Annotated in this window: 47 protein-coding genes and 1 pseudogene (2 of these 48 running past the window's edge); 13 read left to right on the forward strand and 35 right to left on the reverse strand. The window is 57.4% G+C overall.

Going from position 1 to position 57671, the window contains the following annotated elements:
* The 6 genes from bufB to hflK (BFL40_RS18375) all read right to left on the reverse strand — a co-directional run.
* On the reverse strand, nucleotides 1–638 hold the 5' portion of the coding sequence (gene bufB, locus BFL40_RS18350; RefSeq protein WP_071485300.1) for an MNIO family bufferin maturase. It extends 208 nt beyond the left edge of the window; 638 of the gene's 846 nt are visible here — the first part of the coding sequence; it begins with the start codon at nucleotides 636–638; its stop codon lies beyond the left edge, outside the window.
* Nucleotides 639–704: 66 nt separating this feature from the next.
* Nucleotides 705–959: a BufA2 family periplasmic bufferin-type metallophore gene (gene bufA2, locus BFL40_RS18355; protein ID WP_071485301.1), complete on the reverse strand. Its 255-nt coding sequence runs from the start codon at nucleotides 957–959 to the stop codon at nucleotides 705–707.
* A 116-nt stretch (nucleotides 960–1075) separates the two neighbouring features.
* Nucleotides 1076–2962: a cation-translocating P-type ATPase gene (locus BFL40_RS18360; RefSeq protein ID WP_071485302.1), complete on the reverse strand. Its 1887-nt coding sequence runs from the start codon at nucleotides 2960–2962 to the stop codon at nucleotides 1076–1078.
* Entirely contained in the window at nucleotides 2959–3993 is a 1035-nt protein-coding gene (hflK, locus tag BFL40_RS18365) for a protease modulator HflK (RefSeq protein ID WP_071485303.1), read from the reverse strand. Before hflK (BFL40_RS18365) ends, BFL40_RS18360 begins: the two co-directional genes overlap by 4 nt.
* On the reverse strand, nucleotides 3990–4976 hold the full coding sequence (gene hflC, locus BFL40_RS18370) for a protease modulator HflC (protein WP_162493889.1): 987 nt from the start codon (nucleotides 4974–4976) through the stop codon (nucleotides 3990–3992). The genes hflK (BFL40_RS18365) and hflC overlap by 4 nt, the downstream gene beginning before the upstream one ends.
* 9 nt (nucleotides 4977–4985) lie before the next feature.
* Complete coding sequence (gene hflK / locus BFL40_RS18375) at nucleotides 4986–6911, reverse strand: protease modulator HflK (RefSeq protein WP_071485305.1); 1926 nt, start codon at nucleotides 6909–6911, stop codon at nucleotides 4986–4988.
* 187 nt (nucleotides 6912–7098) lie between these two features.
* Here hflK (BFL40_RS18375) and BFL40_RS18380 point away from each other — a divergent pair, with 187 nt between their 5' ends.
* The 7 genes from BFL40_RS18380 to BFL40_RS18410 all read left to right on the forward strand — a co-directional run bounded on the left by BFL40_RS18380 (nucleotide 7099) and on the right by BFL40_RS18410 (nucleotide 13550).
* Nucleotides 7099–7722 (forward strand): CDP-alcohol phosphatidyltransferase family protein, encoded by a 624-nt coding sequence (locus BFL40_RS18380; RefSeq protein ID WP_071485306.1) that lies wholly within the window; start codon nucleotides 7099–7101, stop codon nucleotides 7720–7722.
* A gap of 11 nt (nucleotides 7723–7733) precedes the next feature.
* Nucleotides 7734–9488 carry a bifunctional alpha/beta hydrolase/class I SAM-dependent methyltransferase gene (locus BFL40_RS18385; protein WP_071485307.1) on the forward strand — a complete coding sequence of 585 codons (1755 nt, stop codon included), beginning with the start codon at nucleotides 7734–7736 and terminating at the stop codon, nucleotides 9486–9488.
* Between the two features lie 2 nt (nucleotides 9489–9490).
* On the forward strand, nucleotides 9491–10789 hold the full coding sequence (locus BFL40_RS18390) for a phosphatase PAP2/dual specificity phosphatase family protein (RefSeq protein WP_071485308.1): 1299 nt from the start codon (nucleotides 9491–9493) through the stop codon (nucleotides 10787–10789).
* Complete coding sequence (locus BFL40_RS18395; RefSeq protein ID WP_071485309.1) at nucleotides 10779–11222, forward strand: hypothetical protein; 444 nt, start codon at nucleotides 10779–10781, stop codon at nucleotides 11220–11222. Before BFL40_RS18390 ends, BFL40_RS18395 begins: the two co-directional genes overlap by 11 nt.
* Before the next feature lie 9 nt (nucleotides 11223–11231).
* A complete protein-coding gene (locus BFL40_RS18400) occupies nucleotides 11232–11852 on the forward strand; it encodes a lysophospholipid acyltransferase family protein (protein WP_071485310.1) in 621 nt (206 codons plus the stop codon).
* 1 nt (nucleotide 11853) lies between these two features.
* Nucleotides 11854–12786, forward strand: a complete 933-nt coding sequence (locus BFL40_RS18405; RefSeq protein ID WP_071485311.1) for a phosphatidate cytidylyltransferase — start codon at nucleotides 11854–11856, stop codon at nucleotides 12784–12786.
* Nucleotides 12787–13349: 563 nt separating this feature from the next.
* Complete coding sequence (locus BFL40_RS18410) at nucleotides 13350–13550, forward strand: DUF3077 domain-containing protein (protein WP_071485312.1); 201 nt, start codon at nucleotides 13350–13352, stop codon at nucleotides 13548–13550.
* Nucleotides 13551–13793: 243 nt separating this feature from the next.
* Here BFL40_RS18410 and BFL40_RS18415 read toward each other — a convergent pair whose 3' ends face one another.
* On the reverse strand, nucleotides 13794–14267 hold the full coding sequence (locus tag BFL40_RS18415; RefSeq protein ID WP_071485357.1) for an Lrp/AsnC family transcriptional regulator: 474 nt from the start codon (nucleotides 14265–14267) through the stop codon (nucleotides 13794–13796).
* 135 nt (nucleotides 14268–14402) lie between these two features.
* On the opposite strand from BFL40_RS18415, the gene BFL40_RS18420 reads away from it, so the two are divergent.
* The 3 genes from BFL40_RS18420 to pbpC all read left to right on the forward strand — a co-directional run bounded on the left by BFL40_RS18420 (nucleotide 14403) and on the right by pbpC (nucleotide 23211).
* Entirely contained in the window at nucleotides 14403–15032 is a 630-nt protein-coding gene (locus BFL40_RS18420; RefSeq protein WP_071485313.1) for a LysE family translocator, read from the forward strand.
* Nucleotides 15033–15110: 78 nt separating this feature from the next.
* Nucleotides 15111–20921, forward strand: a complete 5811-nt coding sequence (locus tag BFL40_RS18425) for an alpha-2-macroglobulin (RefSeq protein WP_071485314.1) — start codon at nucleotides 15111–15113, stop codon at nucleotides 20919–20921.
* On the forward strand, nucleotides 20902–23211 hold the full coding sequence (pbpC, locus tag BFL40_RS18430) for a penicillin-binding protein 1C (RefSeq protein WP_071485315.1): 2310 nt from the start codon (nucleotides 20902–20904) through the stop codon (nucleotides 23209–23211). Before BFL40_RS18425 ends, pbpC begins: the two co-directional genes overlap by 20 nt.
* Here pbpC and BFL40_RS18435 read toward each other — a convergent pair whose 3' ends face one another.
* The 5 genes from BFL40_RS18435 to BFL40_RS18450 form a co-directional block, all read right to left on the reverse strand.
* Nucleotides 23212–24378 carry a hypothetical protein gene (locus BFL40_RS18435; protein WP_071485316.1) on the reverse strand — a complete coding sequence of 389 codons (1167 nt, stop codon included), beginning with the start codon at nucleotides 24376–24378 and terminating at the stop codon, nucleotides 23212–23214.
* Nucleotides 24375–24956 carry a LemA family protein gene (locus BFL40_RS18440; protein ID WP_071485317.1) on the reverse strand — a complete coding sequence of 194 codons (582 nt, stop codon included), beginning with the start codon at nucleotides 24954–24956 and terminating at the stop codon, nucleotides 24375–24377. Before BFL40_RS18440 ends, BFL40_RS18435 begins: the two co-directional genes overlap by 4 nt.
* Nucleotides 24957–25080: 124 nt before the next feature.
* Nucleotides 25081–25446, reverse strand: coding sequence for an avidin-fold protein (locus tag BFL40_RS18445; protein ID WP_071485318.1), 366 nt, complete (start codon nucleotides 25444–25446; stop codon nucleotides 25081–25083).
* A gap of 287 nt (nucleotides 25447–25733) precedes the next feature.
* Nucleotides 25734–25874, reverse strand: a complete 141-nt coding sequence (locus BFL40_RS34460) for a 4-fold beta flower protein (protein WP_369679256.1) — start codon at nucleotides 25872–25874, stop codon at nucleotides 25734–25736.
* 49 nt (nucleotides 25875–25923) lie between these two features.
* Nucleotides 25924–26331 carry a hypothetical protein gene (locus BFL40_RS18450; protein ID WP_071485319.1) on the reverse strand — a complete coding sequence of 136 codons (408 nt, stop codon included), beginning with the start codon at nucleotides 26329–26331 and terminating at the stop codon, nucleotides 25924–25926.
* 356 nt (nucleotides 26332–26687) lie between these two features.
* Here BFL40_RS18450 and BFL40_RS18455 point away from each other — a divergent pair, with 356 nt between their 5' ends.
* From BFL40_RS18455 to BFL40_RS18465, 3 genes are all read left to right on the forward strand, one after another.
* Complete coding sequence (locus BFL40_RS18455) at nucleotides 26688–27314, forward strand: response regulator (protein WP_071485320.1); 627 nt, start codon at nucleotides 26688–26690, stop codon at nucleotides 27312–27314.
* A gap of 10 nt (nucleotides 27315–27324) precedes the next feature.
* Nucleotides 27325–30534, forward strand: coding sequence for an ATP-binding protein (locus BFL40_RS18460; protein WP_235864702.1), 3210 nt, complete (start codon nucleotides 27325–27327; stop codon nucleotides 30532–30534).
* Nucleotides 30535–30666: 132 nt separating this feature from the next.
* Complete coding sequence (locus BFL40_RS18465; protein ID WP_071485321.1) at nucleotides 30667–31563, forward strand: EAL domain-containing protein; 897 nt, start codon at nucleotides 30667–30669, stop codon at nucleotides 31561–31563.
* A 52-nt stretch (nucleotides 31564–31615) separates the two neighbouring features.
* Here the strand turns inward: BFL40_RS18465 and BFL40_RS18470 are convergent, their stop codons facing one another.
* From BFL40_RS18470 to BFL40_RS18575, 23 genes and pseudogenes are all read right to left on the reverse strand, one after another.
* On the reverse strand, nucleotides 31616–32578 hold the full coding sequence (locus BFL40_RS18470) for a fimbrial protein (protein ID WP_071485322.1): 963 nt from the start codon (nucleotides 32576–32578) through the stop codon (nucleotides 31616–31618).
* Nucleotides 32579–32582: 4 nt separating this feature from the next.
* Nucleotides 32583–35018 (reverse strand): fimbria/pilus outer membrane usher protein, encoded by a 2436-nt coding sequence (locus BFL40_RS18475; protein ID WP_139213511.1) that lies wholly within the window; start codon nucleotides 35016–35018, stop codon nucleotides 32583–32585.
* Nucleotides 35019–35176: 158 nt separating this feature from the next.
* Complete coding sequence (locus tag BFL40_RS18480) at nucleotides 35177–35896, reverse strand: fimbrial biogenesis chaperone (RefSeq protein WP_071485323.1); 720 nt, start codon at nucleotides 35894–35896, stop codon at nucleotides 35177–35179.
* Nucleotides 35897–35941: 45 nt separating this feature from the next.
* Nucleotides 35942–36532, reverse strand: coding sequence for a fimbrial protein (locus tag BFL40_RS18485; RefSeq protein ID WP_071485324.1), 591 nt, complete (start codon nucleotides 36530–36532; stop codon nucleotides 35942–35944).
* Between the two features lie 1075 nt (nucleotides 36533–37607).
* Nucleotides 37608–39278 (reverse strand): TnsD family Tn7-like transposition protein, encoded by a 1671-nt coding sequence (locus BFL40_RS33140; RefSeq protein WP_074851649.1) that lies wholly within the window; start codon nucleotides 39276–39278, stop codon nucleotides 37608–37610.
* Between the two features lie 218 nt (nucleotides 39279–39496).
* Entirely contained in the window at nucleotides 39497–40168 is a 672-nt protein-coding gene (locus tag BFL40_RS34355) for a TnsD family Tn7-like transposition protein (RefSeq protein WP_235864703.1), read from the reverse strand.
* 87 nt (nucleotides 40169–40255) lie between these two features.
* Nucleotides 40256–41200 (reverse strand): annotated as a pseudogene (locus BFL40_RS34465) (TniQ family protein); the annotation flags it as partial.
* Between the two features lie 14 nt (nucleotides 41201–41214).
* Nucleotides 41215–42681 carry an ATP-binding protein gene (locus BFL40_RS18500; RefSeq protein WP_071485326.1) on the reverse strand — a complete coding sequence of 489 codons (1467 nt, stop codon included), beginning with the start codon at nucleotides 42679–42681 and terminating at the stop codon, nucleotides 41215–41217.
* Entirely contained in the window at nucleotides 42678–44867 is a 2190-nt protein-coding gene (locus BFL40_RS18505) for a TnsB C-terminal domain-containing protein (RefSeq protein ID WP_083374575.1), read from the reverse strand. Before BFL40_RS18505 ends, BFL40_RS18500 begins: the two co-directional genes overlap by 4 nt.
* A gap of 1 nt (nucleotide 44868) precedes the next feature.
* Complete coding sequence (locus BFL40_RS18510) at nucleotides 44869–45726, reverse strand: TnsA endonuclease N-terminal domain-containing protein (protein WP_071485361.1); 858 nt, start codon at nucleotides 45724–45726, stop codon at nucleotides 44869–44871.
* A 291-nt stretch (nucleotides 45727–46017) separates the two neighbouring features.
* Complete coding sequence (glmS, locus tag BFL40_RS18515; RefSeq protein ID WP_071485327.1) at nucleotides 46018–47850, reverse strand: glutamine--fructose-6-phosphate transaminase (isomerizing); 1833 nt, start codon at nucleotides 47848–47850, stop codon at nucleotides 46018–46020.
* A 10-nt stretch (nucleotides 47851–47860) separates the two neighbouring features.
* Nucleotides 47861–48631 carry a DeoR/GlpR family DNA-binding transcription regulator gene (locus BFL40_RS18520; RefSeq protein ID WP_174555603.1) on the reverse strand — a complete coding sequence of 257 codons (771 nt, stop codon included), beginning with the start codon at nucleotides 48629–48631 and terminating at the stop codon, nucleotides 47861–47863.
* Between the two features lie 159 nt (nucleotides 48632–48790).
* A complete protein-coding gene (gene glmU, locus BFL40_RS18525) occupies nucleotides 48791–50158 on the reverse strand; it encodes a bifunctional UDP-N-acetylglucosamine diphosphorylase/glucosamine-1-phosphate N-acetyltransferase GlmU (RefSeq protein WP_071485329.1) in 1368 nt (455 codons plus the stop codon).
* A gap of 123 nt (nucleotides 50159–50281) precedes the next feature.
* Complete coding sequence (locus tag BFL40_RS18530; protein WP_071485330.1) at nucleotides 50282–50698, reverse strand: F0F1 ATP synthase subunit epsilon; 417 nt, start codon at nucleotides 50696–50698, stop codon at nucleotides 50282–50284.
* Nucleotides 50699–50742: 44 nt separating this feature from the next.
* On the reverse strand, nucleotides 50743–52119 hold the full coding sequence (gene atpD, locus BFL40_RS18535; RefSeq protein WP_003177062.1) for a F0F1 ATP synthase subunit beta: 1377 nt from the start codon (nucleotides 52117–52119) through the stop codon (nucleotides 50743–50745).
* Between the two features lie 27 nt (nucleotides 52120–52146).
* On the reverse strand, nucleotides 52147–53007 hold the full coding sequence (gene atpG / locus BFL40_RS18540; protein WP_071485331.1) for a F0F1 ATP synthase subunit gamma: 861 nt from the start codon (nucleotides 53005–53007) through the stop codon (nucleotides 52147–52149).
* A 50-nt stretch (nucleotides 53008–53057) separates the two neighbouring features.
* Entirely contained in the window at nucleotides 53058–54602 is a 1545-nt protein-coding gene (atpA, locus tag BFL40_RS18545) for a F0F1 ATP synthase subunit alpha (RefSeq protein ID WP_071485332.1), read from the reverse strand.
* A 21-nt stretch (nucleotides 54603–54623) separates the two neighbouring features.
* A complete protein-coding gene (locus BFL40_RS18550; RefSeq protein ID WP_071485333.1) occupies nucleotides 54624–55160 on the reverse strand; it encodes a F0F1 ATP synthase subunit delta in 537 nt (178 codons plus the stop codon).
* A 12-nt stretch (nucleotides 55161–55172) separates the two neighbouring features.
* Nucleotides 55173–55643 (reverse strand): F0F1 ATP synthase subunit B, encoded by a 471-nt coding sequence (locus tag BFL40_RS18555; protein ID WP_016970692.1) that lies wholly within the window; start codon nucleotides 55641–55643, stop codon nucleotides 55173–55175.
* A 58-nt stretch (nucleotides 55644–55701) separates the two neighbouring features.
* Nucleotides 55702–55959 (reverse strand): F0F1 ATP synthase subunit C, encoded by a 258-nt coding sequence (gene atpE / locus BFL40_RS18560; protein WP_002555987.1) that lies wholly within the window; start codon nucleotides 55957–55959, stop codon nucleotides 55702–55704.
* Nucleotides 55960–56093: 134 nt separating this feature from the next.
* Nucleotides 56094–56963 carry a F0F1 ATP synthase subunit A gene (atpB, locus tag BFL40_RS18565; RefSeq protein WP_071485334.1) on the reverse strand — a complete coding sequence of 290 codons (870 nt, stop codon included), beginning with the start codon at nucleotides 56961–56963 and terminating at the stop codon, nucleotides 56094–56096.
* A 16-nt stretch (nucleotides 56964–56979) separates the two neighbouring features.
* Entirely contained in the window at nucleotides 56980–57387 is a 408-nt protein-coding gene (locus BFL40_RS18570) for a F0F1 ATP synthase subunit I (protein ID WP_071485335.1), read from the reverse strand.
* Nucleotides 57388–57535: 148 nt separating this feature from the next.
* Nucleotides 57536–57671, reverse strand: partial view of a ParB/RepB/Spo0J family partition protein gene (locus tag BFL40_RS18575; RefSeq protein ID WP_071485336.1) — the end only. The gene runs 737 nt beyond the window's last position; 136 of the gene's 873 nt are visible here — the last part of the coding sequence; its start codon lies off the right edge, out of view — the gene reads right to left on this strand; its stop codon occupies nucleotides 57536–57538.

Here is a 57671-nt window from a genome sequence, read left to right on the forward strand (position 1 = left end):
TAGTCCATATGCCCCGCCAGATGCAGTTGGCGAATGCTTTGCGGCGGCAGGTTGCGGATAAACGTCCAGGCGTCGAACCCATGGTTGCGGGAGCTGACATACACATTGTTAACGTCCAGCAGCAGTTGGCACCCCGTGAGGTGGGCCAGGGCATTGAGGAATTCCCACTCGGTGAATTCATCCGCCTTGGAACGCACATAGCTGGAGACATTTTCCAGTACCAGCGGGCGCTGCAACACGTCCTGCACTTGGCGAACGCGGCCAGCCACGTGGTAGAGGCTTTCTTCGGTGTAAGGCAGGGGCAGCAGGTCATGCAACTGGTGGGCGTTGCCGCGGCTCCAGCACAGATGATCAGAGATCCACGCGGGCTGAATACGCTCAGCGAGCTGTTTGATGTTTTTCAGGTAATCAGTATCGAGGGCATGGGGCCCACCGATGGACAGGGACACACCGTGCATCACCAGGGGATAGCGCTCGGCTATCGCGTCCAGGTAGTACAAGGCTTTACCGCCCTGCACCAGATAATTCTCGGAGATCACTTCGAACCAATCCACAGCTGGGGATTGTTCAAGGATCTGCTGGTAGTACTCACTGCGTAAACCCAGGCCGTAACCCAGACTTGGAAGGGAAGCGGACATCAGACACTCCAGGGCAAAGTGTCCGCAGCGGTGGGGGCAACCGCTGCGGGTGCACTCGGTTGCCGGTTACTCGCCGACTTTGCCGCCAGCCTTGGTGCAAGCATCAGCACTGGCCTGGACTTTGAAGCCTTGGCCTTTGCAAGAACCCTGACCTTTGCAGGCGTGGTCTTTGGTTTTGCAATCGTTCTGGCCTTTGCAGGCGTTGATGCCGTAGCAGTGCACAGCGGTGTCAGCGGCTTGAGCCTGAGTGACTACACCAGCAAACATGGTAGCGGCGGCCATTGCGAGGGCGGCACCAGCAGCAGCGGATTTGAAGTTCATTTTTTGTATCCTCATGATCGGTTGTGGAGTCGGTCCAAACGGATTGTTCAGTCTCGACATACCACTAGAGTGAGGCCCCTCATCGGCGTTACAGCCGTGTGCAAATATTTCTGAAATTATTCTTCAAGCTTCAAAAGCGGCTCCTGGAAGCGTAGCAAACGCCCGGCGTTACCCAGTACCAGCAAGGTGCTGAGGTTATGCAGTACCGCCGCAATCATTGCGCCTGCCGCGCCCAACCAGCCAAAAGCGGCGAACACGACGATGGCCAACGTCCAGCCCAAGCCGATGATCACGTTGACCTGTAGCGTGTGGCGGCACTGACGGCTCAAGCGCACACACGTACCCAGGCGCCGCAAATCACTGCCAATCAACACCACATCCGCCGACGCCAGAGCGATATCCGCCCCGCCCGCGCCCATCGCCACGCCGACCACACCGGCTTTTAGCGCCAGGGAGTCGTTAATGCCGTCGCCCACCACCATTGGCCTAAAGCCGCTGCCAATTTCCCCCAGCACACGGTTGAGCTTGTCTTCCGGCAGTGCCTGCGCTTCGACATCGCTGATGCCCACGTCCAAGGCCAGACTGTCAGCCACGCTTTGACGGTCGCCCGTGAGCAGCAGTTGGCGACCCAGGCCCAAATCCCGCAGCTCTTGCAGCGCCTGACGCGCCTCCGGCTTGACGCTGTCGGCCAGCAACAACCAGGCGAGGAACTGCCCACCCAGCGCCAACCCGGCAATCGGGCCGTCGTGATTAGGGACGGCAGTGGTCACGATACCCAGTTGCTCGAACAACTCCGGACGCCCCAACGCCGCTTCGCCCTGCTCGGTCTGCGCAACCACGCCAAGGCCTTGGCGTTCGCGGATGTCGGTGAGCACCAGCAGTTGCTCCTGCGTTGCCAGCCCTGCCAGCGCACGGCTGACCGGGTGACTGCTCGCCGAACCCAAGCTGGCTGCAAGGTTCAACAACACCTGCCGATCCGGCGCGCTGGTCTCGATGGATTGCAGGCGCAAGGTGCCAAAGGTCAGGGTGCCAGTCTTGTCGACCACCAATGACGTCAGGTCCGCCAATTCCTCCAGGAACGCCGAGCTGCGAATCAAAATTCCATGGCGCGCCGCCACGGCGATCCCGGCAATCGCCGTAGCCGGCGCCGACAGCACCAAGGCACATGGGCACGCCGCCACCAGCACAGCCAACATCGCCTGCGCATCGTTGGTCACAAACCAGGTCACCGCCGCCAGCAGCAACACCAACACCATATAGCTGCCGGCATACCGCTCCAGCAGCCGTGTGATCGGCGGCTTGGAGCGTTCGGCGTTCTGCATCAGCGCGATGACTTTGCCCAGGGTCGATTCATTACCGGTGCGGGTTACTTCGAGGCGCAGCAAGCCGTCGAGATTGATCGCCCCGCCAAATACTTGCACGCCAACGCTGGCTTCCAATGGCACCGACTCACCGGTGATCGGCGCCGTGTCCAGGCTCGCCTGACCGGAAAGCACCACGCCATCGGCGGGCACCCGGTCACCGGCGCGCACTTCGACGATATCGCCGGTGTTCAGCGTGCCGTTATCCACTTCGACGATGCTGCCATCAGCCCGCACCAGGCGCGCATGGCTGCGAGTCAATTTGCCCAGGGCGTGGATCGCTTCCTGAGAGCCAATCACGCTGCGCTCTTCCAGCACATGGCCGAAGATCATGATGATCGGCAGCAATGCAGCGGTCAGCAGATCACCGGTAGCCCATGCCCCAATCATCGCCAGGGCGATCAGTTGATCGGTGATGCCGTGCAGGCTCGGGAAACGCAGGCTGTACCAGGCCGAACGCATCACCGGCACGGCCACCAGCAAGGACGCGACGCCAAGCAGTAATTGGCTGACACCGTTCTGGTCCGGCGCCAACCAACGCCACACCAGGCCCAATACCAGCAAACCCAGCGCCAGCATGGCCAAGGTCAATTGCCGGGCAGCACTGCGCTGCTCAGCGGAAGTCAGCATGGGCGCGCTCATTGTTCGGCTCCCTGAATGATCAAGCGGGAGTCGTCTTTAGGATCGACCGTGGTCACGGAACCGGCCTGGCCGAGAATCTTCGGCAGACGCTCACGGTACAGGCGCAGCAGCAAGCCGGGGTCTTTGACCTGGGCCAGGCTGGCGACCGTGGCGGTTTGAGCCTGGGCACTGGCCAGGCGTTCGCTGGCCTGGGCGTGGGCGACTTGCACCAGTCGGTCGGCCTCTTGGGTAGCGGTTTGAGTAACTTTTTCCGCTTCGGTGCGGGCATTCGCCACCGCTTTATCCGCTTGCTGACTGGCCGTCAGTACCGCATTGAACGCATTCACCGCCGGGCCCGGCAGGCTCGATTGCACATCGACGCGAGTCACTTCGATGCCCAACCCCAAACCAGTGGAGGCCAACTCCGCCAGGCGTTTGTTGATGCCTTGCACCAAATCCCCACGCAGCCGTTCACGGCGCTCGGCCGCACCGTTATCGGTGCCGACCAGTTCCGGGCGCGCCACCAGAATCGTGTCCAAGTCCCGCGCTGCCGTCAGCGCCACCGCGCTGCGGGTGACCAGTCGATCCAAGGCAGGCAACACATGCTCACCCTGCAATACAAAGGCGTAGGGTTCAGTGACCTTGTAGAACACCCGCACATCCAGCTGCACCACCCCGGCGTCGCCCGTCAGCAGGTAACCAGAACCAGCCAGAGCATCGCTCAAAGGCGCGGCGAAACTGGCCACGCGGTCGGCTTGGGTCGCGGCCTCGGAGCGCAGCAGGTTCTCGACCCGACGTTCAATCACGCGGTCCGCCGCCGGCAGCAACACCACTTGCTCGAACGGCTGCGGCCACGCCAGCAACAACCCGGCATTCTGAATGCGGTCGAGGGCCCCAAAGTGCAACACCACGGCGCGGTTCTGCGGGTCGATCTGCCGCACATTGGAAAATGCCCAGGCCAACGCCGCCAACACGGTCACCGCGTACAGCGCCAGGAAGGTCAGGCGCCCGGCCTGAATCCACGGGCTGTCCGGAGTGTCACGCATCGTCATGGCTGAACGTCCTTCGGCCCATCCACCAACGCGCGAAATGGCGCGGCGTCGGTGCGCAGGATGATCTTGGTGCCTGGCGTCACCACCGTGCCCAAGGTGTCGAGGGAGCGCAGCAAGTTATAAAGCTGTGGATTACCGGCGTAGGCGCGGCCATAAATCTGCGCTGCTTCGACCCGCGATTGCGCTTCGATATCAGCGGCTTTCACCGTGGCATCGGCCTGCACAATCCGCGCATCGCGCTCGGCGGCGGAGCGAATCTGCGCCGCTTCACGCTTGCCCACCGCGGTACGTTCGGTGGCAATGGTTTCGCGCTCGGCGCGCATGCGGTCGACGGTGGCGGTGAGGGTGACCGACGGCAGGGTCAGCCGCTCGACGCCCACCTGCGCCACGCGCACGCCATAGGTGGTGAGCAATTGTTGATCAATCTGCTGGCGCAACTGCGCTTCGAAATCGGCGATGCGCACTTGGTTGGCATCGGTGTTAATCAGGCTGGACAGATCGAAGCTGGCCGCGGTGGTTTCCAGTGCCGAGCCGACGAAAGTGCGAATCTGCCGCGCCGCTTCATCCGGCTGGTTCTGCACCGCGCGCATAAAGCGCTGCACATTGTCAGCATCTCCCTGCACCTGCCACGCCACGTAGGCCTGCACGATAATCCGCAGGCCATCGCGGGTGCCCACATCCTGCAAACCGCTGGAGGTGGTGCGCAGGCGCAGGTCCACCGGGATCGCCGCCTCGAACGGCGCCGGCCAGCGCCAGCCCAGGCCCGGTTCCAGCAGTACCCGCGACGGGTTGCCGAAACGGGTAATCACCGTGGCCTCGCCGGAACGCACTTGCACCAGGCTCGCCGCCGCCACTGCAAACAGCACCAGCAACACGGCCCAGGCCATGCGTCGCCAAGGGAATGGGCCGGCGGCTTGCTCATCACCGTGATGATGGTGGTGGTGATGGCCGTGATGATGATCGTGAGAATGAGCGCTCAACAGACAGACTCCTTATTGAACGGCTTTACGCGGCACCGAAGGATCGGCCGGTAAAGTAAAAGAACGCAGATCGATCGTCGGCGCACTGTTGGCGCCCAATCGATGATCCAGAATAAGCAGCTTGGCGTGGGCCAGGCCTTGGCTCAGTTGGCCGAGGTACTGTTCCAACACGAAGGCTTGGCCGGCGCTGGCGTAGGCCTTTTGTTCGGCGGCAAAGCGCAGGCCTGCCGCCTGGGCGCCTGCATTCACTTCGCGCGCAGTAGCCAGGGCTTGGTCGCGCGCGGTGCTGGCTTGCAGCAAGGCCTGGTTGGTTTGTTCGCTGGCGGCGCCGCGCTCGCGGGAAATCAGCGCCTGGGCGCCAATCTGTGCAGCCTGTACGCCGTGGTAAGCATTCGCGGCGCCAGCCGGTGGATGGATCGCTTCTACCACGGTGGCGAGAATTTCTACGCCGCTGTCGAGTTTTTGCAGATCCGCTTGTACGGCACGACCAATTTCGTCGGCGAGGCTGATGCGTTGTTCGCCGAGTAATTCATCGAGGGTGCGCGAGGCAAAGTCGTGGACCAGAATGCGGCTGGCGGTGCTGCGGATCAGCGTGGGCACATCCGCGCTGTTATAGGTGGCGGCGAGCGCGGCCTGATCGGTCAGGCCAATGCGGTAGACGAAGCGCACATCCATATTGACGATTTGGAAGCTCTGCTTGTCGCCGCTGCTGCTGGCAATCACCTGGGATTTGTCATTCACATGGCTGGCGTCCCATAACCGGTTGGCAATCAGCGGCGCCGGGCCTTCGGCGGGGGCCAGTTCCGGTGTGGCGGCTTCGCTGACGCTGGTGGCCAGTTCATGCACCACGCCGTTTTCCACGTTTAACACGCGGCCCAACGGCCATGGCAATCCGGCATGCAGGCCGGGGCCGAACACTTCCACCGGTTTGCCGAAGCGCTCATAAATCCCACGACCTTGCAGGGGCACTTCGTGCACTCCGGTCAGCGCCCAACCTACCGCCAGCACCACCAACAACACCGGCAGGAAGGCGCGGCGCATGTAGGTAAATGCCCAGATCTGACGCAGATCGATACCGAAGCGGTTGTGCAATTCATGCTGCAACGCCAGCAAGGGTTGTGGCGGCCAACGCAACAACCCGGCGATAACACTCTGCGCCATCAAGCGTGGTTCTAGACGTGGCTGGCGCGGGCTGAACAGTGACAGCGCGCCCCTCAACAGGAACTCCAGCGCCACCAGCGCCGGCAACAACCCGATCAGTGTCGCCAGGCGCAGCGGCCAGACAGACTCTGCACCGGCGAACAAAAGGCAGACCGCACTGACCACCAGGCAAACAATCACCACCCGGCTCAATTGCGCCAACTGCGAGGCTTCCGGCCATTGCGCGGTACTTTCCTGAGCCAAGCGTCGCTCGAACACCAGTAAACCGAAGGCCAATGCCAACGCCAGCGCGGCACCGATGCTTGCAGACTGCCCCACCGCCGCTGCGGGCAAGGTCAGGTTCCAGAATTCGATAATGCTGACCAGCGCCAACAACGACCAGCCGCCCAGCCACAGCACTGGCGTACCGATCTGCGCCAACAAGCCGCTGCCAAAACGCCCGATAAGGCGCGCGTACCAACCTGTATCTTCAACGGGCAGTTCGATCAGCTCAGCCGCAGGCCCTTCCAGCGCCTGGGCGCGCCAATCGGCGACCCACCACGCCGATTGCAACCCGGCCACCAGCACCAGCAACGCCGAAGCACAGTTGATCAGCAGCACCGGCCAGATCGACAGCGGCGCAAACAGGGCGACAAACAGCGCCAGTATCCAACCGAAAATGGCCAGGGCCGTCAGGCTGATACCGGCTTGCCTCAATCGACGGGCATGGAACAGTCCTTGCTGAAAACGCGGAAGGCCTTCAACCGAAGCGCCGTCAGCTTCTAGATCAACTTGCATCCACTCAATGCCCACTTGTACACAATTAGTTACGATATAACACGATGCGTGAAATTTTTGTTTGCCTAGAAGCAGACCACGACCCGATCCCCCCATAAACACGTGCCATCACTGGTGCAGGCCACGATTAATCGGCACACTCCGAAACAGTTTTTCGCGGGTCCACGGACAAGGAAGCGTCACTCCCATGATTTCGATCTATCAACTCAAACCGCGCTTTCAAAACTTGCTGCGCCCTCTCGTGCAGCGCCTCTACGACAACGGCACTACCGCCAACCAGATCACCGTGCTGGCCGGCGTAGTTTCCCTGCTGGTCGGCCTGTTGATCGCCGGCTTCGCCCAACACCTCTGGCTGTTCGCGCTGATCCCGCTGTGGATGATCCTGCGCATGGCCCTCAACGCCATCGACGGCATGCTCGCCCGAGAGTTCGGCCAGCAGTCACGCCTGGGCGCCTACCTCAATGAACTGTGCGACGTGATCGCCGACAGTGCGCTGATCCTGCCTTTTGCGTTGATCCCCGGCGTGAGCCTGGCGCCGGTGCTGTTGGTGGCGCTGCTCGCGGTGTTCAGTGAATACGCCGGTGTGCTCGGGCCGATGGTCGGGGCGTCTCGACGCTATGACGGGCCGATGGGCAAGAGCGATCGGGCGTTTGTACTCGGCGTACTGGCCACCGGTGTCGCGCTGGGCTGGCTCAGTGCGGGTTGGGTCGACGCCGTGATGTGGCTGGTCGCCGCCCTACTCGCTTACACCCTGGTCAACCGGGTACGCCAGGGCCTCAAAGAAGAACAACACACCTCACCGATTGCATAAGGATTTTTGCGATGCGCGAACAGCAAGAGCACACCTTCAGTACCCATGATGGCGTCGAGCTTTTCTACCGGCACTGGCCGGCAACCGCCCCTAAGGGTGATGAACCGCGCAAAGCGATCCTGCTGTTTCATCGCGGCCACGAGCATTCGGGGCGCATTGCCCACCTGGTCGATGAACTCGACCTGCCGCAGTTCGACTTCTTCGCTTGGGACGCCCGGGGCCATGGGCAATCCCCCGGCGAGCGGGGTGACAGCCCCAGCTTCGCCACCAGCGCTCGCGACGTGCAGACCTTCTGCGACCATATCGGCGGCGCCTACGGTATCGATGAAGAGAACTTCGCCGTCATCGCCCAAAGCGTCGGCGCAGTGATCGCGGCCACCTGGGTGCACGATTACGCGCCGAAGATCCGCGCCCTGGTGCTCGCTTCTCCGGCGTTCAAGGTCAAGCTGTACGTGCCGTTCGCGCGGCCGGGCCTGGCGCTGATGCGCAAGTTTCGCGGCAACTTTTTCGTCAACAGTTACGTCAAGGCCAAGTTCCTCAGCCATGACCCTGAGCGCGTGGCGTCTTACGACAGCGACCCACTGATCACCAAGGCCATCTCGGTGAATGTGCTGCTGGGCCTGTACGAAGCGGCCGACCGCGTTGTAGCCGATGCCCAGGCGATTCAGGTGCCGACGCAACTGCTGGTCTCCGGCTCCGACTTTGTGGTGCACCGCAAACCCCAACAGCAATTTTTCGACCGCCTCGGCAGCCTGAAAAAAGAACTGCACATCCTCCCTGGTTTCTTCCACGACACCCTAGGCGAACGCGACCGCGCCGTAGCCGTGAGCAGTGCCAAGCGTTTTATCCTGCAGAACTTCGAACACCCGCTGGACCGCGCTTCCTTACTGGACGCCGACAAGCTGGGCGCCACCTGCGCCGAATCCGAATCCCTCGCCGCACCGCTGCCGCACAACTCCTTGCGCGACCTGTACTGGCGCATGACCCGCGCCAGCATGGGCCTGGGCAAAACCTTGTCGGACGGCGTGAAACTGGGCTTTGACACCGGTTTCGACTCCGGCAGCACCCTGGATTATGTGTACCGCAACAAGCCCACCGGCAAAGGTGGCCTGGGGCGAATGATCGACACCAACTACCTCAATTCCATCGGCTGGCGCGGCATTCGCCAGCGCAAGCTGAACGTCGAGGAGTTGCTGCGCCTAGCCATGGCAGAGCTGCGTGCAGATGATCGCGAAGTGCGCATTGTGGACATCGCCGCCGGCCACGGGCGCTACATCCTGGAGGCCTTGCAGGGCGTGTCGCCGATGCCGGAATCGATCCTGCTGCGCGACTACAGCGACATCAACGTGCGCGACGGTGGCGCGCTGATCCGTGAGAAAGGCCTGGGGGATATCGCGCAATTCGTCAAAGGCGATGCCTTTGACCGTGCGGATCTCGCGGCGCTTGCGCCAAAACCGACCTTGGCGGTGGTGTCCGGGCTGTATGAATTGTTTGCCGATAACGGCATGGTCGGCGGCTCATTGGCTGGCCTGGCCGAAGCGGTGGAGCCTGGCGGTTACCTGGTCTACACCGGCCAACCGTGGCACCCGCAACTGGAACTGATCGCCCGTGCATTGACCAGCCACCGCCAGGGCCAAGCCTGGGTGATGCGCCGTCGCAGCCAGGCGGAAATGGATCAGTTGGTCGAGGCTGCGGGCTTTCGCAAGATCACTCAGCGTGTGGATGAGTGGGGCATTTTCACCGTGTCCCTGGCACAGAAGATCTGACTATGCGCGAACCCGGCCTGTTAAAGCCTGCGGTCCTATGGCTGCTGCTGTTGGCGCCGCTGTTTTTCAGCACCTACGGCTTCGCCACCTGGGTCACCAGCCAGCGCAGCGACGTCGGCACGCTGGTATTCGGCTGGGAAACCCATATGCCATTCCTGGCCTGGACCATCGTGCCCTACTGGTCCATCGACCTGCTTTACGGGTTCTCCCTGCTGCTGCCCAATACCCGTCATGAGCTGAAACAACATGCGCTGCGCCTGCTGAGTGCGCAGGTTATTGCCGTGAGCTGTTTCCTGATCTGGCCGCTGCGCTTCACCTTCGAGCGGCCGGAGCTGGACGGCGTATTCGGCTGGCTGTTTGCAGTACTGGCGGGCTTCGACAAGCCGTTCAACCAGGCGCCGTCGCTGCATATAGCACTGCTGGTGATCCTGTGGGTCATGTACCAACGCCATACCCAAGGCTTTTGGCGGTGGGTGGTGCATGGCTGGTTCGCCTTGATCGGCATTTCGGTGCTGACCACTTATCAACATCACTTTATCGACTTACCCACAGGCGCCCTCGCCGGTTGGCTGTGCGTGTGGCTGTGGCCAGTGGAACATCCGAGCCCGCTGTTGAATGCCCGGTTGACGCGAGATACCAAGCGCTGGCGGATCGGCGCGCGCTACGGGCTGGGCGCCTTAGCCTTGGTTATCCTGGCGTTTGTAATGGGCGGCGGCTGGCTGTGGATACTTGGGCCGGCGGTTTCCCTGGGTTTGATCAAGGCCAATTACTTCGTGCTCGGTGCTTCGGGCTTCCAGAAACGCGCCGATGGCCGACTAACCCCCGCCGCACGCTGGCTATACGCGCCGTACCTGGCGGCCGCATGGATCAACTCGCGCCTGTGGACACGCAAACACCCACAACCGGATCTGATTGTGGATAACGTTTGGCTTGGCCGAATTCCTGCGGCTAGCGAGCAAGGCTCTTTCACGGCCATCGTCGATCTCTGCGCCGAACTGCCGATTAATCCACAGGGGCGCGCCTATCAATGCATCCCCGTGCTGGACTTGATCGCGCCTACGCCCGCCGAATGCCTGCAAGCCGCGCAAGCCATCGAGCGCCTGCGCTCAACCGGCCCCTTGCTAGTGTGCTGCGCCCTCGGTTACTCACGCAGCGCCACCGCCGTCGCCGCCTGGCTACTGCACAGCGGGCGCGCAGCCACGGTCGATGAGGCGCTGGCTATTATTCGTACAGCGCGGGCCAGCGTGGTCCTGCATCCCGCTCACCGTGAAGCTTTGGAGGGTTTGCCCCATGCCCGCTGATATGGAACTTCAGGTCGTCGCCAGCCTGCTGCGCCGTGGCCGTTCGCTGGATCAGTTATCCACAGGCCTGACGCTGCTCGGCTTTTTGTTCGGCCTGGCGCAGCTGCTGATGGCCAGTATCTCGACGATCTGCCTGTTACTCGCCCTGTGGATGATTGTCCTCGGGCTGCTGCAAAAGTACTGGGCGCTGCGCGTGGCTTTCGATGCCGATCTGTTCGCCCTGCTGGCCAGAGACACCGAGCGCACCCCAGACCTCGACCAGGCCCTGCTAACCCTCGGCCTGCAATCGGCCAAGCGCATCGGCCGGCCCTGGACTGAGCGCCGTCGCGGCGCCCTCAAATTGCTGCGCAAGCAAGCCTGGCTTTTGGGCGCGCAAGCACTGCTGACCCTGGCCGTAATCCTCGCCAGCCCTTGGCTACCTTTCGCCGGATAAGGAATTCCCATGTTCGAACCCGTGGTCGCCACGCTGATTACCTCCATGGCCCGCACCGTCACTGGCGCCCGCAGCCTGTGGCTGGGTTGCGCGCCAGTGCCGGTGCAACGCATCTACTTCGCCAATCACAGCAGCCACGGCGACTTCGTGTTGCTGTGGGCCTCGTTGCCGCAGAACCTGCGCAAATTCACACGCCCAGTGGCCGGCAGCGACTACTGGAACACCAGCGCCCTGCGCCGCTACATCATCAACCGCGTATTCAACGGCGTGCTGATCGACCGCGAGCGCAAGGACCCTGTGGATAACCCCTTGCAGCCGATGCTCGCTGCCTTGGAAGCCGGCGACTCGCTGATCATCTTTCCCGAAGGCACGCGCAATCTGGAAGACGGCCTGCTGCCCTTCAAAAGCGGCCTTTATCACCTGGCGAAAAGTTACCCACAGGCTGAGTTGATCCCCGTGTGGATCGCCAACCTCAACCGGGTCATGCCCAAGGGCCGCGTGCTGCCGCTGCCTTTACTGTGCACCACCAGCTTCGGCGCACCGCTGCAACAGGAAGAAGGCGAAGACAAAGCAGTGTTCCTTGCCCGCACCCGCGACGCCCTGCTCGCCCTTGCCCCGGAGCATTCCTGACATGGATAGCCAAACCCTGATGTTGTTCGGCGGCATCGGCGCGATCCTGGTGCTCGCCTCGCTGATCGGCCTGATCCTCAAGTTGCGCACCCACGGCACGCCGAATGCGGTCATCGACAACCTCAACGCCCGCATCAACGCCTGGTGGGTAATGGTGGTGGTCATCGGTATCGCCTTCTGGCTCGGCACTGGCGCTGTGATCCTGCTGTTCTACGCGGTGTCGTTCTACGCCCTGCGCGAATTTCTCACCCTCACTCCCACCCGCCGCAGCGACTACCCGGCCCTGGTGGCCGCGTTCTATTTGGCGTTACCGCTGCAATACCTGCTGATCTACTCCGACTGGTACGGGCTGTTCTCGATCTTCATCCCGGTGTACGTGTTCCTGCTGCTGCCGATCCTCGCCTCCCTCGGCGGCGACAGCACGCACTTCCTGGAACGCGCGTCGAAAGTGCAATGGGGCCTGATGATCGCAGTGTTCTGCGTATCCTTCGTGCCCGCCCTGCTCACCCTCGAGATCCCCGGTTACGAAGGTCGTAACCTCCTGCTGATCGCCTACCTGGTGATCGTGGTGCAACTGTCGGACGTGCTGCAGTACGTGTGCGGCAAGCTGTTCGGCAAGCACAAAATCGCGCCCAACCTGTCGCCGTCCAAAACCGTGGAAGGCTTTGTCGGCGGCATTTTGCTCTCATCCCTGATCGGCGCGGCGCTGTGGTGGACCACACCGTTCAACCCATGGCAGTCGTTCTTGATCGCACTGTTGATCAACCTGCTTGGCTTTGCCGGCGGCATCGTGATGTCGGCGATCAAGCGCGACCGCGGCGTAAAGGACTGGGGGCATATGATCGAAGGCCACGGCGGCATGCTGGATCGATTGGATTCGGTGTGTTTTGCCGCGCCGATTTTCTTCCACCTCGTGCGGTATTGGTGGACCTGAATCCTCACGCCGATCGTTCCCATGCTCCGCGTGGGAATGCATCCTGTGACGCTCTGCGTCACGACCTCAAGGGAGGACGCGGAGCGTCCAGGGCGGCATTCCCACGCAGAGCGTGGGAACGATCCATGACGGAGTGTCAGCTGACATAAATGCTGCTGTGCCGACGCTATCGCAGGCAAGCCAGCTCCCACAGTGATTCGGGGCAATGTCGAGAGTGGGCAAAGTCTGAAACTGCCGCTCCTACCTGCCCCGTCCCTTTGTTTCGCAGGACATTTCCGAGAGAATCCCAGCCGCTTGTGCCCTGCCTTTTCGGTGGCTAGTCTGCGTTCGTCACTGCCAACTCAGTGACCGGGTTTAGCAGCTCGAACGTTCAACATTGGGCGCACAAGCGCCATCTCTAGCATGGCGTTTTTTTCTTCCAACGCTTTATGGTGGCTGTGCGCAGGGCACCTTCGGGTGCGCCGGGTTCCCAATGTTCCGGCCTGCTAACCTGCGTACAGCTGCCACCCATTGTTTAGCAGCGATGGCTGTCGGCTCCAATTACCTACATTGGAGTTACCGCAATGAGCAAAGTAAAACCTGATCCGCCCCACCACTTTTTCACCCCCCACCCCGACCTCAGTCTTGAAGACGCCCTGGCTTACGCCTCAGACCTGCTCCACTGCGCCGAAGGGTTAAGTGATTCGCCCAAAGCCGCCGGCTACTTGATGGAGATGGCCAAGGTCATGGTGGACCGTTCACTGGACTGCATGAGTCCGCAGTAACCCTGTGGGAGACTCTATGGTTTGAGGGAGGCCCCCAACCTGCTTTTGCCGATCGTTCCCACGCTCTGCGTGGGAATGCATCCTGTGACGCTCTGCGTCACTTGGCGCAGGACCTTAACTGCCCGGCGACTTCGGGACGCGGAGCGTCCAGGGCGGCATTCCCACGCAGAGCGTGGGAACGATCAACTACCGCTTTCGCGAGCAAGCCCGCTCCCACATGGGTTTTGCAGTGTTTTAAAGTCCTCAACCCGGCAAATGCCCCAGCGGCAACGCCCCTGGGGTTTTCACGGTCTGGATCGCGAAATTACTGCGGACATCCCTCACGCCCGGCAGCTTCAACAGACTGCCGGTGACAAACCGCTCATACCCGCGCAAATCCGGCACCACCACTTGCAACAGAAAGTCCGATTCCCCCGACACCAAAAATGCCGAGATCACCTCCGGCAGCGCCATCACGGCCTCGCGAAAGGCGTTGGCCTCGGTGTCGTTGTGCCGCTCCACCTTTACGCCCACAAACACCATCATCCCCAGGCCCACTTCATCGCGGTCGAGAGTGGCATGGTAGCCGCGAATCACCCCGGCTTCTTCGAGCAGGCGCACACGCCTCAGGCAAGGTGAAGCGGACAGGCCGATCTCATCGGCGAGCTGCACGTTGCTCAGGCGACCATCGCGTTGCAGGGCTTCAAGAATCTTGCGGTCAAAAGCATCGAGTTTCAGGTTTGGCATAAGTGAATGGCCGCAGTAGTGATTATTGGCAGACAGTGCCAAGACTAGACGCTTTTCTGGCTGACTACGCAAGCACCTGCCCCACCCTTCAACTCTAGAATTAGCCTACATTTGAGGAGGTGAAACATGGCGGAACTCTGGGTATTTCTGATGGCCCTTTCGGTGGTGTATCTGTTGCCGGGGCCGGACATGATCCTGCTGCTGCAAACCGGCGCCCGCCAGGGCAAAGCCTTGGCGCTGACCACGGCGATTGGCCTGGGGCTGGCCCGGGCGTGCCACGTGGCGCTGGCCGGTATGGGCTTGGCGACCTTGTTCAAGGTGGCACCATGGACGTTTGACGTGGTGCGCCTGGGTGGCGCGGCCTATCTGTTATGGCTGGGCGTGCAGTGCCTGCGCGCCAATATGCTGCCCGCCCTCGACTCGACCACGACTGCGACAACCGCCCATGCCTGGCGCGCGGCATTCCAGCGTGGCCTGCTCACAAACCTGCTCAACCCCAAGGCGCTGCTGTTCTGTTCGGTGCTGCTGCCACAGTTCATCAACCCGCAGGCCGGGCCGGTGGCGGCGCAGTTTGCACTGTTGGGCGCGGTGCTGGTAGCGTTCGGTTTTATGTTCGATTGCTGCTACGCCCTGGCCGGTGCGCGTATCGGCCACTGGCTGGCGCGCAATCGCTCGGCGCAGCGCGTGCAGCAGTGGTTGTTTGGCAGTCTTTTGATCGGTTTTGCGGTACGCCTCACCTTTGTGCAACACGCCTGAGCCGATCGGCGTATCACGGTCATCTTTTGTATCAAAGACGCGTGTAATATACGCCGCACTTAGCCAGGGATGCTCACCATGTTCGATTCGTTGAAAGCGATCAGCCGCCGTATTGTCGGTGCGTTATTGACTGTGGTGAGGGTCGTGTTCGGTCAATGGCAACCGCCGTTCTGGCTGCAGACTATCGGCCATGGCCTGGCAAACCTTGGCCGTAAGGCGCGCGCTTATCCGCGCCAGGCCGGTGCCGGGGTGTTGGGCCTGGTGCTGCTGGCCGCTGCGGGCTTCTACGGTTGGCAGTGGTATTCCCACCTGCCGCAGCCGCATACCGTCGGCTATTCGCTGCACAAACCGAACCTGACTGATTACACCCAACAAACACCGCTTGTGGATAACTTGCAGGTGCGTTTCGCCGAGTCCGTGGCCCCGCTGGCGGCGATTGGCAAACCGGTCACCGAAGGCATCAGCCTCAAACCTGGCGTGGCTGGCGCCTGGCGCTGGGTAGATGACCGCACACTGGTTTTCGTGCCGGAAAAAGACTGGCCCATCGACGCCCATTACACCCTCGACCTGGCGAAGAAAGACCTGCTGGCCGACGGCGTGCTGCTCAGCCAGTACAGCAGTCAGTTTTCCACCCAACCGTTCCGCGCCACCCTGGCGCAAAACGAGCTGTACCAGGACCCGTCCAACCCGACGCTGAAGCAACTGGTAGCGACCTTCCATTTTTCCCACCCGGTCGATGAGGAAAACCTACGCAAGCGCGTCTCGGTGACCCTCGGCAAAGGCCTCGCCTACCGTGACGCCCAGTTGCCCAACCGCCCGGAAATTACGTTTGACGATAAAAAACTCAACGCGTACGTACGTTCCGCCGCCCTGGCCACCCCGCTGGAAAGTACCCCGGTCAGCGCCAAGCTCGACGAAGGTATCAAGGCCCGCGACGGCGGCAACGCCAGCACTGCCCCGCTGATCTCGGAAGTTACCGTGCCCGGCCGTTATCGCCTGACCTTTACCGGCGCCGAAGTGAGTTTTGTCGACAATGAACGCGGCGAACCCGAGCCGGTGCTGATGTTCAGCAGTTCCAGCGCCGTAGCCGATGACACCATCGCAGGCAAGGTCCAGGCCTGGCTGCTACCGGAAAAAGCCAAGGACGACACGCGCCCCTATAACAGCAACGACATCGACGACGCCCTGCTGGCCCGCAGCACCAAGGTAACTCTGACCCACGTGCCCAGCGTCGAGCCGCTGAACACCCTGCACGCCTTCAAATTCAAGGCCCCCGCCGGTCGCGCCCTTTATGTTCGGGTACCGGCCAATCTGGAAGCCATCGGCGGCTATCTGGCGAAAAATCCTACTGCATCGCTGATCAGCATGCCGGCGTATCCGCGCACGTTGCAGTTCCTGTCTGACGGCGCGTTGCTCAGCCTGAATGGCGAAAAACGCCTGGGCTTCATGGCCCGTGGTGTGCCCGGCGCCCATGTGGAAATCGCCCGCCTGCTGCCCAACCAGTTGCAACACTTGGTGGACCAGAGCAGCGGCAGCTTCGCGCGGCCGAATTTCGGCAATGAATACTTCGACCGTATGGTTGAGCGCCAGTCCCTGGACATCCCGCTGTCGTCCGCCGACCCGGCAAAAACCGTCTACGACAACGTCGACCTCAGCCACTACCTCACCGCCAACGGCGGGCGGCGCGGCATTTTCGTCCTCAAGCTCAGCCCTCAGGATGACCCGGCCGAGCGCACGTTCGACTACTCGCGCAGCAGCACCAGCGACCTGCGTTTTATCGTGGTGACTGACCTCGGCATCATCGCCAAACGCTCCAGTGACGGCAGCCATGATGTGTACGTGCAGTCCATCGGCAACGGTTCGCCGGTGTCCGACGCGCAGGTCGACATCATTGGTCGTAACGGTTTGCCGGTCAGCAGCGGCCGCACCGATGCCGAAGGCCACGCGCATTTCGCCAAGCTGGATGAACTGCGCCGTGAGAAAACGCCGCTGATGTATGTGGTCACTCGCGGCAACGACCAATCGTTCCTGCCGATTGCCCGTCAGTCCCAGCAGTTGGACTTGTCGCGCTTTGATGTAGGCGGCTTGGAAGAAGACGGTGCGATCAATCGCCTCAGCGCTTATCTGTTCACCGACCGTGGCCTGTACCGGCCAGGCGAGACCGCGCACCTGGGCATGATCGTGCGCAGCGGCGATTGGAAAGGTGCCCTGCAAGGCCTGCCGGTGGAGCTGCAAATCACCGACCCACGGGGCCTGGAAGTGATTCGCCAACCGCTGAAGCTGTCCACCAGCGGTTTTGAAACTTTTGATTTCCCGAGCAGTGAAGTCGCCCCCGCCGGGGATTACACCGCGACATTGCAATTGATCGGCGAGAAACAGACCCGCACCGATCTGGGAAGCGTCAGCTTCAAGGTCCGCGACTTTGAGCCGGACCGCATGAAGGTCAGCCTGAGCCTGCACGACACACCCGTGTTGGGCTGGATTCCACCGGACCAAGTGGTGGCCAAAGTCACCGCGATGCATCTGTTCGGCGCTCCAGCGGCCGGCCGTCGCGTCACCGCCAAAATGTCCCTGAGCCCGACACTCGCGGCGTTCGACCGCTACCCCGATTACCGTTTCCGCCTCAACGACACTCTGGAAGAGGCGAGCACCGAAGACTTGGCCGAAACCACCGTCGACGACAACGGCCAGGCCGTGCTCGACCTCAACTTGCAACGCTTCGCCAACAGCACCTATCGCCTGCAAGTGATGACCCAAGTGTTCGAGGCCGAGGGCGGCCGTAACGTCGCAGCACAAAGTGCGCTGTTGGTGTCGTCCGCGCCCTACCTGGTGGGTGTGAAAAGTCAGGATTCGCTGTCGTACGTCGCCAAGGACGCCCCGCGCCAGGTGCAATGGCTGGCCGTCGCGCCGGACCTTACGCCGTTGGCGGTAGACGGCCTGACCAGTGAAGTGGTCGAGCACCGCTACGTGTCGGTGCTGGTGAAACAGTCCAACGGCACCTACAAGTACGAGTCGCGTATCAAGAACATCAGCCAGCCGGCCTCGCCGTTGGTGATGACTAAAGACGGCGCCCAGCAGGCCCTGAACACGGGTACACCGGGTGATTTCACCCTGCAACTCAAAGACGCCAACGGTAACTTGCTCAACCAGATCGACTACAGCGTGGCAGGCCGCGGAAACACCTCGCGCTCCCTGGAACGCAACGCCGAGCTGCAACTGCGCCTGGATAAACGCAGCTATGCCACCGGTGATGAGATTGCGATCAGCATCCGTGCGCCGTACACCGGCGCCGGCTTGATCACCATTGAGCGCGACAAGGTCTACACCCAGCAGTGGTTCAAGGCCGACAGCACCAACAGCGTGCAACATATCCGCGTGCCGGCGGGGCTTGAGGGCAATGCCTACGTCAACGTGCAGTTTGTGCGGGATATGGGTTCGGCTGAGGTGTATATGAGCCCGCTGTCCTACGGTGTGGTGCCGTTCAGCATCAACCTGGATGCGCGGCGCATGGCGCTGAAGGTTGAAGGCCCGGCGAAGATCGAGCCGGGGCAAACCCTGGACATCAAGGTCACTGCCGACCGCCCAGGCCGCGCGGTGGTCTATGCGGTGGACGAAGGTATCCTGCAAGTGGCGCGCTACCAGACGCCGGACCCGTTGGGCTTCTTCTTCCAGAAGCGTGCGTTGGAAGTCGGCACCAGTCAGATTCTTGATTTGATCCTGCCGGAATTCAGCCGCCTGCTCAGTGGGGCCGCACCCGGTGGCGATACGGAAGGTGCCCTGGCCAATCATCTCAACCCATTCAAACGTAAACACCAGCCGCCGGTGGCCTGGTGGTCTGGGCTGGTGGACCTGCCAGTCGGAGAGACGGTACTGCATTACCAAGTGCCCGACAGCTTCAACGGCAAGCTGCACCTGTTTGCGGTGGCGGTGGATGCCGACAGCGTGGGTGTGAGCGAGGCCAATACCGACGTGCGCGGGCCGATTGTGATCACGCCAAACGTACCGGCTTTTGTCGCGCCGGGGGATGTGTTCAACGTAAGTGCCGGGGTATTCAGCAACCTCGACGCAGCGGCGGACGTGAAATTTGAAGTGCAGACCAGCGACGGCCTGAATGTGCAGGGCGACAAAGGCAGCACCTTATCGCTGCAACCGCGCAAAGAAGGCACCGCCGAGTTCAAGATCAAGGTCGGCGAAACCCTCGGCTCGGCGGATCTGCGCTTTATCGCTGTGTTGCCGGATGGCAAGCGTATCCAGGTGGCGGAAACCACTTCGATCCGCCCACTGAGCGAACACCGCGTGGCCCTGAGCCTGGGGCGTTTCGACAGCGCCAGCAAAGAACTGAAACCCACGCGCGAACTGTTCAGCCAACTGCGTGACGTGCAGTTGGGCGTTGCGGCCTCGCCGCTGGTGTGGGCCAACGGCCTCAAACATTACTTGGATGACTACGGCTACGCCTGCACCGAGCAACTGGTGTCCAAGGCCATGCCTGCGTTGATCTGGGGCGGCAACGCGCCGCAAGCCGAACAAGCCTTCAGCAGTGCGGTGCGCATGCTGCGCCAACGTCAGAACCAGGCCGGTGGCTTCGGTTTGTGGGCGGCCAACCCTGATGTGGCGCCGTATGCCAGCCTGTACGCCACCGACTTCCTGATCGAAGCCAAGGAGCGCGGGCTGCCGGTGCCGGAAGACCTGCTGGTACGCTCCAACGCGTACCTGACAGACCTAGCCAACGGCCCGAGCGAAGGCCTGTCGGAATTGCGCAACCGTGCCTACGCCAGTTACCTGCTGAGCCGTCAGGGAATTCTGGTGAGCGGCGCCTTGAGCGATATCCGCGAGCGCTACGAGAGTTACTTCAAAGACACTTGGCAGAACGACATTGGTGCCGCTTATCTGGCCGCCAGCTACAAGCTGCTCAAGCAGGATCGCCAGGCCGATACGCTGTTCCGCAAGATTCCATGGCGTTCGCTTGTGGATAAGTGGGACAGCGACGGTCTGTATTACGACCCGTTGGTGCACGATGCCGAACACCTGCACCTGCTGGCCCGCCACTTCCCCGAGATGCTGGACGATGTGCCGGCGGCGCTACTGGATAAACTCGGCAAACGCCTGAATGAACAGCGCTACAACTCACTGTCGGCAGCGCTGTTACTGCGGGCCTTGGACAACTACGGCCAGCGTGCACAGAGCGACATGACCCTCAAGGCCACCGCCTGGTTGGGTGACAAGCAGCAACAATTGCTGGAGATGGCCGGTCAGCCACCGCGCGCCGCCGTGCCGGGCGCCACGCAGAAGCTGGTGATGGAGAAAACCGCCGGCCCGGCCGCGTTCTACATGCTCAGCGAAGCCGGTTTCGATAAGGGTGCCAAGCTCAAGCCGATCAACAATGGCCTGGAAATCATCCACGAGTACCTCGACCTCAAAGGTGAGCCGGTGAGCAAGGTGGCGGTGGGTGATGAGTTCCTGGTGCGCTTGCGCCTGCGGGCTACCGACCGTGACCAAGTGCAACAAGTGGCCGTGGTCGACCTACTGCCGGGGGGTGTCGAGCCTGTGTATAACTTGCCGCCAGAGCCGGAAGCTGCCAGCACTGACGAAGCTGAGGGCGACGATTCCGGCGACGTAGAGACCAGCGAAGACAGTGAAGAAGCTGACGCCTGGCAAGCGCCGATCGGCGAAACCGAGTTGAGCAACTGGCAGCCGGACTACGTCGATGTGCGTGATGATCGAGTGGTGTTGTATGGCACCGCACTGCGCGATGTGGGCACCTTCGTTTATCGCGTACGCGCCACCAACGCAGGAACGTTCAATACGCCACCGGCCTACGCCGAGGGTATGTACGAAACCACCCTGCAAGGGCGCGGCAAAGTAGGCCAGCTTGAAATTACCAAGCCTTAAACGCCTGACGCCGCTGCTGGCAGCGGCGGTACTCTTCGTAGGGGGGCTGGCGGGGTTGCGGCTGTGGCCCCACGCCCCGCTGGAACAGGCCGTGACCTCGTCACGGGTGGTATTGGCCGACGACGGCTCGCTGCTGCGTATGACGTTGGCGGATGACGGCCAGTACCGTATATGGCTACCGCTGGAGCGCATGTCGTCTTCGCTGGTCGAAGCGCTGCTGCTCAAGGAAGACCGCAACTTCTACTGGCATCCGGGGATCAATCCCCCGGCCTTGCTGCGCGCGGCCATGGCTACCTACAGCGGTGGCCAGCGTCAGGGTGGCTCGACCTTGAGCATGCAACTGGCGCGGCGACTGTGGGACCTGAACACCCGCCAAGTGCCGGGCAAGTTGCAGCAGATGGCCTTGGCGTTGTGGCTGGAAGCCCGTTACAGCAAGCACGACATCCTTGAGGCGTACCTGAACCTGGCGCCCATGGGCGGCAATATCGAAGGGGCCGAGGCGGCCAGTCGCATCTACTTTGGCAAGGCTGCGGCGCAGTTGTCGTTGTCCGAAGCCTTGGCGCTGGCGGTGATTCCGCAACAACCGGGGCGACGCGCACGCTTTGGCCCATCGCTGCAAAATGCGCGGCTACGCTTGATGGCCGACTGGCGCGAAACTTATCCACAAGACCCGCGTAACGACAGCCTGCTGGATTTGCCCCTCGAAGCGCGCAACCGCCAGCAGATCCCGTTTCTGGCGCCACACCTGAGCGAACAACTGCTGGCGTCCCAGACCGGTAACGAGTTGAACAGCACCCTCAACCTGCCACTGCAGCAATTGCTTGAACGCCTGATCACCGGCTTCATCGCCGAGCGGCGCAGCACCGGTGTGGAAAACGCCACGGCCATTCTGATCGACAGCCGCGACCAGAGCGTCAAGGCCTTGGTGGGCTCGGCGGACTACTTATCCACAGGCATACACGGCCAGGTCAACGGTGTGTTGTCGCGGCGCTCGCCGGGGTCGACGCTCAAGCCGTTTCTGTATGGGCTGGCGCTGGACCAAGGGGTGATCCACCCCATGAGCATCCTCAGGGATATGCCGAGTAATTTCGGCTACTTCCAACCGGAGAATTTCGACGGCAGTTTTATCGGGCCGCTGACGGCGCGGGATGCATTGATCCGTAGTCGCAATATTCCGGCGGTATGGCTAGCCAGCCAGGTGCATTCGCCTTCGCTGTACGGATTGCTGCAACGTGCCGGAATCAAAGGTCTGCGCGGTGAAAGCCACTACGGCCTGGCCTTGGCCCTCGGCGGCGGCGAGATGACACCCGAGGAACTGGCGCGCCTGTATGTGATGCTGGCGGGTGATGGGCATTTGCGGCCGTTGCGCTATTTACAGGAACAGCCACAAACCATCGGCGCGCCGCTGTTAACCCCGCAAGCCGCGTTTATGGTGCGCGACATGCTGCGCCACAACCCGCGGCCCGACGGTTTACCCGGCCGCCACTGGCGCACCGCCTGGAAAACCGGCACCTCCTGGGGTTTTCACGATGCCTGGAGCGCAGGCCTGGTTGGCCCTTACGTGCTGGTGGTATGGGTGGGTAACTTCGATGGCCGACCGAACCCGACGTTTATCGGCGCCAAGACCGCCGCGCCGTTGTTCTTCCGCATCGCCGACGCCCTGCCCCTGGCCTTGCCCAACGTGGTGATCAAGCCTGACAAGCCACCTGCCGGACTGGTGCGCATCGATGTCTGCGCTGCTTCCGGCGAGCTGCCCAACCGCTGGTGCCCGCAAACCCGCAAGACCTGGTACATCCCAGGCGTCTCACCGATTCGCGTGTCCAACCTGCACCGCCCGGTGCTGATCGACACGCGCACCGGCAAAGCCGCGTGCCCGCCGTTCGATGCGCAATACACCCGCGAAGAAGTCTTCGAGTTCTGGCCCAGCGACGTGCAGCGCCTTTATCGTGCAGCCGGTTTGCCCCGGCGCACGCCGCCCAATGTGATGAAAAATTGCCAACCCAACCGCATCAGCGACCAGAGCGAAGCGCCGCAGATACGCTCGCCGCTGACCCGGGTGAGCTATCAGTTGCGCCTGTCCCAACCTCAGGAAAGTATTCCACTCAACGCCAACGCGGCCAGCGATGCGGCGACGCTGTATTGGTTTGCCAACCAAACCCTGATCGGCCAAGGCCCGCCGCAAACCACCCTGAATTGGCGGCCAGGCAAGTCGGGGGAGTACCGGCTACGGGTCAGCGATGATCAGGGGCGCAGCGCCAGTCGTGGGTTGAAAGTGGAGTTTGTGCCCTGATCAGGCGTCTGCGTCGCTGGAACGGTCTTTACTCACGCGCTTAGCAAAATGGCTGTAGGCAGCGCCCATTTTTCGTTGCTCAAACAGCGAGAACACCAGGGTGCCCAGCAGGATCAGCATCCACACCAAAAACTGCTTCAAGGCATCCACATGGGCGACAAACAACAGCAGCGTCACCACGCCGCCGATGACCATGCCCAACCCCATCCACGCGCCGAGGACGCGGCCTACGGCCAGGCGCATGCCTTTGGGCAGGAGCAATCGGGTCCATATCAACACCACGAAGATCGTCAGCATGAAGCCGAACGCCGCCATGAAGGGAATCGGAAAACCGCCCTCCCGGTACAGCCAGGCCAGTAGCTGATACACCGGGCCCAGTGGCTCCATCTGTTGATAAGTCTCGGGGCCCGGCAAATGCAGTTGGGCAAAATGCGCCGGGGTCATTGCCATCACGCCAACCCCCAGCATCGCCACCACAGCGCCATAAAAACCGCCGGCGCGCCACAGCGGCGCCAGCACACGGCGGTTTTCCACATCCTCGGTCAGCGCCAGGCCGAACACCGCCTTGGGCTGTTTGCCCATGGCGATCACGGTCTGGCCATTACGCTCGCAGGCGTCGCCGATCAGCATCACGTCCATGTCCTGGGTTAACAGCAGCTCACCCTGGCGGCGGGAGTTGCTGATCGATTGATGATCGACAGGGGTTTTATTGCCGAACAGGTCGATGCCCTCAGCGATCACGCTGATTTCACCTGTGGCATCCTGCAGCCGAAAGTCATTGCTGCGCGCTTCGCTCGACACTCGGCTCCAACTCCAGCTCCCGTCCTTGTCTTCCTTGCCGTCCTCGACGATCCAGACATATCCCACACACGGCTTGCCATTGACCGGCGACAACATCGTCTTGTCGGCCATCACCTTACCGCGCACTTCCACCAGGCCCATCGCCAGCGAACGTATCTGGCTGGTGGCCAGCCGTTGTTCGGTCTTGTAAAAGTTGGGGCCTAAGTTGGTCAGCAGGGCAACCAGAATGAACATCGGGAAAAACAGCGCGATCAGGATGTTCGGGGCGTAAAACAACAAGCCGAGAAATCCGGCGAGAGACACCAGCCCCAGCGCCGTTTTCCACTTTGGCTTTTTTTCCACAACGCCTGGCTGGGTGGTTTTCATGCGCCCGGCACCTCAAGCTTTACGCCTTCGTAGCGGGTTTCGTCGGCGCTGATGGCCAACAGCGGAATGCGCTGGTAACTGAGCATCCGCGCAAAGAACAGGTCGGGGAAAACCGCGATGGCGATGTTGTAGAGGTTCACCGACTCATTGAAGAACTCGCGGCGGTCGGCGATGCGCTCTTCCACGGCCGAGATCGCTTGCTGCAAGGCGACCATGTTCGGCCCGGAGATCAACGTGGGGTAACTCTCCGCCACCGCAATCACCGACTTGAGCGCCGTATTGAGCTGGTTGGAGGCCTCGACTTTGTCGTTGAGGCTGCTGGCGTTCAGGTATTGAGTACGCGCGTCGCTAAGGCGAGTGAACAGTGCGTTCTCATGGTTCATGGCGGTCTGCACCACGCGCATCAAGTCCGGAATCTGGTCGGCCCGTTGCTTGAGCAGCACATCGATGTTGGCAAAGGCTTTATCCACATCGTTACGCCGCATCACCAAGCCGTTGTAAACCCCCACCATCCAGCCGACCAGGCCCACAACGATGATCAGCACGACGATGCCGGCGATAAGCAGTTCGATATTCATGGTAAAGGCGTCCCTGGCTGAGTTATCCACAGGGAGGCATTCTAGGGGGAAAGCAGGGATGGGCGCCCCACAGAAACGACAAGAGGCGGTTTATTGAATGTCATCTAATCAGACATTTTGACCACTATGCGGCGAGTTCAACGTAGCTGGACTCCCCACCGCCGCTCGCACCCGACAACCAACCCCATACGAAGGTCAGTGTGGTGCGCCCGGCGTGATCAACCCCTACCGTGCCGCGAGACCAGCCGGCAAGCAGCTCACCGTCGGTAGTCAGGCACTGATAAAGCAGCTCGATGGTGTTGGCGCCAGTCACGCGCCCGACCTGCTGCCCCAAGTGAATCCGACCGCCTTGATACGTGCCCGAAATAGCATCGCCCTCGACGTGGTAATGAAATACCGTGCCGGTTCCGGAGAGCCCTTGGGTGTTATTCGCTACCGTAAATCGGCGATTGTTCAAACGCTCGCTGATCTGGGAAAAGGGGGTTTGCATGGATGCCGCTTCCTTTCGTCGAACTGCTCCATTTCGGCAAAAGCCTGGAGACCGAGTGGTGGTGCCGAACAAAATATTGTGACACCAGCAGCCTAACAAAAGCTGGCGCTAGACTGCTTTTCCGAATGAGCCACTGGGTGAACATTCTGACACCTTGCAGCTCTATCCTCTAAAGCAACCCAGAATTTCAACAATACATTTTGACACCATGGTGAGAAATTTCTTCCTCCCAAAAAGCGTAAGCCTAACGCCCCCCTAACCGGAGGCCGTTAGGCTGGGGCCTTTTCTCACAAGAAAAACTGTTGCCCGGAAAGCTGCGACCAATTATTGCTGAGCATCGGTCGCAGAGGTGCGAGTCGCCGTAGGTGTTTAAGAGGCTTTAACCGCTTGAGGCCTTTGAGCGGCTTCAATCGGCGAACAGGTCTCATAGGGCCACCTGTACCCAATCAGCAACAAGGCAATATGCCATGCAGTTTTTTAAAGGTGGTGTGGATTGATCAAATGCGATTGCCCCCCAATCAACTCTTGAAGCTCCGGCGGGCGAAGGGGCGTTTGCAGCACTCCCCTGAGCGGAATTTCATGGGTTCTCGCCCACAGGATCAAGCCTTGGCGCTGACGGGAATTCACGTCAGCAACCGCAATGATTGAGAATATGGCGCAGTATCTGGCAATCTCCTGCAGAGGGCGCGCGTCTATGCCCAGCTCAAACGCATCGAAGACCAGATATTCGAAACGCTTTCCAGCCTCCAGCAAATCGACGACCTCCCTGACGTAGTTGCACAAGCTGAGTGAGTAGTATCCCAGTTTATTGAGGGTGCTCGCATACCCGAACAGCGAACTGGAGTTTTTACTAAGTACAACAATCCTTCCCCTCTCCTTGTGCACTGTCAGCTCCTTGAAAAAAGACAGGAACGTATCGCCCGGAGATTGGCTTTTCTACGAGATTAGTCTTGTTGTTCACTGGACTTTTCCTGATGCTTTCGAGAACTCGCTGACATCTGCCCAAACTGGAAATTTCTTGCTGAAAAGCAGGAATATTCATGCCAGCGACCAGCTTAAAGCTTGGTGCCTACTAAGGTTTTTACCTGCAATAATGACTGCCGTAACAACAGGAAATACGCTGTAGATGCCCTATAATTTCAACCTGCTCAGCCGCATTGGCTGAGAGTCGTGTTAGTCGAAGGCGCATTTTTGGCTCCGGTCTCCCTTCAATTTCATTAGTGCCAAGTGACCCAAGACCTATGAGTAAAAAAGTACTGATCGTCGATGATCATCCGTTGATCTGCCAGGCCATCCGTCATGCCGTTGAATCGATTGGATTCGAGGCGGTGGGCGAGACGTCCGATGGCGTCAATGCTCTGCAAATGATCGAGTCCCTGAAGCCGAACATGGTGATTCTCGACATCGGCCTTGAAAAAATGGACGGGTTGACTGTGTTGAAGCGAATCTCCCGGGAAAAGCTCGATACCCGAGTGCTCGTCTACACCTCTCAGATGAAAGAAACCTTCGCTGCACGCTGTCTTCAAGCCGGGGCCAGTGGATTTGTCAGTAAGAGCGAACCCATTACACAACTAATCAAAGCCATTGAAACCATCGCCGACGGTTACATGCTCTTTCCAAGGAACGCCATGCCGCTGTTCGCAGGAATCGTTTCACCTGGCCCATCGGGTGATTTAGAAAACCTGACGGATCGTGAAATGCAAGTGCTCAAGCTGTTGGCCGAAGGGTTATCCAACCGAGATATCGCAACGAAGCTCAACCTCAGCAGCAAGACGGTCAGTGGCCATAAGGTCAATCTTCTGATGAAGCTAAGCGTTGCCTCCGTGGTCGATCTGGCCAACATCGCCAAGCAGCACAACCTCATCTGACGATGATTTCGTGAAGAAAATATTTCCCCAACTCAACGCCCTCCTCTTACTGCTGGTAATCGGGTGCTGTACGCAGGCCACTGCCGAGACGGGCGATCTGCAGCCCACTGCGCGACAACCGATCAATAACGTAAAAATCCAGCTCCGCGCAAAAGAGCGGGCCTGGCTCGAACACAAGCAAACGCTGATCGTTGGCGTAACTCAAGATCCCCTGCCGCCATACCGTATCTTCACTGAACAAAAGAGCTTCGAAGGGCTCTCGGCGGACTATCTGGTAGCAATGCAGCGCGAGCTGGGAATTGCGGTCAAAGTGCGGCCGTACGACTCGGATAAGGCCGTCTATGAAGCCCTTCGTCAGGGACACGTCGATATGGTGGCCAGCGCCACGGCTCAGGAGACCAAGGATTTCGGCGGGCAACTGACCCCACCCTATGCTGTTACAGAACTAGCCCTATTCGCTGAAGGTGGCGACCTTCACGAGTACAGCATCCATGATCCTAACTTGCGGATCGCCGTCGCCAACAGCACTGCCCTCGCGCTGTATAAGAGTCACGGCGGCCAAGGCATCTTTACCTTGTACGCTTCGCCGCTAGCGGCTATGGCCTCAGTGTTGACCGGCGCTAACGACGTCTACCTCGGCGACACACTCTCCACCTACTACCTATCTAGCCAGCTATTCAGCAACCAATTGGAGGTCAACCAGAGCGCGCGGCTACCAGAGGTCAAAGTCGGATTCGCCGTTGCCGCAAACAACCGATTGCTTGCCGGTCTCTTCGAACGCGGATTGGGCGGAATCAGCCATTGCCAAATGGCTAGCGCTCAGTACCTCTGGGGCGATTTCGAGGGCTGTGATGAAAGTGGCTTTCGCAAACGCCTCACCGACACAGAGCGCACCTGGCTAGATAACACTGGCATGGTGAAACTGGCGATCAGCGAGGACCTGGCTCCATACGCTTTTTTCAACAGCCATGGCCATTTGAATGGGATTGCCTCGGATCTGCTGGACATCATTCGCCGCAAGTCCGACATTCGCTTCAAGATCATCCGCGTCAGCTCGTTGGCCGAGGTTGATAGCCTATTGGCCAAGGGCGAAGCAGATCTTGGCATTCTGACAGAGGTCAGCCACGGCCCATTGCCCTATCTGCGCACTCGGTCCTTGGCCACTGCGCCCTATCTTTTTGTCATGCGTAATGACAATCAAACACTTCTTGATGAAGAAAGCACCGCGACAGTCGCTGTTGCGAAAGGCTACCTGTTATCTCCGCTCATCGCCCGGCAATATCCCCATGTGAGTATCGAGGAAACCGACACCATGGGAGAGGCCTTCAAATTCGTCCGTGAAGGTACTGCGGAGTTCGTTCTGGCGCCCGCCAACGTCGCTCGGTACTACCTGTCCTACAAATATGAGACGAGCCTGAAGGTCGGCGGCATCGTCAATATCCCGAGTGCGAATGTCGTGTTCGCCGCCCCCGAAAATCACACTCAACTGATCTCGATATTCGACAAGGCCATGGCTGAAATCCCGCCTCGGGACTTTTTGCAGATCATCGGACGCTGGCGCGCAAACTCTGCCACCGATGAAAAGTACTGGGAGGGCATAGCATCTTACATCTGGCGTTCCTTTGAGTTATTGGGTGCGCTGCTACTGGTGGCCGGGCTGCTGATCATGATTCAGCGCCGCCGCATCCAGAGTAAGCGGCGTGACCTGGAGCAAAGACAACTGTTACTCGACGAATTGCAGGAGGCCAAAGAGTCTGCCGAAAAGGCCAGCCGTAGCAAATCGGTGTTCTTAGCCACCATGAGTCACGAAATCCGTACTCCACTCAATGCCATCATCGGCATGCTGGAGCTGGTGCTCACGCGCAAGAACAAAGCCGAGCTTAATACTCAGTCCGTGCATATCGCTTATTACTCGGCGACCAATTTGTTGGCCTTGATCGGCGACATCCTGGATATCTCGCGCATCGAATCCGAGAAGCTGACCTTGGTGCCGGAACCTGCCCGGATCAAGGAGTTGCTGGAGTCGACAAGTAACGTTTTCTCGGGTCTCGCTCGACAGAAACAACTGTACTTACGCATGGAGATTGATCCGTTGGCTGCCGAACAGGTATGGGTTGATGGCCTGAAGTTCAAGCAGATCCTCTCCAATCTCTTGAGTAACGCGATAAAGTTTACCGAACAAGGTGGTATCAATATTCATTGCAAGGTAAGTCCTGCGAGCGAGACAGCCCTGCATTTTCACATCGGCGTCAGCGATACCGGTGCGGGTATTCCGGCTGCGCAGATTGATCAGATATTCAAACCGTTCTTTGTCACGCACAACGCGGTCAGCGATCCCAATGCCGGCGCGGGCCTGGGCTTGGCGATCTGTCAGGCCCTGAGCGAGTTGATGGGTGGCCATCTGGAAGTGGAAAGCGAATCAGAGGTCGGCACATGCATGACATTTAGCGTTGTCCTTGAACGCGTCAGCGCTGAGAGCCGCGTAGATAAAGCCGCCCCGGCATCGCTTGCAAATCAGGTCGCCGATGCGCCGTTGACCGTATTGATCGTCGAAGACCACTTGCCGAGTCAGTACCTGTTGTATCAGCAGATTGCCTATCTAGGTCATCACCCCATTACGGCCAGCAATGGGCTAGAGGGCCTGGCGATGTGGCAAGAGCACGAGGTCGACATTGTGCTCACCGATTGCAACATGCCGGAAATGAGCGGCCACGAGATGACAAAAAGTATTCGCCGTCTGGAGCAATCCAGAGGCGTTCGGCCTTGCCTCATCATCGGGCTGACCGCGGATGCCCAGCGCGAAGTGCTTGAGCGTGGATTGGCCTCAGGCCTGGATCATTCGCTGGCCAAACCAATCACCTTGGTCGACCTCAATCGTTGGATCCCCAAGCGCGACACAGACAACCAACAAGCCAAAATTGCGCCGACGCCAATGAGCAACATCCGCGCCGCCATGGCCGAGCAAATGATCGCGAGCAATGATGTTGAGCGTGCCGCCTTGCAACAGGCATTGGCGAAAGACGACCTGCCGGAAGTAAAACGCATCGCACACAAGCTCAAAGGTACGGCGTACCTACTCAATCACTCAGCACTACTTGACCAATGTGTCGAGATCGAAGACTTGTGCGCCGAAGGCGTGATGTCCGTTGGCGTACTCGAAGCATTGAGCACCTTGATTCAGTCACTGGAAAGCATCAACCAGTCACTGAGACCGGAGTGACCGGTTAAGCCAAAGGCAAGAAATGTCTGGGTGTAATTTCAGAGGAAACTCGGACGGACCGAAGATGCGTCCTTCGTGGTGTCAAGGTGGGTTCACATAAGCTTTGGGGAACTTCGAACTTAGGCTTCAGCCATGCCAAACAGCCCTTTGCACTCGCTCGTGTCGAGCCACCATACCCTGAGAAAACAAGCTTCACCTCGGCCTCTGGATCGCTTGATTGGACTGACAAAGCGATCCCGACTGCCCATTGCCGATGATGTGCAACTGGGTCTGCGACGCCGAGAGTTTCGCGCGTACTTGCAACCAAAATTCGATTTGCGCACTGGCCAGGTCAGTGCGGTAGAAGTTTTGGCACGTTGGCGACATCCGTTGCGCGGAGTTCTTGGCCCGGCAAACTTCATCCCGCTGATGGAGCACGAACAGTGGCTCGACGCACTGCTGTTCGAATTGATGGAGCAGAGTCTAGCGTATCAACTCCAGCTTCATCGCCAAGGCCTTCTTCTGGGCCTGGCATTCAACCTCTCCCCTGATCAGTTGATGAGCGGCACACTTATCGAACGCCTGGAGGTACGATTGCGCCAGCATCCCTTGCCGCTGTCGACACTGACCTTCGAGATCACGGAGAACGGTCCCGATACTGTTTCTGGCGCCAGCATCCAACAACTCAAGCGCCTGGGTGGGTTGGGTGCGCGCCTGTCGATCGACGACTTCGGTACTGGCTATTCGTCTCTCCTGCGTCTGTGCCAAGTGCCCATCAGTGAAATCAAACTGGCCGGGGAGTTCACCCGGTCTCTTGAGCATTCCGGTCGTTACCGTGCAGTCATCCGCAATACACTGGCTTTGGCCAATGAGTTGGGTGTGCAGTTGGTGGTAGAAGGCATTGAAACCGAGGCGCAGCGCGATCGATTGCTTGAGATGGGAGTTCAGATAGGACAAGGTTTTTTGCGCGCCCGACCGATGTCGATCGATACTTTTGAAAGCTGGATACACGACCCCTACCTGGACTTGTGCCTATGTCCAGCACGTTGAAATAAAAAGGGGGAGTTGGCAAAGCCGCTCCCCCTTATTTATGAACGCTGTTTCAGTTGTATTCAAGAATGTAGTTCAACGTGGCGTTAGCCCTGCCCGGCACGACTTTCTGCGAAGCCTTCTTCGCATACTCGGCAATGACTGGCAGACGATAGACCTCCCCCTTCGGCTCACTGCGCGTCCAGGTCATATCCAAAGCACTGCCTTGGGAAAAAGGCAACTTCACACTTCGATCGTTCAGCAGCGAAATCTCAACTCCTTGAGCACCACCGGGTTCGAGATTCAACCGTCCCGGCCCATCTGAGTCGCCCTCAAAATAGACTTTTACTGGGATTTTAGAACCGGCCGCCGCCCCCGAACACAACACATCCAGATTAAAGGGCTTCTGCCGCGCAGTGTCTGCGCCGGCCAGCGAAACACGCCCCAAGGCGACATTGAGTTTTTCAACACCAGTGCAACCGCTGAAATAAGCTTGGCTCTGGACTTTCGCGTCAACCTTGATCCTTATTTGCTTTGCGTTCCAGCCACTAAAGATTTGCTCGCTAGTCACATTCATCTTTACTTCACCAGAGGCAATTTCCCGAGAGGTGCGGATAAAATCCGCTCGCAGAGTCCTAGGTGTTGACCATCGAGAAGAAGTATTGTTGCTTACATAGCTGGACGGCAGTATGACCCCGTTGTCGGCGTGTACAAATCTGATACCTACACCATCAACGCCAGTTTTGTATACTTGACCACCTACTACCGCCTGCTCCGCTCCTTCTAACGTATATTCGTGCCTATACTCGGTTCCACTACAACTGAATATGTCAGATCCACTCGCAATGGCAGGTGACGAGGCAATTACCGAGCCGATTGGGCCGGTACTCAAGTTAAACGTTCCTGGTATGGTTACGTCGATGAACCGCTTTTCTCTGCCATTACCGACCCATGAGCAGGTACCTATATCCCCGTAGGCCACGTTGGAACCCAAGGCCGCGTAAATCGCCACCAAGGAAAAAATCTTCAATTTCATATCATTACTCCGCAGCCAGTTGAACGCCACAGGCTGCCTTCACCTGGTCATACACCAGAGAAACATCACGCTCAGGCAATTTGTAAGGAACCGTGCAAGAACGATTGGACCAGTTCAGGGTCAGTTGACCGTGATCCTTGATGCCAAACACCAGTGCACGGGATTGGTTATCCACCACCGCCAGCAATGTGTTGTCCTCATCAAACAGTTGAGCGCCAAAGGGCAGTTTCTTGCCATTGGCTTGCAACAGTTCGAATTGCACACGACGCCCGCTTGAAGCCTCAAAGCGAGCCTTGACCACCGAGCCGCGACGCGGAACCACCCGTTGCGAGGTCTCGGTAACGTCCACATCACTGCCCAGTGTTTGGGTATCGAGATTCAACCAGTTGTAGCGGTACGGCTGTACATAACCCTCAACCGTATAACCCGCGGTATCGGTGCGGGCCGTGGAACCTTCGACCGCTGCACCTTTCACGCCTGGAATCTGGATAAGTGCGAATGTCTCGCCTACCGGCTGGCCAAATGTAATGCCGTCGCTGTGGGCGATCACCGAGCCGGAAGCAGTCATGTCCATATGGCGCGAAGAACCGGACTCTGAAATATTCGCCGCGACTTTGGATGAGGGGGCATCCCAGCCCAAACCAACGCCGCCGGAACGCTCGCTACCTTCCAGACCAGCCTGAGCCGAATACGACAACGTGCTGGCCTCATCCAGGTAGCCGGCCACTCCGGCCTGCAAGCTATCCTGCCCTTTCCCTGCCGTAGTCACACTGCTGTAGAATCGCTGCGACAACTTGCTCGGGCCAAACGGCACACTTACCGAAAACGCTAACTGGTTATCCGAATCGCGCGAGTTGCCTGCACTTTGAGTGTGCGAGGCCGACACGCTATAGCTGACATCACCCACGCTGCCGCTGTAGCCAAACTGCACCCGTCGGGTGTTGCCTGTGCGATCCCAGTAGTTGGTCTCACCGCCACTGAGAAATAGCGAGCCGTACCCCACATTCTGGTTGATGCTCAGATCGAGACGATTTTTCGGCCGCCCCCTGTTGGTGTGGTCGTTCTCCCGATCCAACTCATCGACGTGTTCGCTCAGGGTTCGGTACCCTGAAGTGGAATAGCGGTAGCCCGCCATGGTGAAGGTAGTGTCAGTCTTGCTCAGGGTCTTCGAGTACAAAAAACGCACACTCTGCCCCGTGGTCACCTCACCTTTATCTGGACGCGAGTGGCTGTTGGTCACATCCACCGACATCCCGCCCATCGGTGAGTTGATGCCCACACCCAAGTTCAGTGCCTTGTAACCCTCAGTGCCGAGTACGCCGCCGTAGGTGGTGAGATTGTCGGTCGCGCCATACACCGCTGTTGCCTGTAACAGCTTGGGCGAGACGGAACGTTCGTTATCGTATTTGCCCAACGACAGGTGGTACTGGAAGTTGCCCCGACGGGTCATCACTGGCAGATAGGAATACGCCTGACTGTATTTACGCTCGCGGCCGTCCGATTCGATGATGGTGATCTGGAGGTCACCATTGGAACCACCGGGATAAATGTCGCGAATCTCGAAAGCGCCCGGCGACACCGAGGTCGAGTAAATCACATAGCCGTTCTGACGGACCTCGACCGTCGCATGGGTCTCGGCGATACCGCGTACCACCGGCGCGTAACCCGCCTCATCGTCAGGGAGCATGCCGATGTCTGAACCCAGTTGAAACCCACGAATTCGGGTGCTGTCGAAAATATCACCATTGCTATAAAGCTGACCTAACGCAAAACGCCCCTTGAGGCTGGTGACGTCATGCTCCAGGAAGGTGCGATTGCTCGAAAAAGTACGTGTCAGCCCGGTGCCCTGGCTGATCGACGATTCGTTGCGCAGACGCCACTGCCCGATGTTCACACCGTTGCGCAGGCCCAGGTAGCCGTAGTCGCTGCTAGAACCGCCGCCGGTGTTGCGGTTGTAGTTCAGTTGATAATTGCTGAAGAGCGCATTGATGCCGTCGTCCCACAACGATGGATCAACATAGCCACGGGCGCGGCGCTTGATGTAGGCCTGAGGGATGCTGATGAATAGCGCCAGCTTGGCCACATCGAACTCCACCGACGCACCCTCGATACGCAGCAACATGACAGGGTCACTGTCAGTGCTATCCACCGAGATGATTCCTTCTTGCTGCAACCGCTCCACGTCAACGCCGAGTTGGCGCAACAGACCGAGCGTCAGGATTGGTTGTGCATCGGCATTTTCTGCGTCCTCGTCGGCATGAAATGTAATCTCCTGACGCCGCTCGAGTTGCTGATTCAAGTACAGATCAACACTATAAGTACCCGGAACGACACCGCCAGACTGCTCGAAATAGCGCAGATCCACCTCGGCGCCCTTGTCCTTGAGAAACATCGGGTTGAACTGCGCGGCGACCACAGACGTGGAACTCACCAAACCCATGGCCACGAGGCAGGAAAGACTTGCACTTGAACCCAACCTGGATATTTTTTTTGGTTTGAGATGCGATAAAAATTCTGCCACGGCAACACCTTTACATGCAGGACAATCCATGAATCCGAGTCCATTCATTGATAATTGGAAGGTGAGCGAATCGAGCGTTACAGCTGAACTACCGCTTGATGTTCGACCAAGGCGCCATAATCGTTAATGGATTCCCACCTAACTTCTGCACTGCCACTAAAGTGCTGAGGAAGACCTTTCACTTTCATCCTCATAGAGTTCATCGGGCCGACCATCTGGGTTTCAACTGAGTACTCTTTGCCGGCGATTAAAACTGTCGCCCGTCCGAGAGAAACGTAAAATTCCGCAGGATTAGTGGCCAACAACATGGACTCACCGGCGTTACTCACCAAACGCCAATTTAGATTTTTCGCAGCCTCATCCGGAGTGCCCGAAAGTTTAGCCGGCCGATAGAACAACTTGAGACGCTGGCGAAATGCTACTTGAAGGCTGTTATCCATATCAGTGAGCTGCGGTATCTCCTGAATACTTAACCAGAACACCGATTCTCGATCTTCGGGCAAACCCTTACCTTGGTAAAAAATGCGTAACATTTGCTGTTTTTTGTGGCTCAGGCGTGCCAGGGATGGGGTGATGGCAAAAGGAACATCATTTTCGGCCTGGTTGGGCGCCGCCTCGATCCAGGATTGGATCATGGTGTCGTCGACACCTTCATTGCGGACCTGAATAGAGGCTTCTCGGTCGGTGGAGGGAAAAATAATTCGGGTACCGCCGACCTGAATGCCCGCTACGCAAATACCGGAGCAGGCAGCCATCGCCATCAACAGAAAAAAGCGAAAAATTAAAGTGGCGTTCATTCGTGATCTCACAAAAGGCGGAGCATTGCGCCCCGCCGTGAAGAGTTACTCGTAAGTCAGAGTGAAAGGCAGAGTGCCGTTGGCAGTACCCACGCCCAGCGTGTCACCGTTGGCCACGTAAGCGGCGCGCAGGTTCAGAGCGGCTGTGTATTTGGTAGCTTCATCCTCGCCAGTCTTCACCAGTGCAGCGCTGATACCTTCGTTCGCAGACAGGTTAATCAGTTGGCTGTTGGCGTCGTACATACCGATGCCCACGCCAGTGGCGGTGCCCACAGTCTTCAGCAGGCTGTTGTTCTTCTGATCGATGCCCGAGCCAGCCATTGGGTCAAATCCCACTGTGACAGTAGTAAGACCGGCCGCAGTGTTACCGCAGTCCAAGTTCAGGTTGATCGATTTACCTGCGGCGATGCCCCCGCCAGCGGAACCACCGAGAGAGTCCATACTCACTTTGCCCAAGTTCACATCAACAGTCTGACTACCAGCGCCACCACCAACAGAGGTGCCAGCGCCAGACGATGCGACGCAAGATGCAGCAATGATTTCGCCGGTGAAGTTTATGGTGCCGTCAGCTGCGAGAGCGGTATTAGCAAGAGCGCACATTGCCGACGTCAACAGGAGCAGTTTGAATGCTTTCATTGAGGATCAATTCCTTGGTGGTATCTTAGTTTTAACAGGTGGCGCAGTTTAAAGCTGCCAACATAGACTAATGTTAGCCACGGCGACCATCTACAAGACGATACTTATTTGCGCCCAAGAAATTTCTCGAACTGATAATGTCGGTACCACTTACAAACCCACTGAAATTTTGCCTAGCGCAATTTCTTAAACTCTCTTCGTATAATCGCCAATCAAGATGGGTAGCAATATAGATTACTGGATATCCGAACTAACGCTGCCAGCTACATCATTGACTATATGAATTACGCCCTTACCCGAACACTGACATATAAAGCCTACGATATAGTTCACGCCTGCCAACAAGATAGAGATATGTAGTGAAGATATGTGAATGATTATCGCTCGGCGGACTTTAGAATTAGTTGGCGGACAGGCGCGCTGCCGATAAGCCGAGAGACTACCTTCGATCCTCAGCAGGTATTTCGGATTATTGTCTAGCGGAATCTACGGGCGGCCGCGCAGCCATGTAAGTCTTCTCAGACTTGGTTGGCAAATCCTAGGAGACGTCGTGCTGAAGTCGTTGTCGGTGGTGGTGATGGCGGGCGCCCCCACTCTTCCCTTCGGCGTAACAATCAGCCAGCAGTTCTCCATGAGCCAAGTGATTTAGCTTGACGATCTGCCAATACTGGCCACCAAGGCGCTCTTAGACAGGTAGTAGGGTGAGTTCATGAGCCGATGCCCCTTGTAGGAGGCGGCTCTCAGGGAGGAACCGGAAAAATCCGCCCCTCCCCTGCCTGACCAGCTCATGCCTTCAGCTCTACCACGCTAAGGTCCAACCGCTTACAGCCCTTCGCGACAGGCAGCAATCGGCCGATTTCTGCCGGTCATCGCCTCGCCGTCATCCTGTATGTAGCGGGGGCGAAGAAATTCTCCAAATAGCTCTCGTAAGCATTCTTTTATCGGGTGTGAGCTGATCGATGCTGGCCAACTCGAGCAAGTTTCGTCTTTGATGCGCAGAACCTCTCCCCCGTACCGCACGGGGGGAGAAGAGAGATTGTGGCGCACAGCTCTATCGCTTATTCCTAACACCACTTCACAAAATTTCCTTCCGAATTGGCACGTAGGAGCGGCCTCCCATTGCAGCACTTTTGCCGGGAGGCCCGTCCCATTGCCATGAAACCCCTGTTTTGGCTAAAAGTGACTCCGGTTCTACACCGTGGCTCATGAACTTTTCCAAGTCCCACTCGAAATGCTCCACCAATGCAGTCCATGCTTGATTAGGAACCGTGGATAGCAAGTTCAAGCTAGTTATGTTGGGAGCTCGTTTAAGGCGGTGCATTTCAGAAATTGCCCAGACCACTCGCCTGAGGCGAAAATGCCAAAGCGATTCGAGATTTTTTTCCAACTGAGCTGTTACAAGAGGGAAGGCCAGCTTTCGCTCACGAAGATTTGGAACTATTTTTTTAGGAAGCAGAGACAGCATATTTCCGATATTTACTCTAACCTGACTCTTACTAATACAGTAGAGTCTAATCACTCCGCGCTGAATAATTTCCGCGAATTCTTGGTCACGGTCATCAGCCACCGCATTAGCTTTCACAACGTTGACACTTGTTGAACTTAGCTTTGCGTCCAGCCACGACTTATCATTAGCGTAGAGCCAGAGTGTAGCTTGATAGGCCTTCAGCCAAAGATAGTCAATGGTTAAATTTGGCTTCAAGTCGAAAAGTTGAATTATCTTTTGACGACATACATCTTTTTTAGCGCCCACTGAATTTTTTGGACTTTTTTGCACCACCTTCTCTTTGACATTAGAAAGTAGTAATTCTTCCGAGATGCTGCGGACAAAGCTCTGTACATCGTTGAACAGGTAGTTGGAAATTATAAGCTGCCTGCCTATTGGCATGTCTAACACTCCGCCGATAGTGCTAGTCCTTATCCATTGGTGGTGTTTACCAGCAGCAAAGGCCCTATCGATCTTTGAAAGCACTTCAGGGCTAAAATGGGAAACGATGCCATTGAACAGCTCTGTCGTTGCCATGGTTGTACCGCGACGGAAGCCCATGCTTCTTGCACGCCTCCGATAGCTTCCAATTAGGACATGACTACTTAACGCAGGAACGTCTTGATGAAGAAGGTCTTTCGCAAAAACCGCCAGATTTTTTTCTACCTCTGTCGCCAACTGACTTGGTTCTGCCTTAAACGGCGACCATCCACATATGCAACCACTTGTAAGACAGGGTAATAGTTTATTCTTTCGGTAGAATGGGTGTGAGCAGTCTGGGCAGGCCTGTAAAAGCATCTCGCCATGCTTCCAGCATGCTGTCACACCAGGAATATGATGAGCTCGGTGCCAGTACGAAAATCCAGAATCTAGAAGATCAGCAGAAACGCACGAAATGCATATTTTTGCCATACTATGCAGGCTGACCTCTCGACGAGGAACTCTAGTAATCTCATCAATTACACTTACCGCGCCAGCACTTTTATCTTTCAACAAACCATTAAAAGGTTTATACACGGGAAAAATAGTATTGGTATTTAGTAACTCCAGTAGATTTTCTTCTTTACCCCCTGGAAGACGCTCTGCTAAATCTTCGATTTTTTTTGGAATAATTTGCAGCGAGAATGGTGACGATCCAAAAATGTCGCTAAACGTCTCTGCTTCAGTTTTATTCCCTGACAACAAATGATACCGAGCGATTCGAGATTGCAGCGTTTCATCAGGCATCGACACTGGGAAGAAAAGTATTTTCGGTGGCATGCGTAGTAGTCTAAATCACTGATTTCGTTATTTGTTAGAACTCACACACTAATCATATATCAACAAAACCGTTACTGACCAGCAGACAGCAGCATATCTCTCCATACCTCCTAGATAATTACGATACAATATTATTATACCTAACAAACCTGTCGAACTACGTTTTAACTATAGCTCTAACTCTTTTTTTGATGAGCGCATATGCTTGATTTGGCCCACTACCTTAGAGAATGTCTGCCTGAGTCGTCTAAAGGCCTGATGCAGGCAGCCCTGTAAATTGCAGAGCGAGTAATGGGTTTACCGCGTTCGACAAGTTTTTCAATCGCCCACACCAAGCGGCGGTACCGGAACACTTGTGAGCTCTCACACACGGCATTGAGGGCATCAGCACAAAGCGGGAGTCGATTCAGCTGCTTCTCAAATCGAGCAAGGACATCAAGCTCTCGGCCGATTCGAGTTTTGCAGATATGTACCGGCCGGCAGGGTAATGCTGCAATTGAATGGGCGCACTGAAATATTTTCTCCGCAAGAAGCGAATCTATCTCCTTAAATGGGTCGGCAGGTTGATGCCTTGCGTGCGCATCGTTTTTGTCCAAATAAGCCTTTAGCCATTCCCGATCGTTTCGGTACAGCCAGCTGTAATCTTGACATTCATGAGCAAAAATTTTCAGATACTGGCGGGAAAAACGCTCACGTCGCTCTGCTCGCTCCCTTATCAATTTCATTTTTTTCCACTGCTCCGGCCCACCTGAAATGGATCGAATGGCCCGATAGACCGTCACAGCTGAAACGCCGAGTGAGCGTGCTATTTCTCGGGCTCCAACACCCGATACGGCCTTATCCCAGATCTCTTGTTCACCTTTCTTTAGGGCTACCACGCTTTCTGCCAAGTAAGGGCCGCCTGGCACACACGAATCCAACTCGTCAGAGAACGATTGAGTGGATCGCCGTGGAAAGGGACATATGCGCTGTTCATCGGTTAGAACGCTAGATAGCTCGAATCGCAGAGCATTCGCCAACAACAAATATTTGAGAGGGTGATGCGTTCCTCTCGGCTTGCGTAGAAGCTTGGTGATCCAAGTCGCTGGCTGTCCGTCTACGACGCTTCTGAGTATGAGGAACTCGCCACTCGCGGGGATAGTTTCGAAGTACTTCCCGAGATAGTGTGAAACTTGCGAAAGGTCTAGCCGACCTGAGGTTGAAGCCAACCCACACTCAATTGCCCCCTTCAAAAAATGCTCTCGAAGCCAGGTTGGGGATTGAGGTGGTGCATTGGCTTGAAGCAACCGCAGTGAGCTCTGGGCAAGAGAGAGCATGATACGCCGCTGGCGACTATCGAACTGCAAGGGAAACGAGTGCCTTTGAACTTCCTCATCTAACGGTAAATGGAGTTTTCTGGGGCATCTGGCTAACCAATGGTGGTCAACGACCAACAAAGGGCTCTCGTCGTGTGGGCAAATCCAGATCCCTGGCAATTGGTGCACACGGTGCCAATACGCCGTGCCGTATTGCGTGAGGTCTTTACGCACACAAATTGGGCAGAACCGAGTTCTCGATGTGTTCTCCAAACGACTAGCAATGAGGCCCAGCCTAATTTTGAGCCCATTCCCTCCATGATTGACCATTTGAGTTTGAGCATCAGTGAGCTGGATCTCAGTCAGAAAGGGTTGGTAGTACGGCAGTAGCGTGTGCCTGGCAATGATTGTGTTCTGATCAAGATCTACCCCTGCGGGCAGTGCCCGCAGGAGCTCTCCCAAATGGCACGGAAGTGAGAGATCGCGAGCGAAACTTCCGTCGCCTGTGGCAGCGTCGAATACCGCAGACCAGGATCCTAGCCCAGATAAACGAACGTATCTTGAAAGAAGGCTGTGTAGCGTTTCGTCGGGGTAGTCCACAGGAAAGAAATGAAATGAATGTTCCATTTCAGCCTCACAAGTCACACCTTTCGGTACGGAGGGCAAAACTCAAACACATCAGTATTCAGCCAACCTTCTTCACTCAGCCTATCGAGTGGGTTCTCAGCCTGAGCCATCTCAGCAGATTTTGTTAACTGTCTCGACTTTTCCACCCCTATTGGCTTGGCCTTTGGTGTGCTCTCAATCTTCTCAGGCGAGATTTCTGGCCGGGGCATCGGCGTAATACTACGCAACAGCGCCCACCGATCCTGAGCATCATTCACGTCCAGTGTCATCATGCCTTGAAGCTGATCGTCGATCGGCAGCAAGTCCTCGAAGCGGTTTAGCTGCCGAGGGTCTCGGCTACGCAGTGCCGCAAGCGCCGGCTTGAGGATATGCATTTTCGTGTCAGACACTCGTCTGAATGTACTTGGCGTCAGGCACTCCTCACCGCTCTGAATCGCAAAGCGCTGTCCTAGAATCAGCAGCTTCACCAAAAAGTCAGTAACACCTTGGGTCAAATCATAGAGGGTATCGAACAGCTCCGCTGTCAGCGGGCTGTCCCCACGACTCCACTGGTACGTCCAGAGAGACTCGACCATCATCCTCCATAGTCGATCATCCTTCTCGAACCTCTTAAATTCGACAACACCGAGACCGCAGCCTCGCCTGGCGTTTCGTAACACGTCAGAAAAGAGACTGATCATCGAATTGGTGCCAATGAAAACTACCGGGATTCCAATCGAGTTGATCAAATTGACGAAGAAATTGAGCATGTTGTCTTTGCCACCGGTGCGAGCAGAGCGTAGATGCTGAATTTCATCGATCAGAAGAGCACCGACAAAGTAGGTACTCGCGACTTGTTCCATGCGCTGGATGAGGTCAGGTAACCCATATCGCGCGCGATAGCTGTTTGCATACCGGTCTTGACCAATGGCGTGATCGACAGCGCGAAAAAATGCCCGACACAGGCCACTGAGTGAACCATCAAATGGACAGTCTAATTTCAACCATGTGATCTGCGTCTGCACGAACGAGCGTCCGGCATAGCGTTGGTGAATGATTGTTTGCGGGTACAATCGAAGAATCGATTCAAGCGCAGTAGATTTTCCAATCCCACTCAATCCAACAAGACTGAATGTGTTTGCGGTTGAGCGAAATCCCTCTGAACTTCTTCCCGTTGAAAGTGAGTGTAAATGCCTGACCGTGCTCGTAGACATAGGATTACGCCCGACATACCCACTTCGCAACAGCGATGAAAACGCTGACTCGAGCTCAAGATGAATTGGGAGAGGCTGAACAATCGAACGAATGCGGTCGATGCAATGAAGCCGAACAGATTTCTCGAGCTGCTTCTCCTCGTAGGGGACCGGAGGGAAATAGGAAATCCTCGAAGCGGCATCGATCTCACAGAGTATTGGAGGTAGCGCTTCAATCAACGGATTTCCTTGAAACTCCAGCACTGGAGAACCTAGGTACTTCGCAAAATTCTGAGCACTCTGAGTCATTTGCCACCTCCAGGGCGAAGCCGACTTAGCAGATCAATAACCTCACCGCCACGGCTGCCGGCATAATCGTCAGCAGACCCTATGCCTTCTTTCGCTGCTAGGTCCCCCTGACTTGTGTTGGCAGCTCTCAGATTTTCAGGCACATACGACTCAGATCGCTCCTGCATGCGCTCGTGAGACCTATTGTTCCGAATGTTGCCAAGCTTCTCCGCCTTCGACCCTGGCTCCAATGTCGACTTTTTCTCTTTTGCTGCATTCGCCACAACGCCCGAAATTGTTGCATCGAGCGCAACTCGACTCGCCAGTTTGGAGTATTTTTTCTCCGGAGACTCTTGCTTAACAATCGCCAGCATATCGATCACTTCCTCGAAGCGAACGCCCCGATACCGCTCTTCAGAATTGCGCAGATCACAGCGTATGAAATGGCGATCTGGCCCCTGAAGCCAGATATGTTCCGTGCAGTTAGGGTCGTACCAACAAGTAATGCTGCTGACTCCTCTGTGGCGGGCACGAGCAAACCAGTTCTGCTCAATTGCCCAATCACACACATAGAACATCCCCTTAAACTTGACTCCCCCCTTTTGGACGGAGCCGTTGTCTCGGGGCAGAAGGTGAAGATAGATCAACTCCTCCGATTGTTTATTGGCTTCAATTCGGTCATTTCTCAACGCCCAATTCCAAATGTCCAAGGGGGTAGGCTCGACCTGGTCGGTAATCATCTCTTTAGTGAGCCGATCTGGCTGACGGTTGTGGCGGTTGTAATGAAGAACCCCTTCAATAACGATCTTCGTAAACTCCTCCAGATTCAGCGTGGCATCGAGACGGTTATCGCGCTCCCCCCTTTCTCTAACGCGACTACGCACGGCTCCAGCAATCCAGTGAATCTGCGTTGTGGAATTTAGAACCTTGAATGAGCTTTCCACGATGGCCTTCCAGTCTGGGCGGTAGGGAGGAGCAATGCCCAGATTAATGCGTAGCCCGGTCGCAAGCCCCTCGGCTGCAACGCTAAGCATTTCACCACGGTCAGCGAAAACCTCGTGTGGTAAGTGATGACAAGGCCAATCGGCAGCTTCAATTTCAACGCCATTGGCCGCACAGAAATCCACCTTCGACGTGAACGCGTTATAGAGGGCTTGGCGAGCTCCGTTCCAACTTGGCCCCTCCAACCCCACGAACAACCCTACGATCATTCCCGAAAACGTATCGATGACGACGTACACGACCGGCCGGCCGATGATCCAGTTACGGTTATAACGGCTGACGAGATAGACATCTGCGATAGTGGCATCTATTTCAAATAGGTGACCTGGCCCTCTCAGGCCTTCTCGAACCGTACCAGTCAAAGGTCGATGATCCTTCTGCCAATTGCGCTCGCCAGTGCGGCCTCTCAAAACGGCAATATCGTCGAAAGCTTTGTGGCCCCAGTAAGCAAACTGCTTGGCCGTGGGTAGCTCACCGGCAGGAAGCAACGGAGTATCGTCGTTTTCATCATTGTGCATTGCCTTGACCTTATAAAAGCGCCGAAGCATTTTCACGTAAGCATCCGCGATGGTTCCCACGGTACCTTTTGCAAACAGTGCGAAGCCGATTTTGATGCAGCCTTTGTCGGCCTCAGTGAGCACTTTCGATTGAACCGAAGCTTTCACTCCCTGGAATAGAGCAAGCCGTCCAGGCTTCTGGCCCTCACGGTATTGCCGAGGTTTACCGGGGGCGCCGGCATTCACTCGATCTGCGAGCAAAGCATTGCGTACCTGCCCTCCCATCCAATATCGGTACAGCAATCGGTAGATAGTCTTTTTGGGGGTCTCGAGTCGTAGGCTTTGAGCTTTAACCATTTGCCCCATGGCGTTGGGCTGAAAAATATCGTCAGGAGGATCAGTGTCGACCAGGGCTTGGATACGAGCCCAGTTGTTATCCCGAAAAGCTTTTTCCTTATCTGAAAGATCTTCTTCGACCTTCATCATATAAGTCGGAGTAGCTATTGAGACGATCTTGATATCACCGGAAATCAGCCAGCTTTTCAGCTCAGACAAGCGCATTACCCATGGGCGTTTGGGTGTGCGCTCGATAGTAATCAATACGATCTGATCGCTGCGCTTATCAATCCAAAGAACCCTCACCATTCCCTTCAAGAGATGGGGTTTAGTCAACGCCTCAAGAATGTCGTTCTTGGATAGATCCACCATTTCAACCCACCTTCAAGTCGTGATCTAGATTGCTGGCAGGCCAAACGATGTTGATCGCTGGCAGCGTGCTTTTCATCGAAAGCCGCTCAGCTGTCAGATCCAGTAGGACGTATTTGTTCCAGACCAGGTGCATAAACATCGCTTTGGCGTCGGTGTAGGGAAGAAACAGTGCCCCTGCGATGTGCCGTAAGACACGATCCAAAGGCCATTGGTATGACTGAACTCGACCGAGCTCCTCCAAGAAAGTCTCGATAAGCGGGCGCTGTTGGAGATGCCGTTGGAGGACAGCTGATTTTCGAAACCAATCAAGATTCTGGATAAGAGTGGCGGGAACGTTTTTCTCAGTGACGATGTTCCAATCCACCCCCCTATCGCTCCAGTAGGCACGCTCGATCTGAAACTTCTCCAACGTGCCTTTCAGCCCTTTCCCGCTCTTGAGTGATTCAGTGTATTTGAGCGTCCGTGCAGCCAACCGCGTGCTTCCGTCAGGCTGGCGAATGGTGAGCAAGAAATCGGTCGTCATCACATATGGCAGCTTGGTGCCTGGATATGTGGGATAGCGAATATTCAGAGAATGAGCAATCGACTGGACTTCTAATTGCGGAAGAATCGGATATTGCTCGCGTATATCCAAAACCTCAGGAGAGAACTCGGTTACCAGCAGGTATCCATATTCAAGATCAGAAAGCAGGTGATGGAGCCGGTTGATCTTTACTCCCTGTACCTTGCGCGACCGGCCATGAGAGGGAACGTCCTGAACCCTTAGCCAAGGCACATACAGCTCCTGACTTCCTTGCCCAAAGCCCTTTTTGATATGCCGATCAATATCGGATTGCATTTTGAAGCTACGACCACGCAAGCCAACCTCCCATACCTTCTGTTGCCTCCACATGTCCCCCAAAATGGATGTGTACAAAAAAGTCCTAGGAAAGAAATATCACTGTGAATAAGTCTGAAGCCTCTCCCAGACTACCCTCTCAGTGAGCTCACATTCCAAAATCAGACATATGGTGGAGGACTTCAAAAAGAAAAGCCCCTGAAATCAGGGGCTTGGGGATTTTGTCAAAATATATTGTTTGTTGTCAGAATATTTTGTCTGTTGTCAAAATTTATTGTCAAAAACCAAGTGGGCCTCCAGGCGCTTGGCGTATTACTCCACCGTTACCGACTTCGCCAGGTTGCGCGGCTGGTCAACGTCAGTGCCCTTGAGCACGGCGACGTAGTACGACAGCAGTTGCAGCGGGATGGTGTAGAGAATCGGTGACAGGGTGTCGTGGATGTGCGGCATGTTGATGACGTGGGTGCCTTCACCGTTGGACATGCCGGCCTTCTCGTCAGCGAACACGATCAATTGGCCGCCACGGGCGCGTACTTCCTGCAGGTTGGACTTGAGCTTCTCCAGCAGTTCGTTGTTCGGCGCGACGGTAACCACCGGCATGTCGTCATCTACCAGGGCCAATGGGCCGTGTTTCAGCTCGCCAGCCGGGTAGGCTTCGGCGTGGATGTACGAGATTTCCTTGAGCTTCAACGAGCCTTCCATCGCCACCGGGTACTGTGCACCACGGCCGAGGAACAACGTGTGGTTTTTGTCGGCGAACAGCTCGGCGACCTTCTCCACAGTGCTGTCCATGGCCAAGGCTTCGCCAAGGCGGGTTGGCAGGCGGCGCAGTTCTTCAACCAGGGTAGCTTCGACGCCTTCGGCAAGGGTGCCGCGCACTTGGCCCAGGGACAGGGTCAGCAACAACAAGCCAACAAGCTGGGTGGTAAAGGCTTTGGTGGACGCCACGCCAATTTCACGACCGGCCTGGGTGAGAAGAGTCAGATCGGATTCACGCACCAGGGAGCTGATGCTCACGTTGCAGATCGCCAGGCTACCGAGGAAGCCCAGGCCCTTGGCGTTACGCAGGGCGGCCAAGGTGTCAGCGGTTTCGCCGGACTGGGAAATGGTCACGAACAGGGTGTCGGGCTGCACCACCACCTTGCGGTAGCGGAACTCGCTGGCGACTTCGACCTGACACGGGATGCCGGCCAGTTCTTCCAACCAGTAACGGGCAACCATACCGGCGTGGTAGCTGGTGCCGCAGGCGACGATCTGTACATTGCGAACCTTGGCGAACAGCTCGGCGGCTTGTGGGCCAAACGCATTGACCAGCACTTGGCTCTGGCTCAGGCGACCTTCCAGGGTGCGCTGCACCACGGAAGGCTGCTCGTGGATTTCCTTGAGCATGAAGTGGCGGAACGCGCCCTTGTCGGCCGCTTCGGCACCGTCGCGGTATTGCACGGCTTCGCGCTCGACGGAGTTACCGTTAACGTCCCAGATCGCCACGCTTTCACGACGGATGTCGGCGATATCGCCTTCTTCCAGGTACATGAAGCGGTCAGTCACCTGGCGCAGGGCCAGTTGGTCGGACGCGAGAAAGTTTTCGCCCAGGCCCAGACCGATCACCAATGGGCTGCCACTGCGAGCAGCTACTACGCGATCAGGTTGGCTCGCGCTGATTACCGCCAGGCCGTAGGCACCGTGCAGTTCCTTGACGGTGGCCTTGAGGGCGGTGGTCAGGTCGCTGTGGTCCTTGAGCTTATGGTTCAGCAGGTGAGCGATGACTTCGGTGTCGGTGTCCGAGGTGAACACGTAGCCCAGGCCCTTGAGCTGTTCGCGCAGCACTTCGTGGTTTTCGATGATGCCGTTGTGCACCACCGCCAAATCACCGGAGAAGTGCGGGTGAGCGTTGCGTTCGCACGGTGCACCGTGGGTGGCCCAGCGGGTATGAGCGATACCGAGACGGCCAACCAGCGGCTCACCGGCCAGGGCCTGTTCCAGTTCGCTGACCTTGCCTGGGCGGCGCATACGCTCCAGTTTGCCTGCATTGGTGAAAACTGCCACACCGGCGCTGTCATAGCCACGGTATTCCAGGCGCTTGAGGCCTTGGAGCAAGATAGCGGTGACGTTACGTTCAGCGACTGCGCCTACAATTCCACACATGGTGTTTCTCCTAGATGATTGCCGCGCATATCAGCGTAATGCCGCGGGCTTGGATCTGGTCGCGGGCCTCAAGCGGCAGGCGATCATCGGTTATAAGGGTATGGACGCTGCTCCAGGGCAGTTCCAGGTTGGGAATCTTGCGGCCGATTTTATCGGATTCGACCATCACCACCACTTCACGGGCGACCTCGGCCATCACGCGGCTCAGGCCCAACAACTCATTAAACGTGGTGGTGCCGCGCTGCAAATCGATGCCGTCGGCGCCGATAAACAGCTGATCAAAGTCGTAGGAGCGCAGTACTTGCTCCGCGACCTGGCCCTGGAACGAGTCCGAGTGGGGGTCCCAAGTGCCGCCGGTCATCAACAACACAGGCTCGTGTTCCAACTCGCTCAAGGCACTGGCCACATTCAGGGAGTTGGTCATCACCACCAGGCCAGGCTGATGGCCCAGCTCGGGAATCATGGCAGCGGTGGTACTCCCGCTGTCGATGATGATGCGGGCGTGTTCGCGCAAACGCATGACGGCCGCACGGGCGATGGCGCGCTTGTAGGCCGAGATGGGCTGCACGGCGTCGCCTACCAATTCCTGGGGAATGGTGATCGCGCCACCGTAGCGGCGCAGCAACAGGCCATTACTTTCGAGGGCGGCCAAGTCCTTGCGGATGGTCACCTCCGATGTTTCGAAACGCTTGGCCAGTTCGTCCACGCTGACTTCGCCCTGCTCATTGAGCAAGGTCAGGATGTTGTGGCGACGTTGGGGTGTATTTCGTTTCGACATGATAGCTATAAATTTCGTTTCGAAAGATAACGAAGGCAATCAAAACCTATTGAAGAAAGATCGTCAAGCACGAGGCAAGATTTTTTTGAAACACGTAGGACAAATGTGAGAGCACGCCTGCTCCCACATTTGAGCTTTATCGATAATGAGACTGTGGATAACTCAGCTCTTTTTGATTTTGACCGGGCGTTTCCAGCCGTCGATGTTGCGTTGACGAGCGCGGGCAACAGCCAGTTGGGACTTATCCACATCTTGATTAATGGTGGAGCCGGCTGCGGTGTTCGAGCCATCACCGATGGTTACAGGTGCGATCAGCGAGTTGTTGGAGCCGATGAACACGTCTTCACCAATGGTCGTCTGATACTTGTTCGCGCCGTCGTAGTTGCAGGTGATCGCACCAGCGCCGATGTTGCTGCGAGCGCCGATCACTGCGTCACCGAGGTATGCCAGGTGACCTGCCTTCGCATCGTCACCCATCACCGCGTTTTTCAGCTCAACGAAATTACCCACATGCGCCCTGGCGCCCAACACGCTGCCAGGGCGCAAACGCGCAAACGGACCGGCATCGCTGCCCTCGCCCATGACTGCGCCGTCCAAGTGGCTGTTGGCCTTGACCACTGCGCCTTTGCGCAAGGTGCTGTCCTTGATTACGCAGTTCGGACCAATCACCACGCCGTCTTCGATGATCACGCGGCCTTCAAGGATTACGTTGATGTCGATCAGCACGTCGCGGCCAACGGTGACTTCACCGCGGACGTCGAAACGCGCCGGGTCGCGCAGGGTCACGCCCTGAGCCATCAGACGAAGGCCTTCACGCAGTTGGTAGTGACGCTCCAGCTCTGCAAGCTGCTTGCGGTCGTTGGCGCCCTGCACTTCCATCGGGTCGTGAGGTTGCTCGGTGGCGACCAATAGGCCATCGCTCACGGCCATTTCGATTACGTCGGTGAGGTAGTACTCGCCCTGGACGTTGTTGTTGGACAAGCGGCTCATCCAATCCGCCAGGCGATCGGCCGGCACCGCAAGAATGCCGGTGTTGCCTTCGGTAATAGCGCGTTGGGCTGGCGTGGCATCTTTATGCTCGACGATGGCCGCAACCTTGCCGTCGGCGTCACGCACGATGCGGCCGTAACCGGTAGGGTCATCCAGCTCAACGGTGAGCAGGCCCATCTGGCCAGGCACTACGTGCTTGAGCAGGCGTTGCAAGGTTTCCACTTCAATCAGCGGCACGTCACCGTAGAGAATCAGCACGGTGTCGGCTGTGATGAACGGCACGGCTTGTGCGGTGGCGTGGCCGGTGCCCAGTTGCTTGTCTTGCAACACGAAATTCAAGTCGTCCGCGGCCAGGCGCTCACGCACCACATCGGCGCCGTGGCCGATCACCACGTGAATACGCTGTGGGTCAAGTTGCCGGGCGCTGTGGATAACATGACCAAGCATGGAGTTTCCCGCTACCGGGTGCAGCACCTTGGGCAGGGCCGAACGCATGCGGGTGCCCTGGCCTGCGGCGAGAATGACGATTTCAAGAGACATGAATGGCTACCAATCCTAGGCGGTCCGGCTTCAGACCAAAGAAGTGTTTTGCTGAAAAAGAAAAAGGGTAGCCGAGGCTACCCTTTTTAATCAATCACGCATGAAGTATGACGGCTGGGCCGCTTACTTCTTGCGGATCTGCTGGAGCGTGCGCAGCTGGGCTGCAGCCTCGGCCAGACGTACAGCAGCAGCGCTGTAGTCGAAGTCCGCACCCTTTTCGTTCAGGGCCTTCTCGGCAGCCTTGACGGCTTCCTGAGCGGAGGCTTCATCCAGGTCGCCAGCACGTTGCACAGTGTCGGCAAGTACCTTGACCATGTTCGGCTGAACCTCGAGGAAACCACCGGAGATGTAAAACACCTCCTTCTCCCCGCCTTGCTTGGTCAGAGTGATCGGACCTGGCTTCAAGCTGGTGATCAGCGGGGCGTGACCCATGGCGATACCAAGATCACCCAGGTCGCCGTGCGCTACTACCAACTCGACCAGACCGGAGAAGATTTCCCCTTCCGCACTGACGATATCGCAATGGACTGTCATAGCCATCTGATTGCCTCAACCTGATGAGCGCCCGTTGCCGGGCGCCTGGATTACAGTTTCTTGGCTTTCTCGATCGCTTCTTCGATGCCGCCGACCATGTAGAACGCTTGTTCTGGCAGGTGGTCGTAGTCACCGTTGAGGATGCCTTTGAAGCCAGCAATGGTGTCTTTCAGGGAAACGTATTTACCCGAAGCACCGGTGAAGACTTCAGCCACGAAGAACGGCTGCGACAAGAAGCGCTGGATCTTACGAGCACGGTTTACCAACTGCTTGTCGGCTTCCGACAGCTCGTCCATACCCAGGATCGCAATGATGTCCTTCAGTTCTTTGTAACGCTGCAGCACGTACTGAACGCCGCGAGCGGTGTCGTAGTGCTCCTGGCCGATCACGTTCGGGTCCAGCTGGCGCGAAGTCGAGTCCAGTGGATCGACCGCTGGGTAGATACCCAGGGAAGCGATGTCACGGGACAGAACGACGGTGGCGTCCAAGTGGGCGAAGGTGGTCGCAGGCGACGGGTCAGTCAAGTCATCCGCAGGTACGTATACCGCTTGGATCGAGGTGATCGAACCTTCTTTGGTCGAAGTGATACGTTCTTGCAGAACGCCCATCTCTTCAGCCAGGGTCGGCTGGTAACCTACTGCCGAAGGCATACGGCCCAGCAGTGCGGATACTTCAGTACCGGCCAAGGTGTAACGATAGATGTTGTCGACGAACAGCAGAACGTCGTTACCTTCGTCACGGAACTTCTCGGCCATGGTCAGGCCAGTCAGTGCTACGCGCAGACGGTTACCCGGCGGCTCGTTCATCTGACCGTAGACCAGTGCCACTTTGTCCAGAACGTTGGAGTCCTTCATCTCGTGGTAGAAGTCGTTACCCTCACGAGTACGCTCACCCACACCGGCGAACACGGAATAACCGCTGTGCTCGATGGCGATGTTACGGATCAGTTCCATCATGTTTACGGTTTTGCCTACACCGGCACCACCGAACAGACCGACTTTACCGCCCTTGGCAAACGGGCAAACCAGGTCGATAACCTTGATGCCGGTTTCCAGCAGATCGTTGCCGCCAGCTTGTTCGGCGAACGAAGGTGCTGGACGGTGAATGCCCCAGCGCTCTTCAGTGTCGATAGGGCCAGCTTCGTCAATCGGGTTGCCCAGTACGTCCATGATCCGGCCCAGGGTCGCTTTACCGACCGGTACGGAGATGGCAGCGCCAGAGTCGATAACGTCCAGACCGCGCTTCAAGCCTTCGGTGGAGCCCATCGCAATGGTACGAACTACGCCGTCGCCCAGCTGTTGCTGAACTTCCAGAGTAGTTTCCGCGCCTTGTACTTTCAGCGCGTTGTAGATGCTCGGTACGCTGTCGCGTGGAAATTCCACGTCGATAACGGCGCCGATGATTTGAACGATACGTCCGCTACTCATAGCTGGATCCTCTGAATATTTGAACCGTTAAACCGCGGCAGCGCCGCCGACGATTTCCGAGATCTCTTGGGTGATCGCAGCCTGACGCGCCTTGTTGTAGATCAGCTGCAAATCGCTGATCAGATCACCGGCGTTATCGGTAGCGTTTTTCATCGCGATCATCCGCGCCGCTTGTTCAGCTGCGTTGTTCTCGACCACCGCCTGGTACACCTGCGACTCCACGTAGCGCACCATCAAGCCGTCAAGCAGCTCTTTGGCGTCTGGTTCGTAGAGGTAGTCCCAGTGGTGCTTGAGTTCCTGATCCGGAGTCGCCACCAGTGGAATCAATTGCTCCACGGTTGGCTGCTGGGTCATGGTGTTGATGAACTTGTTGGATACCACGGACAGGCGGTCAATCCGGCCTTCCAGGTACGCATCCAGCATCACCTTCACACTGCCGATCAAATCATTGATCGACGGCTCTTCACCCAGGTGGCTGATAGCTGCAACGACGTTACCGCCGAAGTTACGGAAAAAGGCCGCACCCTTGCTACCAACAACACACAGATCGATCTCGACGCCCTTTTCGCGGTTTACCGTCATGTCCTTGACCAGGGCCTTGAACAGGTTGGTATTCAAACCACCGCACAAACCACGGTCACTGCTCACTACCACATAACCTACACGCTTAACTTCGCGGTCGATCATGAATGGGTGGCGGTATTCCGGGTTGGCGTTGGCCAAATGCCCAATTACCTGGCGGATACGCTCCGCATAAGGACGGCTAGCAGCCATGCGCATTTGTGCCTTGCGCATTTTGCTGACCGCCACTTTTTCCATGGCGCTGGTAATCTTTTGCGTGCTTTTGATGCTCGCAATCTTACTGCGAATCTCTTTTGCGCCTGCCATGTAACACCTATCAGGTTAGCAAGCGGGAGCCTTGCGGCTCCCGCTGCGGCTTACCAGGTTTGGGTGGCCTTGAACTTCTCGATACCGGCTTTCATGCCAGCGTCGATTTCGTCATTGAAGTCACCCTTCACGTTGATCTTGGCCAACAAGTCGGCATGATCGCGGTTGAAGTAAGCAATCAGCGCTTGTTCAAAGCTGCCGACCTTGGTGATTTCGACGTCAGTCAGGAACCCACGCTCAGCGGCATACAGCGACAACGCCATGTCAGCAATCGACATTGGGGCGTATTGCTTCTGCTTCATCAGCTCGGTAACGCGCTGACCATGCTCAAGTTGCTTACGGGTCGCTTCGTCCAGGTCAGAAGCGAACTGGGCGAATGCCGCCAGTTCACGGTACTGAGCCAGAGCGGTACGGATACCACCGGAGAGCTTCTTGATGATCTTGGTCTGAGCGGCACCACCCACACGGGATACCGAAACACCGGCGTTCACTGCAGGGCGGATGCCCGAGTTGAACATGGCCGATTCCAGGAAGATCTGACCGTCGGTGATGGAAATCACGTTGGTCGGAACGAACGCGGAAACGTCGCCAGCCTGGGTTTCGATGATCGGCAGTGCGGTCAGGGAACCGGTTTTGCCGGTCACTGCGCCGTTGGTGAACTTCTCTACGTACTCTTCCGAAACGCGGGATGCGCGCTCCAGCAGACGGGAGTGGAGATAGAACACGTCGCCTGGGTAAGCTTCACGGCCTGGTGGACGGCGCAGCAGCAGGGAAATCTGGCGGTAAGCCACTGCTTGCTTGGACAGATCGTCATAAACGATCAGCGCGTCTTCACCGCGGTCGCGGAAGTATTCGCCCATGGTGCAACCGGAGTACGGTGCCAGGAATTGCAGCGCAGGAGATTCCGAAGCACTGGCAGCCACGATGATCGTGTTGGCCAGGGCGCCGTTTTCTTCCAGCTTGCGAACCACGTTGGCGATGGTCGATTGCTTCTGACCGATGGCTACGTAGACGCAGAAAATGCCGCTGTCTTTCTGGTTGATGATCGCGTCGATCGCCAGAGCGGTTTTACCGATCTGACGGTCACCGATGATCAGCTCACGCTGGCCACGGCCGACAGGGATCATGGCGTCGACAGCCTTGTAGCCAGTCTGTACAGGCTGGTCTACCGACTTACGCCAGATCACGCCTGGAGCAACTTTCTCGACCGCGTCGGTCTCGGTGTTGCCCAGTGGACCTTTACCGTCAACAGGGTTACCCAGTGCGTCGACTACGCGCCCCAGCAGTTCCTTACCAACCGGAACTTCCAGGATGCGGCCTGTGCACTTGGCGCTCATGCCTTCGGCCAAAGACTGGTAGGAGCCCAATACAACGGCACCTACGGAGTCTTGCTCCAGGTTGAGGGCCATACCGTAGACGCCGCCCGGAAACTCGATCATCTCGCCGTACATTACGTCGGCCAGACCGTGAATCCGCACGATGCCGTCAGATACGCTGACGACAGTGCCTTCGTTACGGGCTTGGGAGGTCACATCGAGCTTGTCGATGCGGCCCTTGATAATTTCACTTATTTCGGAAGGATTGAGTTGCTGCATTGCTCTGCTGCCCCTTCAAACTCAAGATTTCAATGCTTCGGCAAGTTTCGCGATTTTTCCGCGAATCGAGCCATCGATAACCAGGTCGCCGGCACGGATAACGACACCACCAATCAGGGATGCGTCCTCCGAAGCTTGCAGGCGCACTTCCCGATTGAGTCGTGCACTGAGAACCTTGGCGAGTTTGTCTTGCTGTTCTTGGTTCAATGCAAAAGCACTGGTCACTTCAACGTCTACCGATTTCTCTTCTTCGGCCTTGTACAGGTCGAACAGAGCGGCGATCTCCGGCAAAAGCGGGAGACGGTCGTTTTCGGCAACGACGTGGATGAAGTTCTGTGCCTTCACATCAAACTTGTCGCCGCACACTTCAATAAAAGTGGCGGCCTTGTCTGCGCTCGTCAGGCGCGGGGCCTTGAGCACGCGCTGCATGGTGTCGTCTTGCGACACTGCTGCAGCCAGGCCGAGCATGGCTGACCAAGAGGCCAGTTGCTGGTGGGCCTGGGCGTGCTCGAAGGCTGCCTTAGCGTAAGGTCGAGCCAACGTGGTCAGTTCTGCCATGATCGCCCTCGCTTAAATTTCAGCAGCCAGTTTGTTAACCAGCTCCGCGTGCGCGTTTTGATCGATTGTGGCACCCAGGATCTTCTCAGCACCGCCGACCGCCAGAGCACCCAGTTGGGCACGCAGCGCGTCTTTGACGCCGTTCAGTTCCTGTTCGATCTCGGCATGAGCCGAAGCCTTCACACGGTCAGCTTCGACGCGGGCTTTATCAACAGCCTCTTCGACGATCTGGTTACCGCGTTTCTTGGCTTGCTCAATGATTTCAGCTGCCTGTGCCTTAGCTTCGCGCAGTTGATGACCCGCTTTCTCTTGGGCCAACTCCAGGTCGCGAGCTGCACGAGTGGCAGCGTCCAAGCCGTCTGCGATCTTCTTCTGACGTTCGTGCAAAGCCGCGATGACCGGAGGCCACACGAACTTCATGCAAAACACTACAAAAATGAAGAACGCAACGGATTGGCCAATCAGGGTTGCATTAATGTTCACGCCAACACCTCGCTCATTCGTTGTCCATCACCCCAATCAACTCGAAAAATTCGAGTGATTAGCCAGCGAGTTGACCAACGAAAGGGTTCGCGAAGGTGAAGAACAGAGCGATACCAACGCCGATCATGGTCACGGCGTCGAGCAGGCCGGCGACGATGAACATTTTAACTTGCAGCATTGGGACCATTTCTGGCTGACGCGCTGCGCCTTCCAGGAACTTGCCGCCCAGCAGGCCGAAACCAATGGCAGTACCCAGGGCGCCCAGGCCGATCAACAGTGCAACAGCGATAGCGGTTAGACCAACTACAGTTTCCATCTTTCCTCCCGACTTTTACGTCGTATGGTTTAGGTTTTTTAGATTTTAAAGCGGTAAAACAAATCGTTTCATAGCCCGGTAGGGCCCACCTTCCCGAGTGACCGGGAAGGACATCAGACTAGTCGAGACTGGTCTTAATGGTTCTCTTCGTGCGCCATCGACAGGTAGACGATGGTCAGCATCATGAAGATGAAGGCCTGCAGGGTGATGATCAGGATGTGGAACACAGCCCACGCCCACTGCAGAACTACGCCCAGGCCGCTAAGCCAGAGCAGACCACTGCCGAACATCACAGCGATCAGAATGAACACCAGCTCGCCGGCATACATGTTGCCGAACAGTCGCAGAGCCAGGGAAATCGGCTTGGCGATCAGCGTTACGAATTCCAGCAGGAAGTTCACCGGGATCAGCAGGGCTTGAACGAAGATGTTCTTGCTGCCGAACGGGTGCAGGGTCAGTTCGCCGATGAAGCCACCGATGCCCTTGACCTTGATGCTGTAGAAAATGATCAACGCAAACACCGACAGGGCCATGCCCAAGGTGGCGTTAGGGTCCGTGGTGGAAACCGCACGGAATGGAATGTGGTGATCGCCGGAAATCAGGATGGCCAGTTGAGGAATCCAGTCGACCGGTACCAGGTCGACGGCGTTCATCAGGAACACCCAGACGAAGATGGTCAGTGCCAGCGGTGCAATCACCGGGCTACGGCCATGGAAGCTGTCTTTCACGCTGCCATCGACGAATTCGACCAATACTTCAACGAAGTTCTGCAAAGCACCTGGCTGACCGGAAGTCGCCTTCTTTGCCGCCATGCGGAAAATCAGGACGAAAATCAGACCCAATGCGACCGACCAGCCCAGAGTATCCAGGTGGAAAGCCCAGAAACCCATTTCTTTGGCTTCTGCTGCGGAGTGGGCAAAGCCCCAGCCGCCATTGGGTAGCTGACCGAAGGTCAGGTTCTGCAAGTGGTGCTGGATATAGCCCGAAGCGGTTGTTTCTGCCATGGTTGCCTCAAACGCCCTAAGGTCTCGAAAGTCTTGTTTTCATTAGCAGGGGAGCGAACCAGCTGACCAGTTGGGTCAACACGAAGACGCCGAATACAGCCAGCGGCGCCAATGGCTTCACACCTGCAAAGGTCAGTGCAAACAGCACTGCCGTCAAAATCAGTTTCCCTGCCTCGCCGGCATAAAAAGACCGGACGATAGCCTGGGCTGCTCGGGCGCCGGAAAACCGAAAGGCCCTGTGAGCAAAATACATATTGGGCAGCAAGGCTATCAGGCCTCCGCAGAGTCCTGAATATCCGGCAACGACTCCATGCCAGTACCAAAGCGCCAATGCGGCGATCAGCAAAATGACAAATTGAGCCAATAAAACCGGAAAAACGGCCAAGCGATGGAACGGCAACGTGTTTGGCGTGCGGGTTTCCATCACTCTTGCTCCTCAATGGTCGGCTGCCGGAAATCAATAACTTGGCATAATTTGTGCCGACAAAATGCGCGCAGAGTATAGGGGCGGTTCAGCCCCTATTCAACTGTCGGGTAGTGTTTTCCGATCGCGCGCTACATAAGCAAATGTTTCAGCGGATGTGGGCAAGGACGCCCTGAAGCTCATCTAGCGAGTTATATCCGATGACCAATTGCCCTTTGCCTTTCTTGCCGTGACGAATCTGCACCGCAGAGCCTAGGCGCTCAGCCAGGCGCTGCTCGAGGCGC

The sequence above is a fragment of the Pseudomonas costantinii genome (assembly GCF_001870435.1).
Classification (GTDB): Bacteria; Pseudomonadota; Gammaproteobacteria; order Pseudomonadales; family Pseudomonadaceae; genus Aquipseudomonas; species Aquipseudomonas costantinii.

Coding starts and splice junctions, on each gene's coding strand:
- bufA2 (WP_071485301.1), bottom strand. CDS start 959: ATGAACTTCAAATCCGCTGCTGCTGGTGCCGCCCTCGCAATGGCCGCC.
- BFL40_RS18360 (WP_071485302.1), bottom strand. CDS start 2,962: ATGAGCGCGCCCATGCTGACTTCCGCTGAGCAGCGCAGTGCTGCCCGG.
- hflK (WP_071485303.1), bottom strand. CDS start 3,993: ATGACGATGCGTGACACTCCGGACAGCCCGTGGATTCAGGCCGGGCGC.
- hflK (WP_071485305.1), bottom strand. CDS start 6,911: ATGCAAGTTGATCTAGAAGCTGACGGCGCTTCGGTTGAAGGCCTTCCG.
- BFL40_RS18380 (WP_071485306.1), top strand. CDS start 7,099: ATGATTTCGATCTATCAACTCAAACCGCGCTTTCAAAACTTGCTGCGC.
- BFL40_RS18385 (WP_071485307.1), top strand. CDS start 7,734: ATGCGCGAACAGCAAGAGCACACCTTCAGTACCCATGATGGCGTCGAG.
- BFL40_RS18390 (WP_071485308.1), top strand. CDS start 9,491: ATGCGCGAACCCGGCCTGTTAAAGCCTGCGGTCCTATGGCTGCTGCTG.
- BFL40_RS18395 (WP_071485309.1), top strand. CDS start 10,779: ATGCCCGCTGATATGGAACTTCAGGTCGTCGCCAGCCTGCTGCGCCGT.
- BFL40_RS18400 (WP_071485310.1), top strand. CDS start 11,232: ATGTTCGAACCCGTGGTCGCCACGCTGATTACCTCCATGGCCCGCACC.
- BFL40_RS18405 (WP_071485311.1), top strand. CDS start 11,854: ATGGATAGCCAAACCCTGATGTTGTTCGGCGGCATCGGCGCGATCCTG.
- BFL40_RS18410 (WP_071485312.1), top strand. CDS start 13,350: ATGAGCAAAGTAAAACCTGATCCGCCCCACCACTTTTTCACCCCCCAC.
- BFL40_RS18420 (WP_071485313.1), top strand. CDS start 14,403: ATGGCGGAACTCTGGGTATTTCTGATGGCCCTTTCGGTGGTGTATCTG.
- BFL40_RS18425 (WP_071485314.1), top strand. CDS start 15,111: ATGTTCGATTCGTTGAAAGCGATCAGCCGCCGTATTGTCGGTGCGTTA.
- BFL40_RS18435 (WP_071485316.1), bottom strand. CDS start 24,378: ATGAAAACCACCCAGCCAGGCGTTGTGGAAAAAAAGCCAAAGTGGAAA.
- BFL40_RS18440 (WP_071485317.1), bottom strand. CDS start 24,956: ATGAATATCGAACTGCTTATCGCCGGCATCGTCGTGCTGATCATCGTT.
- BFL40_RS18445 (WP_071485318.1), bottom strand. CDS start 25,446: ATGCAAACCCCCTTTTCCCAGATCAGCGAGCGTTTGAACAATCGCCGA.
- BFL40_RS34460 (WP_369679256.1), bottom strand. CDS start 25,874: ATGAGACCTGTTCGCCGATTGAAGCCGCTCAAAGGCCTCAAGCGGTTA.
- BFL40_RS18455 (WP_071485320.1), top strand. CDS start 26,688: ATGAGTAAAAAAGTACTGATCGTCGATGATCATCCGTTGATCTGCCAG.
- BFL40_RS18465 (WP_071485321.1), top strand. CDS start 30,667: ATGCCAAACAGCCCTTTGCACTCGCTCGTGTCGAGCCACCATACCCTG.
- BFL40_RS18470 (WP_071485322.1), bottom strand. CDS start 32,578: ATGAAATTGAAGATTTTTTCCTTGGTGGCGATTTACGCGGCCTTGGGT.
- BFL40_RS18475 (WP_139213511.1), bottom strand. CDS start 35,018: ATGGGTTTGGTGAGTTCCACGTCTGTGGTCGCCGCGCAGTTCAACCCG.
- BFL40_RS18480 (WP_071485323.1), bottom strand. CDS start 35,896: ATGAACGCCACTTTAATTTTTCGCTTTTTTCTGTTGATGGCGATGGCT.
- BFL40_RS18485 (WP_071485324.1), bottom strand. CDS start 36,532: ATGAAAGCATTCAAACTGCTCCTGTTGACGTCGGCAATGTGCGCTCTT.
- BFL40_RS33140 (WP_074851649.1), bottom strand. CDS start 39,278: ATGCCACCGAAAATACTTTTCTTCCCAGTGTCGATGCCTGATGAAACG.
- BFL40_RS18500 (WP_071485326.1), bottom strand. CDS start 42,681: ATGACTCAGAGTGCTCAGAATTTTGCGAAGTACCTAGGTTCTCCAGTG.
- BFL40_RS18505 (WP_083374575.1), bottom strand. CDS start 44,867: ATGGTGGATCTATCCAAGAACGACATTCTTGAGGCGTTGACTAAACCC.
- glmS (WP_071485327.1), bottom strand. CDS start 47,850: ATGTGTGGAATTGTAGGCGCAGTCGCTGAACGTAACGTCACCGCTATC.
- glmU (WP_071485329.1), bottom strand. CDS start 50,158: ATGTCTCTTGAAATCGTCATTCTCGCCGCAGGCCAGGGCACCCGCATG.
- BFL40_RS18530 (WP_071485330.1), bottom strand. CDS start 50,698: ATGGCTATGACAGTCCATTGCGATATCGTCAGTGCGGAAGGGGAAATC.
- atpD (WP_003177062.1), bottom strand. CDS start 52,119: ATGAGTAGCGGACGTATCGTTCAAATCATCGGCGCCGTTATCGACGTG.
- atpG (WP_071485331.1), bottom strand. CDS start 53,007: ATGGCAGGCGCAAAAGAGATTCGCAGTAAGATTGCGAGCATCAAAAGC.
- atpA (WP_071485332.1), bottom strand. CDS start 54,602: ATGCAGCAACTCAATCCTTCCGAAATAAGTGAAATTATCAAGGGCCGC.
- BFL40_RS18550 (WP_071485333.1), bottom strand. CDS start 55,160: ATGGCAGAACTGACCACGTTGGCTCGACCTTACGCTAAGGCAGCCTTC.
- atpE (WP_002555987.1), bottom strand. CDS start 55,959: ATGGAAACTGTAGTTGGTCTAACCGCTATCGCTGTTGCACTGTTGATC.
- atpB (WP_071485334.1), bottom strand. CDS start 56,963: ATGGCAGAAACAACCGCTTCGGGCTATATCCAGCACCACTTGCAGAAC.
- BFL40_RS18570 (WP_071485335.1), bottom strand. CDS start 57,387: ATGGAAACCCGCACGCCAAACACGTTGCCGTTCCATCGCTTGGCCGTT.